Source organism: Mycobacterium sp. NPDC049093, assembly GCF_040704635.1.
Taxonomy (GTDB): Bacteria; Actinomycetota; Actinomycetes; order Mycobacteriales; family Mycobacteriaceae; genus Mycobacterium.
This window is the reverse complement of the sequence record NZ_JBEZJS010000011.1, coordinates 1-52,101: the sequence shown is the minus strand read 5'-3', so window position 1 is coordinate 52,101 and position 52,101 is coordinate 1. Positions and strand designations below refer to the sequence as shown.

General features: G+C 64.9%; 73 protein-coding genes and 1 pseudogene (1 of these 74 only partly in view). 52 read left to right on the top strand and 22 right to left on the bottom strand.

The window, feature by feature from the left end:
• The 3 genes in view from AB0876_RS31910 to AB0876_RS31900 are tightly spaced (at most 2 nt apart) and all read right to left on the bottom strand, a layout consistent with a single transcriptional unit that may run on beyond the window.
• A protein-coding gene (locus AB0876_RS31910; RefSeq protein WP_526043950.1) for a hypothetical protein crosses the window boundary here: on the bottom strand, nt 1-201 show its 5' portion. It extends 117 nt beyond the left edge of the window; the window shows 201 of its 318 coding nt (coding positions 1-201); its start codon is at nt 199-201; its stop codon lies beyond the left edge, outside the window.
• 2 nt (nt 202-203) lie between these two features.
• Nucleotides 204-1,223 (bottom strand): hypothetical protein, encoded by a 1,020-nt coding sequence (locus AB0876_RS31905; RefSeq protein ID WP_526043949.1) that lies wholly within the window; start codon nt 1,221-1,223, stop codon nt 204-206.
• Nucleotides 1,217-1,417 carry a hypothetical protein gene (locus AB0876_RS31900; protein ID WP_526043948.1) on the bottom strand — a complete coding sequence of 67 codons (201 nt, stop codon included), beginning with the start codon at nt 1,415-1,417 and terminating at the stop codon, nt 1,217-1,219. The genes AB0876_RS31905 and AB0876_RS31900 overlap by 7 nt, the downstream gene beginning before the upstream one ends.
• Nucleotides 1,418-1,985: 568 nt before the next feature.
• On the opposite strand from AB0876_RS31900, the gene AB0876_RS31895 reads away from it, so the two are divergent.
• The 8 genes from AB0876_RS31895 (at nt 1,986) to AB0876_RS31860 (ending at nt 7,944) form a co-directional block, all read left to right on the top strand.
• The gene (locus AB0876_RS31895; protein ID WP_526043947.1) at nt 1,986-2,702 is read left to right on the top strand and encodes a hypothetical protein; all 717 of its coding nucleotides are present in this window, start codon (nt 1,986-1,988) and stop codon (nt 2,700-2,702) included.
• On the top strand, nt 2,699-4,060 hold the full coding sequence (locus tag AB0876_RS31890) for a cutinase family protein (RefSeq protein ID WP_526043946.1): 1,362 nt from the start codon (nt 2,699-2,701) through the stop codon (nt 4,058-4,060). The genes AB0876_RS31895 and AB0876_RS31890 overlap by 4 nt, the downstream gene beginning before the upstream one ends.
• A 274-nt stretch (nt 4,061-4,334) precedes the next feature.
• Complete coding sequence (locus AB0876_RS31885; protein WP_526043945.1) at nt 4,335-4,637, top strand: hypothetical protein; 303 nt, start codon at nt 4,335-4,337, stop codon at nt 4,635-4,637.
• Between the two features lie 674 nt (nt 4,638-5,311).
• The gene (locus tag AB0876_RS31880; protein ID WP_526043944.1) at nt 5,312-5,581 is read left to right on the top strand and encodes a type II toxin-antitoxin system Phd/YefM family antitoxin; all 270 of its coding nucleotides are present in this window, start codon (nt 5,312-5,314) and stop codon (nt 5,579-5,581) included.
• A complete protein-coding gene (locus tag AB0876_RS31875) occupies nt 5,578-5,979 on the top strand; it encodes a PIN domain-containing protein (RefSeq protein ID WP_526043943.1) in 402 nt (133 codons plus the stop codon). The genes AB0876_RS31880 and AB0876_RS31875 overlap by 4 nt, the downstream gene beginning before the upstream one ends.
• Nucleotides 5,976-6,389 carry a hypothetical protein gene (locus AB0876_RS31870; protein ID WP_526043942.1) on the top strand — a complete coding sequence of 138 codons (414 nt, stop codon included), beginning with the start codon at nt 5,976-5,978 and terminating at the stop codon, nt 6,387-6,389. Before AB0876_RS31875 ends, AB0876_RS31870 begins: the two co-directional genes overlap by 4 nt.
• A gap of 275 nt (nt 6,390-6,664) precedes the next feature.
• Nucleotides 6,665-7,318: a discoidin domain-containing protein gene (locus AB0876_RS31865; RefSeq protein WP_526043941.1), complete on the top strand. Its 654-nt coding sequence runs from the start codon at nt 6,665-6,667 to the stop codon at nt 7,316-7,318.
• A gap of 431 nt (nt 7,319-7,749) precedes the next feature.
• Nucleotides 7,750-7,944 carry a hypothetical protein gene (locus tag AB0876_RS31860; RefSeq protein ID WP_526043940.1) on the top strand — a complete coding sequence of 65 codons (195 nt, stop codon included), beginning with the start codon at nt 7,750-7,752 and terminating at the stop codon, nt 7,942-7,944.
• A 12-nt stretch (nt 7,945-7,956) separates the two neighbouring features.
• Here AB0876_RS31860 and AB0876_RS31855 read toward each other — a convergent pair whose 3' ends face one another.
• Nucleotides 7,957-8,412 carry a hypothetical protein gene (locus tag AB0876_RS31855; protein ID WP_526043939.1) on the bottom strand — a complete coding sequence of 152 codons (456 nt, stop codon included), beginning with the start codon at nt 8,410-8,412 and terminating at the stop codon, nt 7,957-7,959.
• Between the two features lie 267 nt (nt 8,413-8,679).
• Between AB0876_RS31855 and AB0876_RS31850 the strand changes: the two genes are divergently transcribed.
• The 7 genes from AB0876_RS31850 to AB0876_RS31820 all read left to right on the top strand — a co-directional run bounded on the left by AB0876_RS31850 (nt 8,680) and on the right by AB0876_RS31820 (nt 11,340).
• Nucleotides 8,680-8,985 carry a hypothetical protein gene (locus AB0876_RS31850; RefSeq protein WP_526043938.1) on the top strand — a complete coding sequence of 102 codons (306 nt, stop codon included), beginning with the start codon at nt 8,680-8,682 and terminating at the stop codon, nt 8,983-8,985.
• A gap of 19 nt (nt 8,986-9,004) precedes the next feature.
• The gene (locus AB0876_RS31845; protein ID WP_526043937.1) at nt 9,005-9,559 is read left to right on the top strand and encodes a hypothetical protein; all 555 of its coding nucleotides are present in this window, start codon (nt 9,005-9,007) and stop codon (nt 9,557-9,559) included.
• Nucleotides 9,556-9,891: a hypothetical protein gene (locus AB0876_RS31840; protein WP_526043936.1), complete on the top strand. Its 336-nt coding sequence runs from the start codon at nt 9,556-9,558 to the stop codon at nt 9,889-9,891. The genes AB0876_RS31845 and AB0876_RS31840 overlap by 4 nt, the downstream gene beginning before the upstream one ends.
• On the top strand, nt 9,891-10,118 hold the full coding sequence (locus AB0876_RS31835) for a hypothetical protein (protein WP_526043935.1): 228 nt from the start codon (nt 9,891-9,893) through the stop codon (nt 10,116-10,118). Before AB0876_RS31840 ends, AB0876_RS31835 begins: the two co-directional genes overlap by 1 nt.
• A gap of 66 nt (nt 10,119-10,184) precedes the next feature.
• The gene (locus tag AB0876_RS31830) at nt 10,185-10,655 is read left to right on the top strand and encodes a hypothetical protein (RefSeq protein ID WP_526043934.1); all 471 of its coding nucleotides are present in this window, start codon (nt 10,185-10,187) and stop codon (nt 10,653-10,655) included.
• A 62-nt stretch (nt 10,656-10,717) separates the two neighbouring features.
• On the top strand, nt 10,718-10,933 hold the full coding sequence (locus tag AB0876_RS31825) for a hypothetical protein (RefSeq protein WP_526043933.1): 216 nt from the start codon (nt 10,718-10,720) through the stop codon (nt 10,931-10,933).
• Nucleotides 10,930-11,340: a hypothetical protein gene (locus tag AB0876_RS31820; RefSeq protein ID WP_526043932.1), complete on the top strand. Its 411-nt coding sequence runs from the start codon at nt 10,930-10,932 to the stop codon at nt 11,338-11,340. Before AB0876_RS31825 ends, AB0876_RS31820 begins: the two co-directional genes overlap by 4 nt.
• Nucleotides 11,341-11,477: 137 nt before the next feature.
• Here the strand turns inward: AB0876_RS31820 and AB0876_RS31815 are convergent, their stop codons facing one another.
• Nucleotides 11,478-11,690 carry a hypothetical protein gene (locus tag AB0876_RS31815; RefSeq protein WP_526043931.1) on the bottom strand — a complete coding sequence of 71 codons (213 nt, stop codon included), beginning with the start codon at nt 11,688-11,690 and terminating at the stop codon, nt 11,478-11,480.
• Between the two features lie 274 nt (nt 11,691-11,964).
• On the opposite strand from AB0876_RS31815, the gene AB0876_RS31810 reads away from it, so the two are divergent.
• Nucleotides 11,965-12,186, top strand: coding sequence for a hypothetical protein (locus tag AB0876_RS31810; RefSeq protein WP_526043930.1), 222 nt, complete (start codon nt 11,965-11,967; stop codon nt 12,184-12,186).
• A 31-nt stretch (nt 12,187-12,217) separates the two neighbouring features.
• Here AB0876_RS31810 and AB0876_RS31805 read toward each other — a convergent pair whose 3' ends face one another.
• The 3 genes from AB0876_RS31805 to AB0876_RS31795 all read right to left on the bottom strand — a co-directional run bounded on the left by AB0876_RS31805 (nt 12,218) and on the right by AB0876_RS31795 (nt 13,117).
• On the bottom strand, nt 12,218-12,349 hold the full coding sequence (locus AB0876_RS31805; protein WP_526043929.1) for a hypothetical protein: 132 nt from the start codon (nt 12,347-12,349) through the stop codon (nt 12,218-12,220).
• 115 nt (nt 12,350-12,464) lie between these two features.
• On the bottom strand, nt 12,465-12,797 hold the full coding sequence (locus AB0876_RS31800; RefSeq protein WP_526043928.1) for a hypothetical protein: 333 nt from the start codon (nt 12,795-12,797) through the stop codon (nt 12,465-12,467).
• Nucleotides 12,794-13,117 carry a hypothetical protein gene (locus AB0876_RS31795; protein ID WP_526043927.1) on the bottom strand — a complete coding sequence of 108 codons (324 nt, stop codon included), beginning with the start codon at nt 13,115-13,117 and terminating at the stop codon, nt 12,794-12,796. The genes AB0876_RS31800 and AB0876_RS31795 overlap by 4 nt, the downstream gene beginning before the upstream one ends.
• 113 nt (nt 13,118-13,230) lie before the next feature.
• On the opposite strand from AB0876_RS31795, the gene AB0876_RS31790 reads away from it, so the two are divergent.
• Nucleotides 13,231-13,383: a hypothetical protein gene (locus AB0876_RS31790; RefSeq protein WP_526043926.1), complete on the top strand. Its 153-nt coding sequence runs from the start codon at nt 13,231-13,233 to the stop codon at nt 13,381-13,383.
• A 59-nt stretch (nt 13,384-13,442) separates the two neighbouring features.
• On the opposite strand, the gene AB0876_RS31785 is transcribed toward AB0876_RS31790, so the two are convergent.
• A complete protein-coding gene (locus AB0876_RS31785; RefSeq protein WP_526043925.1) occupies nt 13,443-13,712 on the bottom strand; it encodes a hypothetical protein in 270 nt (89 codons plus the stop codon).
• Nucleotides 13,713-13,845: 133 nt separating this feature from the next.
• On the opposite strand from AB0876_RS31785, the gene AB0876_RS31780 reads away from it, so the two are divergent.
• Both AB0876_RS31780 and AB0876_RS31775 read left to right on the top strand, forming a co-directional pair.
• Nucleotides 13,846-14,340, top strand: coding sequence for a hypothetical protein (locus AB0876_RS31780; protein WP_526043924.1), 495 nt, complete (start codon nt 13,846-13,848; stop codon nt 14,338-14,340).
• Between the two features lie 43 nt (nt 14,341-14,383).
• Complete coding sequence (locus tag AB0876_RS31775; RefSeq protein WP_526043923.1) at nt 14,384-14,662, top strand: hypothetical protein; 279 nt, start codon at nt 14,384-14,386, stop codon at nt 14,660-14,662.
• Between the two features lie 66 nt (nt 14,663-14,728).
• On the opposite strand, the gene AB0876_RS31770 is transcribed toward AB0876_RS31775, so the two are convergent.
• Genes AB0876_RS31770 through AB0876_RS31750 form a run of 5 tightly spaced genes read right to left on the bottom strand, consistent with a single transcriptional unit; the run spans nt 14,729 to nt 17,667 of the window.
• Entirely contained in the window at nt 14,729-15,184 is a 456-nt protein-coding gene (locus AB0876_RS31770; protein WP_526043922.1) for a hypothetical protein, read from the bottom strand.
• A gap of 34 nt (nt 15,185-15,218) precedes the next feature.
• Complete coding sequence (locus tag AB0876_RS31765; RefSeq protein WP_526043921.1) at nt 15,219-16,058, bottom strand: hypothetical protein; 840 nt, start codon at nt 16,056-16,058, stop codon at nt 15,219-15,221.
• Nucleotides 16,058-16,753, bottom strand: a complete 696-nt coding sequence (locus AB0876_RS31760; RefSeq protein ID WP_526043920.1) for a GmrSD restriction endonuclease domain-containing protein — start codon at nt 16,751-16,753, stop codon at nt 16,058-16,060. The genes AB0876_RS31765 and AB0876_RS31760 overlap by 1 nt, the downstream gene beginning before the upstream one ends.
• Before the next feature lie 45 nt (nt 16,754-16,798).
• The gene (locus tag AB0876_RS31755; protein WP_526043919.1) at nt 16,799-17,353 is read right to left on the bottom strand and encodes a hypothetical protein; all 555 of its coding nucleotides are present in this window, start codon (nt 17,351-17,353) and stop codon (nt 16,799-16,801) included.
• Complete coding sequence (locus tag AB0876_RS31750) at nt 17,350-17,667, bottom strand: hypothetical protein (RefSeq protein WP_526043918.1); 318 nt, start codon at nt 17,665-17,667, stop codon at nt 17,350-17,352. Before AB0876_RS31750 ends, AB0876_RS31755 begins: the two co-directional genes overlap by 4 nt.
• Nucleotides 17,668-17,851: 184 nt before the next feature.
• Here AB0876_RS31750 and AB0876_RS31745 point away from each other — a divergent pair, with 184 nt between their 5' ends.
• Entirely contained in the window at nt 17,852-18,529 is a 678-nt protein-coding gene (locus AB0876_RS31745; RefSeq protein ID WP_526043917.1) for a class I SAM-dependent methyltransferase, read from the top strand.
• 101 nt (nt 18,530-18,630) lie between these two features.
• On the opposite strand, the gene AB0876_RS31740 is transcribed toward AB0876_RS31745, so the two are convergent.
• The 3 genes from AB0876_RS31740 to AB0876_RS31730 all read right to left on the bottom strand — a co-directional run bounded on the left by AB0876_RS31740 (nt 18,631) and on the right by AB0876_RS31730 (nt 22,016).
• Complete coding sequence (locus tag AB0876_RS31740; RefSeq protein ID WP_526043916.1) at nt 18,631-19,065, bottom strand: hypothetical protein; 435 nt, start codon at nt 19,063-19,065, stop codon at nt 18,631-18,633.
• Nucleotides 19,066-19,098: 33 nt separating this feature from the next.
• Nucleotides 19,099-19,407 carry a hypothetical protein gene (locus AB0876_RS31735; protein WP_526043915.1) on the bottom strand — a complete coding sequence of 103 codons (309 nt, stop codon included), beginning with the start codon at nt 19,405-19,407 and terminating at the stop codon, nt 19,099-19,101.
• A 455-nt stretch (nt 19,408-19,862) separates the two neighbouring features.
• The gene (locus AB0876_RS31730) at nt 19,863-22,016 is read right to left on the bottom strand and encodes an Rv1355c family protein (RefSeq protein ID WP_526043914.1); all 2,154 of its coding nucleotides are present in this window, start codon (nt 22,014-22,016) and stop codon (nt 19,863-19,865) included.
• A 79-nt stretch (nt 22,017-22,095) separates the two neighbouring features.
• Between AB0876_RS31730 and AB0876_RS31725 the strand changes: the two genes are divergently transcribed.
• Entirely contained in the window at nt 22,096-23,463 is a 1,368-nt protein-coding gene (locus AB0876_RS31725; protein ID WP_526043913.1) for a cytochrome P450, read from the top strand.
• On the opposite strand, the gene AB0876_RS31720 is transcribed toward AB0876_RS31725, so the two are convergent.
• Nucleotides 23,460-24,110, bottom strand: coding sequence for a TetR/AcrR family transcriptional regulator (locus AB0876_RS31720; RefSeq protein ID WP_526043912.1), 651 nt, complete (start codon nt 24,108-24,110; stop codon nt 23,460-23,462). The two genes, AB0876_RS31725 and AB0876_RS31720, sit on opposite strands and share 4 nt — an antisense overlap.
• A 178-nt stretch (nt 24,111-24,288) precedes the next feature.
• Between AB0876_RS31720 and AB0876_RS31715 the strand changes: the two genes are divergently transcribed.
• Both AB0876_RS31715 and AB0876_RS31710 read left to right on the top strand, forming a co-directional pair.
• The gene (locus AB0876_RS31715) at nt 24,289-25,053 is read left to right on the top strand and encodes a dienelactone hydrolase family protein (protein WP_526043911.1); all 765 of its coding nucleotides are present in this window, start codon (nt 24,289-24,291) and stop codon (nt 25,051-25,053) included.
• Between the two features lie 136 nt (nt 25,054-25,189).
• Nucleotides 25,190-25,990 (top strand): class I SAM-dependent methyltransferase, encoded by an 801-nt coding sequence (locus AB0876_RS31710; protein WP_526043910.1) that lies wholly within the window; start codon nt 25,190-25,192, stop codon nt 25,988-25,990.
• Nucleotides 25,991-26,554: 564 nt separating this feature from the next.
• Here the strand turns inward: AB0876_RS31710 and AB0876_RS31705 are convergent.
• Nucleotides 26,555-27,001, bottom strand: a complete 447-nt coding sequence (locus AB0876_RS31705; protein ID WP_526043909.1) for a helix-turn-helix transcriptional regulator — start codon at nt 26,999-27,001, stop codon at nt 26,555-26,557.
• Between the two features lie 135 nt (nt 27,002-27,136).
• Between AB0876_RS31705 and AB0876_RS31700 the strand changes: the two genes are divergently transcribed.
• The 16 genes and pseudogenes from AB0876_RS31700 to dnaB form a co-directional block, all read left to right on the top strand.
• On the top strand, nt 27,137-27,871 hold the full coding sequence (locus AB0876_RS31700) for a hypothetical protein (protein WP_526043908.1): 735 nt from the start codon (nt 27,137-27,139) through the stop codon (nt 27,869-27,871).
• 553 nt (nt 27,872-28,424) lie between these two features.
• Nucleotides 28,425-28,961: a hypothetical protein gene (locus AB0876_RS31695; RefSeq protein ID WP_526043907.1), complete on the top strand. Its 537-nt coding sequence runs from the start codon at nt 28,425-28,427 to the stop codon at nt 28,959-28,961.
• A complete protein-coding gene (locus AB0876_RS31690) occupies nt 28,958-29,281 on the top strand; it encodes a WhiB family transcriptional regulator (RefSeq protein WP_526043906.1) in 324 nt (107 codons plus the stop codon). The genes AB0876_RS31695 and AB0876_RS31690 overlap by 4 nt, the downstream gene beginning before the upstream one ends.
• Complete coding sequence (locus AB0876_RS31685) at nt 29,278-29,913, top strand: hypothetical protein (RefSeq protein ID WP_526043905.1); 636 nt, start codon at nt 29,278-29,280, stop codon at nt 29,911-29,913. The genes AB0876_RS31690 and AB0876_RS31685 overlap by 4 nt, the downstream gene beginning before the upstream one ends.
• The gene (locus AB0876_RS31680; RefSeq protein WP_526043904.1) at nt 29,910-30,362 is read left to right on the top strand and encodes a WhiB family transcriptional regulator; all 453 of its coding nucleotides are present in this window, start codon (nt 29,910-29,912) and stop codon (nt 30,360-30,362) included. Before AB0876_RS31685 ends, AB0876_RS31680 begins: the two co-directional genes overlap by 4 nt.
• Nucleotides 30,359-30,598 carry a hypothetical protein gene (locus AB0876_RS31675; RefSeq protein WP_526043903.1) on the top strand — a complete coding sequence of 80 codons (240 nt, stop codon included), beginning with the start codon at nt 30,359-30,361 and terminating at the stop codon, nt 30,596-30,598. Before AB0876_RS31680 ends, AB0876_RS31675 begins: the two co-directional genes overlap by 4 nt.
• Nucleotides 30,595-31,476, top strand: coding sequence for a DUF6551 family protein (locus AB0876_RS31670; protein WP_526043902.1), 882 nt, complete (start codon nt 30,595-30,597; stop codon nt 31,474-31,476). Before AB0876_RS31675 ends, AB0876_RS31670 begins: the two co-directional genes overlap by 4 nt.
• A 34-nt stretch (nt 31,477-31,510) precedes the next feature.
• Nucleotides 31,511-32,476, top strand: a complete 966-nt coding sequence (locus AB0876_RS31665; RefSeq protein WP_526043901.1) for an alpha/beta fold hydrolase — start codon at nt 31,511-31,513, stop codon at nt 32,474-32,476.
• Complete coding sequence (locus AB0876_RS31660; RefSeq protein ID WP_526043900.1) at nt 32,473-33,588, top strand: DUF5131 family protein; 1,116 nt, start codon at nt 32,473-32,475, stop codon at nt 33,586-33,588. Before AB0876_RS31665 ends, AB0876_RS31660 begins: the two co-directional genes overlap by 4 nt.
• Complete coding sequence (locus AB0876_RS31655) at nt 33,585-34,199, top strand: DUF1643 domain-containing protein (protein WP_526043899.1); 615 nt, start codon at nt 33,585-33,587, stop codon at nt 34,197-34,199. Before AB0876_RS31660 ends, AB0876_RS31655 begins: the two co-directional genes overlap by 4 nt.
• A complete protein-coding gene (locus tag AB0876_RS31650; protein WP_526043898.1) occupies nt 34,196-34,606 on the top strand; it encodes a GxxExxY protein in 411 nt (136 codons plus the stop codon). Before AB0876_RS31655 ends, AB0876_RS31650 begins: the two co-directional genes overlap by 4 nt.
• The gene (locus AB0876_RS31645) at nt 34,603-36,342 is read left to right on the top strand and encodes an SNF2-related protein (RefSeq protein ID WP_526043897.1); all 1,740 of its coding nucleotides are present in this window, start codon (nt 34,603-34,605) and stop codon (nt 36,340-36,342) included. Before AB0876_RS31650 ends, AB0876_RS31645 begins: the two co-directional genes overlap by 4 nt.
• A 71-nt stretch (nt 36,343-36,413) precedes the next feature.
• On the top strand, nt 36,414-37,115 hold the full coding sequence (locus AB0876_RS31640) for a hypothetical protein (protein ID WP_526043896.1): 702 nt from the start codon (nt 36,414-36,416) through the stop codon (nt 37,113-37,115).
• Nucleotides 37,097-37,426, top strand: a complete 330-nt coding sequence (locus tag AB0876_RS31635) for a helix-turn-helix domain-containing protein (protein ID WP_526043895.1) — start codon at nt 37,097-37,099, stop codon at nt 37,424-37,426. Before AB0876_RS31640 ends, AB0876_RS31635 begins: the two co-directional genes overlap by 19 nt.
• Before the next feature lie 1,472 nt (nt 37,427-38,898).
• Nucleotides 38,899-39,684, top strand: a complete 786-nt coding sequence (locus AB0876_RS31630) for a hypothetical protein (RefSeq protein ID WP_526043894.1) — start codon at nt 38,899-38,901, stop codon at nt 39,682-39,684.
• A 71-nt stretch (nt 39,685-39,755) separates the two neighbouring features.
• A pseudogene (gene dnaB, locus AB0876_RS31625) lies at nt 39,756-41,075 on the top strand (replicative DNA helicase); the annotation flags it as partial.
• A gap of 460 nt (nt 41,076-41,535) precedes the next feature.
• Here dnaB and AB0876_RS31620 read toward each other — a convergent pair.
• Genes AB0876_RS31620 through AB0876_RS31610 form a run of 3 tightly spaced genes read right to left on the bottom strand, consistent with a single transcriptional unit; the run spans nt 41,536 to nt 43,115 of the window.
• Entirely contained in the window at nt 41,536-42,084 is a 549-nt protein-coding gene (locus tag AB0876_RS31620; protein ID WP_526043893.1) for an Imm61 family immunity protein, read from the bottom strand.
• Nucleotides 42,085-42,555 carry an ASCH domain-containing protein gene (locus AB0876_RS31615; protein ID WP_526043892.1) on the bottom strand — a complete coding sequence of 157 codons (471 nt, stop codon included), beginning with the start codon at nt 42,553-42,555 and terminating at the stop codon, nt 42,085-42,087.
• 53 nt (nt 42,556-42,608) lie between these two features.
• Nucleotides 42,609-43,115: a hypothetical protein gene (locus AB0876_RS31610; protein ID WP_526043891.1), complete on the bottom strand. Its 507-nt coding sequence runs from the start codon at nt 43,113-43,115 to the stop codon at nt 42,609-42,611.
• 223 nt (nt 43,116-43,338) lie between these two features.
• On the opposite strand from AB0876_RS31610, the gene AB0876_RS31605 reads away from it, so the two are divergent.
• From AB0876_RS31605 to AB0876_RS31545, 13 genes are all read left to right on the top strand, one after another.
• Nucleotides 43,339-44,124 (top strand): hypothetical protein, encoded by a 786-nt coding sequence (locus tag AB0876_RS31605; protein WP_526043890.1) that lies wholly within the window; start codon nt 43,339-43,341, stop codon nt 44,122-44,124.
• Entirely contained in the window at nt 44,121-44,480 is a 360-nt protein-coding gene (locus AB0876_RS31600; protein ID WP_526043889.1) for a hypothetical protein, read from the top strand. Before AB0876_RS31605 ends, AB0876_RS31600 begins: the two co-directional genes overlap by 4 nt.
• A gap of 140 nt (nt 44,481-44,620) precedes the next feature.
• On the top strand, nt 44,621-45,571 hold the full coding sequence (locus AB0876_RS31595) for a DUF2637 domain-containing protein (RefSeq protein WP_526043888.1): 951 nt from the start codon (nt 44,621-44,623) through the stop codon (nt 45,569-45,571).
• Between the two features lie 95 nt (nt 45,572-45,666).
• Nucleotides 45,667-45,879, top strand: coding sequence for a hypothetical protein (locus AB0876_RS31590; RefSeq protein WP_526043887.1), 213 nt, complete (start codon nt 45,667-45,669; stop codon nt 45,877-45,879).
• A gap of 159 nt (nt 45,880-46,038) precedes the next feature.
• Complete coding sequence (locus AB0876_RS31585) at nt 46,039-46,941, top strand: deazapurine DNA modification protein DpdA family protein (RefSeq protein ID WP_526043886.1); 903 nt, start codon at nt 46,039-46,041, stop codon at nt 46,939-46,941.
• 19 nt (nt 46,942-46,960) lie between these two features.
• Nucleotides 46,961-47,338 (top strand): hypothetical protein, encoded by a 378-nt coding sequence (locus AB0876_RS31580; RefSeq protein WP_526043885.1) that lies wholly within the window; start codon nt 46,961-46,963, stop codon nt 47,336-47,338.
• A gap of 220 nt (nt 47,339-47,558) precedes the next feature.
• Entirely contained in the window at nt 47,559-48,320 is a 762-nt protein-coding gene (locus AB0876_RS31575; protein ID WP_526043884.1) for a hypothetical protein, read from the top strand.
• A 1-nt stretch (nt 48,321) separates the two neighbouring features.
• Entirely contained in the window at nt 48,322-48,765 is a 444-nt protein-coding gene (locus AB0876_RS31570) for a hypothetical protein (protein ID WP_526043883.1), read from the top strand.
• A gap of 203 nt (nt 48,766-48,968) precedes the next feature.
• Nucleotides 48,969-49,406, top strand: a complete 438-nt coding sequence (locus tag AB0876_RS31565) for an AAA family ATPase (protein WP_526043882.1) — start codon at nt 48,969-48,971, stop codon at nt 49,404-49,406.
• A 166-nt stretch (nt 49,407-49,572) separates the two neighbouring features.
• Complete coding sequence (locus AB0876_RS31560; RefSeq protein WP_526043881.1) at nt 49,573-49,836, top strand: hypothetical protein; 264 nt, start codon at nt 49,573-49,575, stop codon at nt 49,834-49,836.
• Between the two features lie 383 nt (nt 49,837-50,219).
• The gene (locus AB0876_RS31555; protein WP_526043880.1) at nt 50,220-50,780 is read left to right on the top strand and encodes a hypothetical protein; all 561 of its coding nucleotides are present in this window, start codon (nt 50,220-50,222) and stop codon (nt 50,778-50,780) included.
• Entirely contained in the window at nt 50,777-50,971 is a 195-nt protein-coding gene (locus AB0876_RS31550; protein ID WP_526043879.1) for a hypothetical protein, read from the top strand. The genes AB0876_RS31555 and AB0876_RS31550 overlap by 4 nt, the downstream gene beginning before the upstream one ends.
• A gap of 495 nt (nt 50,972-51,466) precedes the next feature.
• Nucleotides 51,467-51,634, top strand: a complete 168-nt coding sequence (locus AB0876_RS31545; protein WP_526043878.1) for a hypothetical protein — start codon at nt 51,467-51,469, stop codon at nt 51,632-51,634.
• The last annotated feature ends 467 nt before the right edge of the window (nt 51,635-52,101 follow it).

Below are 52,101 nucleotides of genomic sequence, written 5' to 3'. Positions count from 1 at the left end.
CGCGGTCTTGTTCTTGGCGATGAAGTACAGGGCCGCTGACACAAGGGCTGTGCCACCCATCAGCAGGTAAACCGCGAAGCTGATGCCCTGGTTTTTGATGTTGGCTCCGATGTCCCAGATCGGCGCGGCCATGTAGGTGACGTGAGTGCCAGCGCCGGTGGCGGCTGTGTCCATCAAGAGAGGAGCAAGCGTGGTGATCATTTCTAGTTCCCTTCAGGTGTGCTCGATGTGGTGAATCGGGGGGCCGTTGTCGCGGTCGATGAGGTGGTTGGTGTCGTCGCCGGTGACTCGGAATCGGAGTCATTCGGCGCGAGGATCGAGGGAGCATCGTTGATCCGATCGACCTGCCAATGGCCCGCCGCGACGGACATCACAAGGGGGAAGTCCTGCGGCATCAAGACGCCACTAGGGGTCTGGGCAATGACGCGGACATTGACCTCGATTCCGTTGGCTTTCGGCGGGACGTTTTGCGCGGTAGCGAGCTCTGAATTGGTTTGCACTCGCTCGATCGAAAGCGTGGTGAATCGCGGAGGCTTTGCCGCCGTCAAAGACGATCCGTATGCGACGTACGGAGTGATGTCACCGACGCCGGTCAACATCGCCGAAAGGAACCCTGAAACTGTCGAATAAACGGGTCGGTCTTCGGACACCAATAGCGACGTCGCCAGCTCCACGGACTGGCCCGCTGGGCGGTCGGTTCTGCTGAAGGGAAGCGCAACCGCGCGCAACCGGTTGTTGGTGTCGGCGGAGATGAGGGTCTGCAGCTTGATCGACACCATGGAGGCCGCATTGGCGGCCTTAGGAATTTCGGCGGTGACGATCACCGAATAGGTCCGGAATCCTTCGACGACAACCCCAGGAAGAGCGGAAGCGGCCCACAATGCGCGTCCACCTGGAGGCAGAGCTGAAGCGGGGACGTCGCCGTCGTAGAACTCTTTGATCGCTGCCGTGTTCGACGGGTCTTTGAGGTAGGTGTTGACGTACCGCATCGAGTAGTCCTCGACCATCGTGATTTGATCGCGGGCCTGGTCCTGATCGACCGGCTGAGGTCGGTGAATGACGAGGAGAAGAACCGCCCCGGCCAGTGGCAGGTAGCTGACCATCATGAATGCCAGGAATGAGGCCGTGACTCGCGCGCGCAGCTCGTCGGCCCGGATGGCGTCCCCGCCGCTGAGACGCAGGAACAGCCGGTCGAGCAGATTGCGAAGGGGATGGGTCAGCACGAGACCCCCAGCGCCTGGGCTTCGAGGGCGTCGAACAGTTCAGCTGCTGTGCTGCGGTTGTTGACTACGTGCTCGACCAGCGCGACCGACATGTCTTCGTCGAGCGGATCAACCTTGAGCCGGTCCATGAGGTCGAAGAGGTGGTCTGAGTACGCGCGGACCGCTGTGGTGCTGCGGCGAATCGGCTGTGCCATCGGCGAGGCCTTCCGGGGTCGAAGGAGTGTCGAGCAGCCCCTTATGACCCCCACAGCCCCTGATTCCCGACAAGCGCATAGGTAACGAATTGATAACGCATATGCGCGTATGCGCCGCATATGTTCGCTCGATGCTTGACAAGGGGATTACGCTCGGCCCTGAGCCGCCAGGCGATAGGGAGCCGAGCGACACCCCCTTATGCCTTAGCTCGTCAACTATTCGCCGACCGCATCACCGCGTATGCGGTGCGTGCCGACCAGGCCGAATCGCCCCAACGCTCCCCGCATATCCCCGGTGCGCATCGCCATGCCCGCACAACCCGCGCCGGCGCCGCACATCAGCCGCATACGTGCTTGGGCTCAGCAAATTCCGCCGCGACATGTCGCCCATTTGCCGTCAACCGAGCTGACAACCACAAACCACCAGCTCGCGCCGTCTTAATGTGACCTAGATCACAGCTTTTCGGGCCGTTCGTCAACCGCTCCGCGAACCTCTCCGTAAACACCCGCAACAACGTCCACGGCTTCCATTGGCCTCGCTACCTCCCCCGCGACGCCAAGGAATCCGATGACCATCTGGGATCAACTCGCCGAGCAGGCCCACCACCTGCTCACCCGGCCCAGCCGCGGCGACCTCACCCCCGCGGTAACCCTCGTCCACTCCCTGCACTCGCAGCCGCCTCAGTCGCCGGCCGCCATCTGCGCCCATATGGACACAGCCAGTGCGGTGCTTCCCCAGCTCGCCCGTTACGCCCGCGGTGGCGATCGCCACGCCCTGCTGATGGCCGCCGTTCTGATGCGCCACCCGCTGCGCCGCATCGCCGAGATGGCCGACCCTGACGGCTACCGCAGCAGTGACCGCGATGCCCGCGACAACGACACCCTGCGGATCTTCTTCGAACTCCTCCGCACCGCCGCCGAACCACAGATCCTCACCTCGCGCTACCTCTACGGCCAGACCCTCAAGCGCGTTCTCAAGGCCCGCCCCACCGCCGCCTCAACCGCGGCCGCCATCCGCGTCGAACCCCACTCGACCGTCCTCGATCGCGCCGACCTCGGCCACGACTACGACCACACCGCCACCCTGCTCCGCCAAGCCAACGACCGCGGCATCATCACACCCCTGGAGTACAAGACGCTGACCGCCATGTACCTCAACTCCGACGTCTTCAGCCCCTCCACCGCCGCCCGGGCCCTGGACACCACGGTCGGCGCCATCGAACGCCGAGCCCAGCGCGCGATCCGCAAGCTCGCCCGACACTTCGACGAGGACGTGGCCGCATGACTCTGCGCACCCGCCTAACCATCCTGGCCGCCGCCCTGGTGCCCATGGCCCCGCCCTTGCTCTACGCCGCGCCGCTGGCGCATGCCGAGAACATCTGTCCAGCCATCTATTCGGTGGCAGTGCCAGGCACGACGCAGACCAACCCGGAGGCTGACCCCACCAAGCCGGTGGGCGTACTCGGTCAGATCCTCGAACCGATCCGCCAGCACTCCAAGGTCACCCTTGCGACCTACTACACGCCTTACCCAGCGACCATCGTCGGAGGCACCGATGGGGGCGGCTACATGGCCTCCAAGAACGCTGGGATTGACTCCGCCAACGCCCGACTCAAGGTTGTCGCCAACCGCTGCAGCAAGACCGTTTTCATCCTGTCCGGATACAGCCAGGGCGCCGACGTAGCCGGTGATATCGCCGCCGCCATCGGCAACAACCGGGGCGTCATCCCTGCCAACCGGCTCCTCGGCGTCGCCCTCGTCGCCGACCCGTCACAAGCCCCAGTCGGCCAGCCCACCATCGGTCTGGCCAAGCCGGGAATGGGCTTCGCCGGAGTGCGATCCGGAGGCTTCGGATCTCTCACCCAGCGCAACGGCATCCTGGCGATCTGCGCGCCCCGCGACTACTACTGCAACTTGCCTCAGGGCGACGTCGTCATGCGGTTCATCGGCCACCTGGGCTCACACCTGGACGCCTCCGACCCGGCCGGATCCGCCCAGAAACTCGCCACCATCTTTATGGCCGGCCTCATCGCGCCGGCCACGGCGGCCATCAACCAGATCCTCGCGCTCGTCAACGATCCCAACCTGATCCCGAATCTGGTATCGCGCGGTGTCGCCTTCGCCAAGAGCCTCGCTCAGCAGCTGTTCTGGCTGGCAGGCCCGCAAGTCGCCGGCCCCGCCACCGACCTTGTCAATGCCGTCACCAACGTCATCAACATGGTCACCCAGCGGGCCTGGGCAGCCATCCCCGCCGCCATCTCCGTCATCGCCAACCGCGCCACCGCGGTCGGCACGGCGTTGTCACAGATGAAGGACAAGACCTCCACCATCAACGTCGCCGGCTTCGGCGCTGTCGGCGCCGGCCTGCACCAAGGCGGGGCGAACATCGGAGATCTTGCTACCGCCGTACTCAACGCGATCAGCGTCGCCACCGGCGGTGTGGGTACCCAGTCCACCGGGATGTTCGGCCCCACCTTCAGCCAGTTCTCGGCCGTCAACGTCGCCCAGGCCCTCAAACACTTCGCCGAATTCATCCAAGGGGGCTTCCACGAGAACTACTCCAGCACCCCACTCGATCAGGCCGGCCACACCGGCACCCAGATCGTCCAGCGCTACCTCGTCAACCAGATCACCAAACTCTGAAAGGCGCGCCCACCATGCCCGACACCCACGCTCCGCTGTCCATGAGGATCGGTCTCACCATCGCTGCAGTCCCGTCACTGGGCGCTCTGATCTGCCCGCACAAACGGCGACCGGTCACCACAGACCGCGACTGCCGCGCTCCATGGAAGCTGACAATCGAACCGCACGGCCAGCTCTCTGTGTGGCCGGGGTACCGGGCACTGCCATCCACTATCGATCCCGCGATGAACCTCCGCACAAGCGGGCACCGCTGATGCAGAAAGGACTTCTCTCCATGGACTACGGGCTGTGGCTCCTCACAGATCCCTCCGGCCGGATCACCCTCAACGGGTGGTCGGAAGCCAGAGCTGATCACACCAGCCCGGACACGGCCGCCAGGACCGAACACTGGCCTACTTTCGTCCTCTGTGACAACCGCGGACAACTCTCCGACCGCCTGCATGCACTCGGCCTCGAACTGGCCCCGGGGGCGGACCTGAGCGACCTCGACAAGTGCTGGGATGTCTACCTCCGCCACCCCGATATCACAGCCCTGCGCACCCAGCTCGATCATGAACGCGCTGCCACCGCCACATAGCACGCGCCAGGGCGCAACACAGCCCTCTAGTTACCTTTCAGTACCCGCACTTCGCTCCAACCTGGCGAGCGCCAGCCACCTCCGCCGACACCACTGTCGGCGAACCCAGACGCGTGCCGTGTGCCATGCACCACCGTGCACCAGGTCGCGCCAACCCGCTGCGTCGATCCGTTTCGGATTCTCTCGCGCGGCCCCGGTCGAGCAGGGTTTCGCTCAGTGACCGGCCCGCTGCGGAGAGTGTGCGCCGCGGTCACACCCAGCCGCCGTCCGATCTCTCCGTTTCGTGGCTCTGTCGGGGGAGTGAGAGGACGGTGATGAGGTGCCTCGACAGCGCCCGAACCGGGCCGCTGAATGGGTGCGCGCCAACCGCGCCAATACGCGCTGCGGTGCTCGGATCCGACTCTTCTGCCCAGGGCTCAGCGGTCCCGCCGGCCACCCGTTGCAGACCGTCTGGAGGATGCCGGCGATGTGGGTCGCACCATCTCGCGCCGAACCGCTCGGGGAAGCTCGAAGATGGCCGTTTGACGCCGCCTGGCGAGGGTGCCCCGGCACTCCCGCGACCCTCGGGGACAGGTATTTGCGCGGCAACGCCAGCGGTGGGCTGTCAGCGTCAGATGTTCAAAGCGAACCTCATTGTGTACACAATGTGCTACATCGGGGGTACTCTGTGCTACATGAAGACTTTTGGCGTCCGGGAGCTACGCCAGAACGCCACCGACGTGCTCCGCGAAGTCGCCCGCGGAGAGACGGTGATCATCACCAGCAACGGCCACCCCGTCGCTCAGATGATCGCGCCCGTCAACGACCCGTGGTCCGCACTCATCGCCAGCGGCGAAGTCACCCCCGCCCGCACCGGACCGGCCTCTATCCTCGGCCGCCCAGCACAGCCCTTCGACATCTCGGCCAGCCTCCAACTGCCAGACATGCGCCGGGGCGAGCGGTGATCTACCTCGATACCACGGCCATGCTGAAACTCATCGCTCAAGCCCCCGAGACCGAGTCGTTGACCGACTACCTGACGGCCCGGACAGACACCGTCTGGTTCACCTGCGCACTGTCCCGCGCCGAGCTGCTCCGCGCTACCGCACCACTACCAGCCGAGGCGACCGAGCACGCCCACCACGTCCTCGCCGGCCTCGACACTGTGGCCTTGACCGACCGTCTCCTCGCCGCGGCGGTCGCTCTCAACCCCGCTCCACGACGAACCCTCGATGCCCTGCACATCGCGGCCGCCCTGACCGCTGGAGCGCAGCTGCACACCCTGGTCACCTACGACCCGGAACTCACCGATGCGGCCAACCGCCACCACATCACCACCACCCATCCCGGAGGATCACTGTGATACGCGCCCTGATCACAGCGGCGCTGGCTGCCGGCGCTGCCAATCAGTTCTTGCACGTCCCTATAGACGCCGCCCTCGGCTACGCCCTGGTCATCAGCGTCGCCGGCTGGTACGTCTGGCCGTTGCTGCGCCGCCCCGTGCGCTTCCTGCTGCGTCGCCTGCGGCCTCGTCGTGCTCGCGCCAGCAGTGCCCCCGCACGTCGGCCTGCTCCCGCGCCGCAGCGCTCCGGCCCGGCGCAGATCACCCAGATCAACCACCATCACTACTACAACGGCATGCCACCCCAACCTGGAGCACAGATGCGGCCCGACTACACCCTGTCCGCCCTGCCCCGCCGCACCGAGGGACGCATCGCCAGTGATGAGATCCTCGACGGCATCATCGACATCGACGACGACGGCACACGATGACCATGACCCAAGAACCTGACCAGCTGCAGCCCGATCACGGCTGGGAGAACCGCCGCCTGATCCTGGCGTCTCTCGCACCGCGCACCACCACACGCCCCGCCCGACGTACCGCCTCGGCCGCCCCCGACTCCACCGTCGCGGCAGACGAGGACGCCGCACCGAAGCGGCCGGGCCTACTGGCCCGCGGTTTGGGTGCCACCGGTCGCGCCGCGGCCTCCGGGGTCCATCAGTTCAACAAACGTGTGCCGCCCAACCGGCGCTTGCATACTGCGATCTTGACCGCCGCGGCCTTGGTGGTGCTGGTCGTCGCCGTCGCCGGCGTCAACTACCTGAGCGCCGACGTCAACCCACAAACCCAGACACCCGCCCGTGCACCCGTGCAGCAGCCGACCGCGCCCAGCCTGCCCCCGCTCCAACGGGAAACCATTCTCTCCGGTGTCCACGCTGTCGATATCTGCCCTCGCGACGCTAACTACGCCGATGCCAACCTGGCATTCGACGGCGATTTGAACACCGCCTGGAGGTGCACCCGGGTCAACAACAAGGACGGCCAGAACATCCAGGTCGACTTCGGCAGGCAGGTCGATCTCAGCCAGATCCAGTTCACCAGTGGATTCGATGCTGATGCACCCGACCACACTGACCAATGGGGCAAGCACCGCATCGTCACTAAGTACATGGTGTATTTCCCCAAGGAGCTCAATCGGAAGCCGGCGGAGCTCACCACCAACGGCGACCGCGACTGGCGGCCTCTGAAGATCGACCCGCCGGCTACTGTCAGCAAACTACTAATCAAGATTGTGGAGACATCAGATCCGCCCCAGATGTCCGCCCCTACAAAGGAATCTGACGGATCAACGCCAGATGATGTGACGACTGTAGCAATCAGCGAGATTCAGTTCATCGGGGTCGATAAGCGCCCCGCATGACTGACCACCGGCCACGGTCTGCGTCCACAGTCGGCCGCCGGCGGCGATGATGCGAACTGCCGGGGTTTCTGGTGATGCAGGCTGCATCACCAGTCGGTCACAACCACGCCGCCACCACATAACAGCCACCACGAGGCAAGCTGATCGGCCAGCCACGGCCGATCAAGCCAAGGACGACGCCGTCACGTGACGAAACAACGCTCGGCGGGCCACAACGTTGACAATGTCGCGCCAACAAACCCTCACCGCGCGAATCCGAATATTCATCGCTGCTCTCCACTCAATCCCGCCCGCTGCGCGGCAAAAGCGACCGATCATCGCGCGAACACCCGATTGTGATGCAGCCTGCATCACGAATCAATCACGCGCCCAGCGCCTCCCCGTGCCAGAACCAGCACGTCGTGTCCTGCGCGCCACCTACTGTCAGAGCTATGAGCAGCCGCCGAGCGGAGGTGCAGTTGCCGCTGGAGTGTGGGGGATGCGGCCGAAGTTGGCCCGAACGGTGCCGCTGCACTCATCCCCAGAAATGCCGGGCGTGCGGCCAACCGCTCAAGAAGCCCTACGCCGCGACCGCGGGCTACTGCACCCTCGACTGCTTCCATCACAGCCACGCCCGCGACGATTAGAGCTCTGCGTTCTCAGTAGTACTCCGTGTAGGTGATCTGGAAGCAGCGCTTCGCATCCCACGACTCGCCCTGGGGCACGGTGTCTGCAACCGAAGCCAGCGCAGCCGGGGGAGGACCAGGCGATCCCAGCGGGTAGTCCGCAGGTTCGGGATGATCGCGTTCCCACTTGATTCGGTCGATGGCCGCGAGTGCTCTCTGCCTTGCCGCGGCGCGTTCCTCAGCGGAGTCGTAGCAGTGCACGCCCTTGCTCAGCAGATCCTCAACGCTCACATCACGATTCGTCGGGTCGGGCTCGGGCGGCTCCCAGGACGCGACGAACCAGCTCACGAGCACAGTGGCCACCGCAACTACGCCGAGTCCCCAATAGAACTGCGACACCTCGCGTTTGACCTCTGTGAGCTTCTCTTCGATCTCGCTGAGCCGGCCCTCCGAAATCGGCTCCATCTTCTCGACTTCTGTATCTGACATCAATGCCCCCGTCCAAGCCCTAATCAACGACCTTTTCCGGACTGTACCGCTGAGGGCCGACACTTCGTTTCGACCTGAAACCCAGGCCTGCCGCACGCCAAAGGCGCTGTGTGAGGGATCGATCGTCGTGTCCGACTTGGGACCTACAGTCACGACAAGAGCCAGAATCCGAAGGGAGCCACAACATGGAACTCTCCACGATCGTGATCGCCGACTTCCGGCAGCAGCACCGCACCGGCACCGTCGGTCTCAACGCCTAGCCGTGCCATGGCCGATTCGATTCTGTTGAGCCCCACCAGCATCTACTCGCTGGTCCGCTGGCATGACGAGCAGCAGATCCCTGAATCGGTCCGCGTCCTCAATGTCGCTGCCGGCAGTGGCGAGGCCATCCGCGCGTACCTGCGCTGGACCGGTGCTGACCCGCACGACGGCCAGACCCTCGATGAGGTGTTCACTCGCCTCGCCAATACCGCGCTGGCTGCGCTCATCGCCATCGGCTCCCTTGGCGGTGACCCCAACACCGAAATTACCAAGCACATCACCGACATCACTCAGAACCTGAACCTGCCCTGACCGGAAAGGATTACCACCCATGGCGACCCACACCCGCCACCATCGCAACACCGTCACTGAGGCCGCCGTCGTCGACGCCCTGTCCCGTCATGTCGCCGAAATCGCCTTCGGCATCGTCGAAGTCGTTCGCGTAGTCGTCGAAGAACCCCGATGCAAGGTCTCTGTCACCACCACGCAGCCCGGTGTTCCGGCCGCCGCCGTGTGCATCGGCAAGGCCGGCGCCGTCGCCCGCGCCGTCGCCCGCGACATCGGACTGGAAATGGTCGGAATCGTCACCTACTCGCCCGACATCACCACCTACCTGTCAAACGCCATTTCCGCGCACAACGTCTCCCCAATCAGCGTGGAAGTCACCGACATCCTTAGCCGCAAGGCACGCATGGTTTTCGACAACGAGCCCAGCGCGGCCGGCCCGTCACAACTTGCTCGGGCCATCGGGGCGCAGGGATCCAACGTCCGACTTGCCTCAGGACTCACGGGCTGGCATCTCCAACTGTGCTCACCCGACTGTGTCCCCGGCAGCTACTGCAACCACCAGCCGCGGAACAGCTCGACATTGCCGATCGCCTCATGACAACACCATCCGAAAGTGTCGAGGTGTGGCAGGACGCCGACTCCGGTTGGCTGCGGTGCGCGCATGGCACCATCTCGTTGTCGAATGTCTGGCCGGACGACCCCGGCATGATCCACGACATGGGGCAGCTGATCCTTGTTACCGTCCCCTTCGAGCGCGACACCAAGCAGCTCGCCGAGTTCGACATCGACTTCACTGTCACCGATGGTGTAGCTCGCACCGTCGCCAAGAACGGCACGTGGGCACACCGCTTACAGCCCGCCCATTGGCGTGACGGCCAGGTGCCGCGCGGATGGTCCCCGAGAATCATGCTTGGAACGGCGGGCTGCTGATGGCCGGCACTGACGGCTCCGACGGCACCTCGCAGGAAGCGAAAGACCCTACGTGGTGGGACATCACATGGCGGCTACTGCTGATCGTCATCGGCATCCCCGCCGTGTGGATCTTGCGCTCCACCGGCATCGTGAACCTGAGCACCTGGCACGCCGTCGGCCTTTCCGTCATCCTGCTGCTCATCGCAGTCGGACAGGAGTTCCTCGCCCTGGTCCTCAGCACGTAGGCGCGGTCAACAAACCAGTTCGCCGCGATCGGCGAAATGTCCACCTGCCGAGAGGAATTCCTTGTAATGCCTAGCCGAACAGCGATCATTCTTGCGGCCATAGCCGCGATCGTCACCTCGTGTTCCACTGACGACCTGACCCCGGCCAATACCCCTCTTCCCGAGCCAGTGACGACCGCGGCCAAGCGCCCGACCAGCTCTGGGCCGCCGCCGATGTCGCAGGCGCATGCCTGCGGCGCCTTCGCCGCCATCTCCCAACTGGCTCACGAAGCGATCGCACCAGCACCGGACCCCGGTAATCCGGCACCTCACCCTGACGGCACCCACGTCATCACCTACGCGAGTGCACTACAAACTCTGGACCGGCAAGAGCTTTCGGCACCCATGAACGCGGCGATCACTGCCTATGCGTACGCCCTGACCAACCTCGGATCGCTCATCAACCACGGTGCCAGCCGCGAAGACATCGACTCGATGGCCACCGTGGCCGACACCACCGGTCGCACCGTACAAGCCCTCTGCGACCAAGCACCCTGACCGGCAACGCCTCCACTGTTCGCGGTCGCGAAATGTCATACCTGTATTGGAGACTCACACATATGCGGCACAAAGCCCCCACCGACTACCCCGCGCGCGCACGCTTCTACCGGGCCGCTGCTGCCCACGCCCGAGCGCAGGGGGAGGAGACCAGAGCGCGCGAATGCGACGAGTTCGCCCGCCGCTGCGACGAGTTCGCCCGCCGCTGCGACGAGCGTGCCCGCCAGTACCCACCCCAGAGCTCCACCACGTCTGCGGCGATCGCGGCACACCGATGATCTGGGTGCCCGTGGCCGGCTCCGACGGCTTCCGCTACCGCGATGCACTCCGTCCGCTTGCCGCGCAGGAACTGACCGACACCCATCACGACGCGATGGACCGGGTGATCACTTATATCGACGATCCTTCAGCAGACCTCGTTGAGTGGCAGGACCACGCGCCGGCGCTCACCGTTCTGGTGCAGTGGACCGTCTACGCCCTGATGGCACACGGACTGATTACCGACGAGGACGCGCAGATTCAGTTCAAGCAGCTCGCCGGCATTCAACGTGTCATCCACCACGGCCGCTCCAGTGGATGGTCACCGCCGCCATGGTGGGGCAGCGACGTACACCGCGAACACCAAGCAGCCTTGATGGCCAACCATTCCCAGCGGTACACCGAGGAGAGTTTCAGCCGCGACTAGTTGCACCCGACGGAGTCTTGCACATGTGCATGCTGAAACGAGGATTCGGCACTGTCGTGGATCTGGAGGCCATGCGCGTTGTTCTGGCCGGCTGTCGGTGACTCACCTATCTGCTGCGAGGCATCAGCGGGTGAGAGTCATGATGTGGGCTTCCAGATGACAGCGGCGGGGTATGCCTCCGGCGGGAAGTAGGTCGACGGCACGGACTCGGAACTGCCGGGGGCGAACCATTCCTCGTCGAGCTGCCAAACGAGCCGGTTGTTGATGCCGAGGCCCAGGCCGCGGAACTGCACCACCGACAGATTGGGCAGAGCGTCGAGTTCGGCTGTGTCGGCGGCGTATTCGGTCACCGGTGTCGCTCCCAGGGGCAGGGCTGCTGCTGAAACAAGCCGACTGAGGGTTCGTGGAGTGCTGGCGAGCGGGGGCAGTGGGCGGGGTGCGTGGACCGGCCTCCGGATTCCACGATCGGGTCCAGGACACCCTCGTAGTAGGAGGCGATGCTGCCGGGCGGGTAGGTATATCCGCAGTCAGGGCAGGTGAGCAGATTGTTTGGCACGGTTTCTCCTACGTCTTGGGTGTGACGGTCACGGTGAGTTTGTGGTCGCGCGGTAGCACAGTCACAGGATGGGAGGGGTGCAGGCCGAGGGGAAGCCAGCCGACAGTGCCGCCGCAACGAACAGTCAGGATCAGGTGGGCTTTACCCCTGAGGGCGGATTCTTGAATCGAGTCCAGCGGGCCTGCTACTACTGCTGTCCCGGTGCTGACGGCGACGGTGCGGCCGATATGGGTGTCGTTGAGGGCACCGACGTGGGTTTCGTAGTGGTCGAGTTCTGGCACTGCCCGTAGTCGTGGCGCGCTTGGAATCCGCATCCGAGGGTCACCGATCCTCGATCGTCGCGTGCTGTTCGATGGCAGCAACCACGTCCAGCACCAGGTAGGTCGACCAGAGTCCGACCAGGGCGATTATCCCAGTCCGGGCCGACCAGAGTAGGAACCGAACGGCAAGCATGTGGCCAATCATCCCCCGTACGTGCGACACCGTGGGGAAATGCCATCGGCGCTGGTCAGCCGTCTCTCAAAGCGCATCGGTGACCGCAGACCGCGACCGATCCTCGAGGAGGCCTTCATGGTGCCGCATGGGTATGGTCGCTGACCGGATGCACTGGTGGATCGAATTCCGCTGTGCCGCAATGTTTGCAGCTACGCATCAGACCAGGCAGGCCCAGGTGAGCCAGAGAACGCCAGGGCTTCCAATGGTGGCCGATCAACGTGCACGCGATGTGGTGTTGGCATGACGGGCACAGCACGCGGTTGCCGGTGACTGCCCAGCCCTGTGTTTCGAGGTCGCGTTCCAGGGTTGCGGCATCGCAGTAGTGGATGGCGGCGATGTCTTCCCCACCGAAGCTGGCGTCGCATTCGTCGCAGCGAGCCTCGAAACACCGCGTGCTGGTGATCATCGAGCTGCCTCGGTGCGCATGAGCCAACGGTCCAGGACTGGTGACATGACTTCGCATCGTGAGCAGCGGGGGCGGTCAGTACCCGGGGCGAAGGTGGAGAACATGGTGGCCGACTCTGTTCGCGGCGTCTCGGCCGCGGGGTCACAGGCACACAGCGGAATCCACTGCGAGTAGTCGTAATTGACGAACTCGTTGCGGTCTACGAGGTCAGGGATGACCGCTGCGACGCGGTGGGCGATGCCGCGGCCCCGGTCGTCCATGGTCCACCAGTCTCCGACGGTTACCTGCATGGCCGAGATGATGCCGCCCAGGTTGGACACGGCCTAGCGATCACCGTTTCGGTGCTGGTCACCGCACCGCGCCTGGGAATCGGCCACCATGTCCGGCCGCGGGTTGATACTGCAAAAACCGGGCGACGGTGAGAGAGGCACGCATGGATCCGATATCAGCTGAACCGACCTATGCGGCGATCTATGCCGCTGCGCGCGATCTTGGCTATTCCGAGTTGGAAGCGATGGTCTATGCGACGCAGCCGGATTTGTTCGTGGCAGACCATCCAGGTGAGGTTGCCCCCAGGCACGCTTGAGGGGATGCAGGACAGTGCCGGGAGGCAACCTTCTATCGACGCTACGCCGGATGGTGCGGTTAGTTGTAAAAGTCACCTTGGTTGTCGTGCACGACGCTCCCGCGGCCACCCCACGCTGCCATCTGGACGTCTTGGTCGTTGGTGATCGGTTTCACCGACCCGTCGCGGTCGAGGTAAAGCGCTGTGACTTCGGGGATGGTCGGACCGGTGGTGGTGATGTGAAGGGCGACGATGGGTTTCGCCCCGCCGCTGTTGTAGATGATGGACAGTCCCGGCGGTGCCGGGATGACCGTCGAGGTGCGCACTGCTGGCGTGGATTGATTAGTCATGCAGTTGAACGTAACCGCCGGTTTGGCCAAAATCGGCTTCCGCGTCATACCCAAATTTTCTGGCGAGACCGAGGTCGCGGACGGCCGGTGAGAGTCGTAGGTCGTGTCGCACATTGCAGGCATCATGATCCCCATGGCGAATACCGGGCGGGCCCACGGCGTGGCGATCGCGGACACCGCCAAGGAGTGGGACGCCATGTCCGACGCGGGGGAACAGCTCGGGTTTGAGTTGTGGCCGCGTGAGCATGATCTGCCACCGCGCTGGGACGGGCTGCCGGTGCAGTGGGGCGAATGGGATGACACCGGGCGGATGTTCATTTGCCCTCCGCCGAAGAAGCCGTCACGGTGCGATAAGTGCGGCAGTACGCGGTCACGTCTGTTCTGTACGGGACGGATCTGGACGGACCCGTCGACAGCGCCGCGGGCGATCGGGCGAGCACGATTGCAGCGTGGCCGCCAACTCGTTGGGCTCATCTCAGCGTTCCGGTGCCCGGAGTGCCGGCATGACACGGTGCGCGACCTGAACGGGCAAGAATGGGATTTGGACGAAACCGACTACGGCGACGAGGGCTCGTTCGACATTTCGGTGCCCAGCGGTGGTGCACCTCAGGACCACCGGACGGAATAACTGGTGCGAGCGGTGGGGTGGCATAGCGGTAGGTTGCATTTTCGTGGCCACTACTGACGATCCTCACGTTCTGCTGCCCGTTGATGCCGTTCGGATCGATCCCTGGGAATCCAGCGATGGAACCATGTTTCGGTACTTCGCGGCGGTGCCGCGCGGCGAGCACGCGGCGGTGCAGCTCGCGGGATTTCAGCGGGCCGACGGCACGGTGTATGACCTGACGATCAACGTCGATGCCGATGAACCTTTGACCGTGGCTGCTACTGAGGAGCTTGTCGCCAACCTCACCGCTGCCCTAGCTGATGTGCGTCGTCTCGCTCCGTAGGGTGAGCGATGCGTGCTGACAACCAGACGCCTCGGTGCGCTGCCTCCCATACGCTCCGGTGCAGAGTCACTGCCCTGCCCAGGGCTGTTGGGCGCCGCGTAGCGCCGCCGCCTGCTCTGCGATGGACTGGCGCCGCTGTATGCGTAGATCGCAGGTGAAGCGGCGGGTCAGGATCCGCTTTTCGCGATTGCTGAGCATGCTGTGGGTGAGCCGCTGGAGTTGGTGGTTGTTGAGCGCGGCAGGGTTGCCTGTGCCGTCACGCCCCGTGATGACGATGTTGCCACGCAGGATGGGGACATCACGTGCGGTGAATCGTGTTGTGACCAGCAACAATTCGGTTGCCATGGCGTTATGCAGCATGAATGCTCGGTTGGTGCTGCGAGTGAACCAGAAGACGATCCGGTCTTCGGCGGTGCATGTCTCCAGACTGGTATCGCGGACAAGTTCGACGATGCCGTGCGGGGGCTCGATGTCGACCAGGTAGAGGTCACCAGTGTGGCTGGCGTGTGCTGCTCGAAGCATCTGCGTGTTCCCCCTCTTGGATAGGTCGCTGTGGTCAGCTGGTGAGCGCTTTGCGGTGGATGGTCTCGATGCTCTTGGCGACGCTGGCGGTCAGGCGTTCGGGGACAACCGCGCCGGCCTCGTCGAGCAGGTCCAGGGCCTTGGTGAGAGCGTTACGTGCGTGGGCCTCGGTGAGGGCGGGATCGTTGGCCTGTCGCATCAGCTTTTGAGCCTGGTCGATCTTGCGGCGCTCTTCGCGAGAGAGTTTGTGGCCGTTGTGGCTGATGCCGCGACGCGCCTTGTTGCGGGCGTTGTCGTCTGCGACGTCGAACGCTCGGCGCGCGGCGTTGGCCGCGTCGACGAACGCGGTGATCAGGTCAGGGTCGGTGGGAACGGTGTCGGTGCGCAGGGTTTGTGCGTTGCCAAGGGCCGTGTAGAAGGCCGCGGTGGCTGCTTCGTTGACGTCGGCCAGGAGGCGGCGCGTGAAGTAAACCGATTCGGGGTCGGTCTCGAATTCCATGAGAGCTTCCTGGGTTTCGGCCATCGCGTCGAGGCCCCGCTGCCACATTTCGATCTGGTCGTTGCGGCGGGCCTGCTGCTCACGCTTATCAGCGCTGCGCTTGGTCAGATGCCGCCACGCGAAGAACATCAGAACGGCGACGGTGAGGACCGCGACGGCGATGATCGCCACCAGGACGACAGCCGACCAGTCAGTGGCCGGGTCGGCCGTCGCGGCCGGGGCAGCCGGCGGCGGGGTTTTGATCGGTGTCGAGCTGCTGGGGTCGTCGGTGAAGGATTTGCCGATGGTGCTGGCCGATTGCATGAACATGGGCAGCATGCCCGTGAGCAGCATCAGCAAGAGGCCACACATCAGGAGGGATTTGTAGTCGCGCATCAGTTCGCGCCCTTCGTTGATGGATCGGCCGAGCAGGCCATGACTGCGGCGGCGTGGTCTTTCACGGTGATCGGCAAGTGGTATTTGACGGTGACGGTCAAGTAGCGGACCACATATGGGCATTTCCCGGCTTCGGGAAGCCATTCGGACAACGTGGAGTCACCCTTGCTGCTGTTGGCCGAGCTGGATACGGCGATGAGTTCAGTCATGTCGTTGGCGAAGATGCGACGCTGTTGTGGATCCCAGTGGGAGGCACCGGCATTCCACGCGGCCTTGAGGGGCACCAGATGATCGATGGCCACATGTTTGAGGTCGACGACCTGGCCGGTGTACGGATCGGGATCCAAACGTCCCGCGACGACCTTGCACTCCTTCGTTCCCGGCTTGAATTCGATATCTTGTAATACGTTGCGTAACAATCGGTTACGGGTGTCGCAGCCTGAACGGTCGAGGGGGTCGTTCCACGCGGGGCCGAACACGCAGCCCTTGCCTTTACCGCAGCTACGTTGGTAACCGTCGACTTCGGGAATGTCGTCGACGACCGTGACCTGGGCCAGCAGATCGGCGACGTTGCCTGCAGCGGCCGGGGCCGGCGGTTCTGCGTTACCGATGTGGTCATCGGGGCCGCCCAGTGTGATCGCGGCGGCGATCGCCGCGGCAGCGGTCACCATCAGGCTCAGGTGGCTGCGTTTCATACGCGGGGTTCCCTCCAGGTTCGGTGTGATGACGTCGCCGGTCGCTCAGATGCTGCTGCGAGTCAAGACGTCAGCGAGGCCTCCGAGATCGAAGAGAATGCTCTCGATCGGCACACGCAGCTCCGGGCGGTCGAGCTGGACATAGAAGGTGTAGGCGCGGGCAGCAATCGCGTTGATCTGGATCAGGAATTGCCGTCGGCGGTCGGTGGCGGTGCTGTTGAGGTAGACGGCGAACGCACGGGTGAGTTCGCGGTCGAATCCTCGTGCTGTATCGAGCTCGTTGCCGACAAGTTCGGCCGCGTCAATGCCGCCTTCGATGTGGCCGGCGAAACGTGCGCGCCAAACGTCGGGGTTGGCGGGTTGATGCTCCGTAGGGATGGCGGACATGCGGAATCTAGCCAATGCTGCACGGAGGTCGATGGCGAGCACCGGGTGTGTGGCCTGGCATGCGTCGGCGTAGGCGGCCAGCGCGAAACGGGCGTGGGGGTCTTTGCCGTAGTTCAAGATGAACAGCGGCCCGGGGACCGGGGTTCCGTCGGCCTTGGTGACGGTGTATTTGCTGTACAAGCCGCGGCTTTCTTCGGTACCAGTGGTGGTCATGGGCAGATCCCTCTCGGGGTGGTGGCGGGCGTGTGGGAGTGGTCGTTGGTCTTCAGCAGGGTGCGGGTGTAGTACGCGCCGACGAGCCCTGCGGCGGTTGCCCAGGTGGTGATGGCCACGACGGGCACCAGGGACTCGAAGCCGGTCGGTGCGTGGCAGCCGCGGGTGACGCAGATCGCGGCCCACGTCAGCACATGGGTGGCCGCGGCGACGGGAAGTGCGGCGCACAGGCCGAGGATCATTGCGGACGCGGCGTGGGTGATGATCAGCCACACCGGGTGGTGTGGCTGTGCCGGCACTGAAATGTCCTGCATTGCCCGACCGTAACGCCGCATTGCGACACGACGATCGATGCCTTTGTCTGGGCCGGTTCTTCGCGGACGGTTCACCGCTAGTCGTCGCGGATCCGGTCGCCGACCATGATCTCGCCGAGATCGGAATCAGAGCCGACACCAACAACCACAGCGGCGCCGGTGCCCGGCCCGCTACGCTCTGTCCATGTCAGATGTCATGGACTGGGACGCCGCCTACCAGGGTCACATCTTCTCCGGACCGCCCCCGTGGAATATCGGCGCGCCCCAACCGGTAATCGCCAGCCTCATCACCGCTGGGCAGATCCAAGCGCCGGTCCTCGATGCCGGTTGCGGCATCGGCGATCTGACACTGGCTCTGGCCGAAGCAGGCTATGCCGCTATTGGTGTTGACATTTCCACCGCGGCCATCGACCACGCCACGGAGCGGGCCGCCGAAGGCGACCTCGACGTCCGGTTCATTCAAGGCGATGCCCGCAACCTCGCTGCGCTCGGCTTGGATGGACCGCAGTTCAACACCATCATCGACTGCACTTTGTTCCACTCGCTGCCGCTCGACGCGCGTGACGATTACCTGCGCGGCATCTACGCGGCCACCAACCCGGGCGGCCGCCTCTACCTCTTGGTGTTCACCACCGATGCGCTACCAGCCGATTCGCCGTGCCCTGTGCCAAATCTGGTGACAGACAACGAGATACGCGATGCCGTCGCCAAGTACTGGGACATCGACGTCGTCGAACCGTCCCACGTCGCGGTGCGGCTTCCCGATATTCCCGGTCTTCCCGAACACAACTTCCGCACCGACGAGGACGGCCTCACCTATCTACCCGCGTTGCTCGTCACTGCGCACAAAGCTGCGGCCTAAAGCCGCCAGATCGGCACTCCGCGCCTGCACGAGCAAAGTGCCTCATCGCTGCAGCGCAGCGGGGCGATCGGCTTCCGAGTGAGGTACTCACGCAGCATCAATCAGCTCAGCGGCATGGCCCTTGGGCGGGCGAGATACCACGGGAAAATAGGACGTTCGAGCATGAGCACGTCGAACGACCCGTCGCTGGCGGACTCGGCAATGGCTGTCTGCACGGCGGTCAGCTCGATTTCGATGGCCGACCGATCGGTGGAAATTGACTGCCCCCAGGGGGTGTAGTGCTCGCCGTCGCTGTAGCCCACGGTGTACTCGTACAGGGCTGTGTGTGGCTCGCCGCTTGCGGGATCCCACGGCAGAATCCTCTGCTCGATGAGGACCGCGTGTTGGTCATCTAGCTCGGCGAGATCGGCCTCCGCGGCACTGCGATGCAGCCTGACCATGCTTGCCGGCAACGGGTGGAGTTCGGCGGCGGCGCGGTTGCCGACCGCGTACACCAGCAGTGGAACCGGAACCGAAGTCGGTGTTCCTGGATGCATTGCTTCCTTTCCCGTTGTCATATCGCTGCGCGGTCAGAGGCGCTGGCGGTATCGGCCGTGGGCGACTGCGGGCGTCGAGCCGACGGCCTCGCCGATCTGTTTCCACGTTGCGCCGGCGTTGATGGCGGCTGCTACCGCGTCGACGTCGGGTGTGCGGATGCGTTGGCGGCGCCGTTCGACGAGGGCGTTGGAGATGAGGGAGAGCACATTTAGCGACCAGTCGAGTCGGTATGCCGACAGTGCGCCCCACTGGGGGTCGGCGGGATCTGCCGCGAGCATCACTGCGGTGATGTCTTCGGCGTCGCCTGGCAGTGTCATGCCGGCCGCGGCGAGACGATTCATGATGCGGTTGCTGGCGATTCGCCGCGCTGCATGGAGCGCGGCGTTGCGGACCTGATCTTCATCACTGCAAGACGTTCCGTCTTCCATGGCTGTAGAGACTATGTGTCATCAGCGGTGATGACATCTGCTAATACAGTATGGCACGCATCGTTCTACAGGATGCGGTGGAGGTTCCCGGGTGCATCCAACTGGCAGGCCAGCCTAGGAACGGCTTCAATGGCCGGATCAGGTCTGATGACATGCCCGCACCTGTCCATCCAGCCCCGCAGCTTGTTGCTCGCGGGCGAGACCCTGCGCAGGTCGTCTCTCACCCAAATGGATTAGAGGGGTCATGGAGACGCCTTTGCCACGTACTCGCGTTTACGCAGGGCCTCGCCACCCCATTATTCGGCGACCTTGTCGTGATGCGGTGCAATCGCGCGAATACCTGGTTGCGCTGCTCAGCGGTGCGTTTGTCACCAAGGCCCCTTCGAGAGCGGGTGGTGTGTCGTCGTTGCACTACGTACCCGGCTGATGTTGCGTCGGCTTGGTAGCGACGCTGGTGGCGCGACGGCCAGTCGCAGGATCAATGCGATGGAGTCGCCGGGTCGCAGGTCCGTCAGAGCGTTGAATTCGCTTTGCAATTCGGCCAATTCGGTTGCGAAGGGTGCTGAAAGCTCCTCGAGTTCGGTGGCGGTCTGTGCGTAAAGGAAGACAGGGGACACCGGCTGGACTCCGAAGCCTTGCTGCTGGGCCGCAATCCACACAGCTTCGACTGCCGATCCGCCCGTGGCGTAGGCGCGCAGGTCGTTGCCAGTTACGGTGACGACGACCAGAGCTGAGCTGGCCAGGACGCGGTCTCGCATGTCGTCGCCGAGTGCGGATCCGGCGTCCCATTCGGCGAGCTGCTCCATGACGTCGGGGCGGCGCAGGACGTCGAGGACCGCCATCTCGCCGGGATCGAATTCGAGGCTGCGCACGTCGATTCCCGTGTCGGGGTCCGGGTCGCCTGGCCAGCGCAGTTCGGAAATCATCTCTTGATGTAGGCGCGGGGTGAGAAACCGTACGCGGTCGGCCGCGGCGAGGATGGTGGCCGCTTGGGCGATGTCATCTCGTTGGGTGAGCAGGTGCAGGCGTGCGCCGTGCTGTTCGGCCGCGTCGGTGAGCGCTGTGATGGTGGCGTCGTCGAGCGGCTTGGGGGTTCCGTGGTGGCGGTTGGATTCGCGGGCCAGCATGGACTGGTAGAGCTGTGCGAGTGCGGGGTCGTTGCCGTCGTCGGTGATGCGCATGGTGGCCTGCAGCGGCGCGCTGCCGGCGGCGGTAACGGTGACGGGGCCGAGCACGTGGTGTTCGGCGGCTGCGATCTTGATGTTGAGCAGTGCTGCGCCCAGGGCGACGGCGCTGCCGCGGAACTTGAGGTCCATGGTCGAGGTGTGGTTGGGGTCGATACCGACCGTGATGGAGTCTTCGGTGAGAGCGATCTGCCAGGGCTGAGTGTTACCTCCGGAGGGGGCGCGCATGGCGGCTGTGGCGAGATGTTCGAGTGGGCCGCCGTCGAGGGCCTGCGGGGTGTTCGGCTCGTCGGTGGTCGGTTCGTAGCGATGTGCCATGTCGGGTTCGTGGATCTGGCCCAGGGCCCAGTTGACGTCTATGCGGCTGCGGCCGGATCGGAGTTGTTCGCCGAGCCCGATTCTGCGGACAGCTTCGGCGATCGCGGCAGCGCCGATGATGACGTCTGAGGCCAGCTGCGGCCAGGTGGAAAGGGATCGGTCGATCTCGATGAGGGAGGCTGCGGTGCGAGGGGACAGGCGTTCGGCTTCCAGATGGCGCAGCACGTGGGGGATCTTCTCGCGGCTGGTCATGCCGGGCAGAAGTCCGATGTCGAGGTCGCCGAGCAGTCCGTGCAGGATGGGGCGCTCAGGTTCTTGATCGAAGCGTTCGACGTCGACGATGCCGCGGTCGCTGGTGGCCATGAGCACGGGGATCTGCAGGTCGCGGGCAGCTATGCGCAGCAGGGCCTTGATGTCGAGGGAATCGCATTCCTCGACCGCGATGTCGAGGCCGTTGACGAAGTCGTCGAGGGTTTCGGCGTTGAGGCCGGTGTCGACCACCTCGACAGGCAGGTAGGGGTCGAGTTCAGCGATTCGGCGGGCAGCGACGACGGCCTTGTTGATCCCGAGGTCGAAGACGGTGGCCGGCACCCGGTTGAGATTGGACAGTTCGAGATGGTCGAAGTCGGCCAGGCGCAGTTTGCCGCACAGTCCTTGGGCGGCCAGCGTGTGGGCGATGACATGGCCCACACTCAGCCCGGCCACACCTACTGTCAGGGTGCTGAGGGTGGTTTGCTCTGCGGCGGTGATGTTGTTGCGGTTGCGGTCCAGTCGCAGTGCCTGGAATCCGCGGGGGCCGAGCACGGCGACGACGGCGCGCCGCCACGGGTAGTAGGCCCATCGCTGCCCTTCGCGCAGCAGCTCCTCAGCGGGTGCCGGGCGAAGTGCGCGCAGGCTTTCCAGCTGGGCGTCGTGATCGTCGAGGAAGTCGATGTCGGGGTCAGCGCGGAGCTCGTCGAGCAGGGCGTTGTCGGCAGGGTTGGTCGGGTCGAGAACTCGTGCGGTGTAAGCGGTCTGCATGCTGTTCCTTCGCTGATTCGGCACCGGGGCGCCGAGGGCCTCAGTCCGTAGACTATGTCCGACGCTGGGAGGTGTGCGCGTGACTGAGACTGCGCATAAGCAAACTGTCGCGGATCTTCCGCTGGCTCCGATTAACCCGTTGCCGTACAAGCAAAAACGTGACGCTTTGCGGAACTTTCACACCGGCACCGACATCCTGCGGGATGCCGGCGGACCGGTCACCCGGTTCAGCCTTGGCCCGCGGTGGCTGATGCCGCCGATCGTTTTAGCCACCTCACCTCAAGGTATCCGCGACATCGTGGGTGCACGTGACGGCTCGATCGACAAGACGAGCGCAGTGGGGCGAGAGCTTCGGCGTTTGCTTGGCGGAAATTTATTTGTGTTGCCGCACCAGGAATGGCTACCGCGTCGGCGCACACTGCAGCCGGTGTTCACGAAGAAGCGGGTGGAATCTTTCGGCGCCCATATGGCCGAGGCCACAGAGATGGTGGTGTCGGGCTGGGCCGACGGCGCGCAGATCAGCCTGGACGCCGAAGCGCGTCAGCTGACGATGCGTGCGTTGGGTCGCTCGGTGCTGGGTCTGGATCTGGACGAGCAGGCCGATGTGGTGGCCGAGCCGCTGCGGGTCGCGACCAGTTACGCGGTACGGCGGGCCCTGAAACCTCTGCGTACGCCAGCGTGGTTGCCAACGCCGGCGCGGCGGCGATCCCAGGAGGCTGCAGCGACGATTCGGGGGCTGGCCGCTGAGATCGTGCGGGCGTGCCGTGCGGATCCGGACCTGGACGCCCCGCTGGTGCAGGCGCTGATCGCGGCGCGTGACCCCGAGACCGGGCAGCCGTTGACTGATGACGAGATCCGCGACGAGCTCGTGATCTTCCTGTTCGCCGGCCATGACACCACGGCTACGACGCTGACCTATGCGTTGTGGCAGTTGGGACGCAATCCGCAAGTGCAGGAGCGGGTGGCCGCCGAGGTCGCCCAGATCGGTGAGCGGTTACTGACGCCGGGCGACGTCGAGCAGCTCGGGTACACCGTGCAGGTGCTTCGGGAGGCCTTGAGGCTGTGCCCGCCCGGGCCGACCGGGACGCGGATGGCGATCGAGGATGTGGAGATCGCCGGGTATCGGGTTGAGGCGGGGACCATGCTGGTGTTCGGCCGGATGTCGGTCCAGCGTGACCCGACCCTGTGGGAGGATCCGCTGCGGTTCGATCCTGAACGCTTTACCCCGGAGCACATGAAGGCGCGGGACCGGTGGCAGTACGTGCCTTTCGGTGGTGGGCCCCGGTCCTGCATCGGCGATCACTTCGCCATGCTGGAGGCGACGCTGGCACTGGCCTCGATTGTCCGGCGCGTGAAGCTGTCCTCGTTGGAGGACGATTTCCCGCTGGCGGTCCCGTTCACAATGGTGCCCGCGGGGCCGATACCAGCCCGCGTCGCACACCGCTAACTGTTGAGCTCGGCGGGGTCAGACGTGAACTGGCCGTGACGGATCAGCGCGGTGACACTGGCGTCCCACCGCTGCAGCTCGACGGTTGTCGTGAACGCGCCGTCGACGTGACGGGCGATGTGGGAACGCAGCATGATCGCGCCCAGGCGCAGGATCAACGGATTCAGCGCGGCCCACTCCGGATCGATGTCATCCCTGGTGAGCCCCGCTGCGGCGAAGGTATCGCGTTGCCTGATGCTGATCTTGAGCAGCCCGTCGAAGATCACGGCGCCAATGTTGTTCCCCTCGCCGAGTGCGCGGCCCACGTAGTCGACAATGTCGGGGTGATCATGGATGAGCTTGGAGAAGCGGCCGCCTAGGGATCTGAAGTCGTCGGTCGGCTCTGTTGGCACTGGTAGTGGGTTGGATTCGAGGGCTTCACTGAAGACGCGCAGCACGTGGTCGTCGATGGCCGCGATAAGCCCGGCTTTGTTGCCGAAGTGGTGTTGCGGCAGGCCGTGTGCCACTCCGGCGGCTTGAGTGATGGCGCGCATGGTGGTTGCGCTGATGCCTTGTGTGGCAAAGCAATGGATCGCGGCATCGCGAATTCGGTCTGCCGTAGACAACTCGACCGGGGCCGGTTGCTGGAGGAAAACCGAGCCTTCCATAGCGGGCGATAATACAACACGCGAGTAGACTTCTCCTAGTGGAGTAGTATGTTCTACAGTCGGAGAACATCGCGGCTTTGGTGTCCGAGGATTGGGCAGATCGAGCGAAACCGCGGGATACGACTCGGCCCGCTCGCCCCGAGGGCTGAGTTACACACCGAGCAGACGGGACGACGCAATGCCGAACATCACCTACATGACCCCGGCGGGCGCTCTGCCTGGGTATCTGGCAATACCCACAGGTGATGGACCCTGGCCTGGCGTGGTGGTCATCCAGGATGTACAGGGGATGACGGCGGATCTGCGGCGCATCAGCGATCGCCTCGCCAGCGAGGGCTATCTCACCCTGACGCCTCACCTCTATGGACGAGGTTTCAAACCCAGGTGCATGATCGCCACCATTCGGGCCCACTTCGCAGAAACTGGCGACGCCTACGACGACATCACGGCCGCGCGCGAGTACCTGGTCGGCGACCCACGGTGCACCGGCCGAATCGGGCTGCTCGGATTCTGCATGGGCGCCGGCTTCGTGCTTCAGCTGTCACCACGAGGACTTTTCGACGTGGCGGCGGCCCAGTACGGCCTAGCACCCAAGAGCATTGACGCACTTGCACGTTCGTGCCCGGTCGTGGCCAGCTACGGCGCCAAAGACCGCATCGTCAAACAGGGCTCGGCGAGCGCATTAGACTCCGCCCTCGCCAAAGGCTCCGTCGATCGCGACATCAAGGAATACCCGCACGCCGGACACAGCTTCATGAACAAGTCGGGCATCCCGGCGCCATTCACCATCATCGAGACGCTGGCCGGCTTTTCCTATTCGCAGCCCGAAGCCGAGGATGCCTGGCAGCGGACGTTCACCTTCTTCCATAAACACCTCGTCCAAACATCAGATGGTCCAGCCACTTCCGAGCGGGAGGGCGCCAACGATGCACCCGCCGACTGAGCGATCTGGGCCAGCCGCGCTTATCCTCGCGCGCACCGCGCCGGGCGCGACCGACGAAGCACTCCATCTAGCCCGCGAACACTCCTCGTGTGCTGAAAAAGAGGGCCACCATTCCCTCTCTGACGAAAGGCACACGATGACGAAGACGAGCGAACCGCAGTACCGGCGATGGCTGGACGTGGCAGCACCCAGTGACTACCTGCGAAACATAGCCGACTCGCCAACCGGGAAGGGCTATAAGTCATTTGCGAAGTCCTTGCTCAAGATCGAGCCCGGAACGGTCGTCGTCGATCTCGGGTGCGGCGCCGGAGTCGATCTACCCGGATATGCCCACGCAGTCGGCCCTACCGGGAAAGTCATCGGCATTGACCACGACCAGAACCTGCTAGGCCACGCCGAACAGCGCGCAAGCCATCTTCCGATGGTGTCGGTCACGACGGCCGACATTCACCGACTACCGCTGGCAGCCGACAGTGTGGACCGAATCCACATCGACCGGGTGCTGCAGCACGTGGAGTCGCCGGCCACCGTCCTTTCTGAAGCTGCTCGCACGTTGCATTCCGAAGGGCTGATCGTCTGCGTTGAGCCCGACTGGGCCACCCTCGTCATCGATCACCCCGACGTTGCGTTCAGCGACTCCTACACCCGCCATGTCGTCGACCGAGTCATCCGCAACGCCACGGTCGGCCGGGCCCTGCCGAGAATGCTTGGCACGGCGGGATTCAGCGTCGACACGATCGTTCCTGTTACGGCGCAGTGGACCGACGCAGTGGAGGCTGACCAGGTTCTCGGCTTCCGAGATGTCTGCAAGCATGCGGTTGCCTGCGGCGCCTTGCCGGCGGCCGGCGCTCGCAAGTGGATCGACGACCTCATGGTCGGCCCATTTTTCAGCTCGCTCTCCCTGTTCGTCGTAGCCGCCCACGTATCGAAGGTGTGATATGTGGTCGCCGCTACCGAACACCGTCGCGTTGCCGATCAGGACGTCGTTGGCGCCATCATTCCGTCTGCTACGCAAGGGAAGTCGCCGACATGCGCCGCTTACGCTGGGCAGTGATCGTCAAGGCGGACATGAGCTACGGGTAGGCACACTCCGGGCCGCCGCGCTCTGCTTGACCGGGCTACCCACGGCTAAGGTCGTTCGCCGTTCAGACCTTCAGCATGACCGCTGTGGCCGACACGGTGACCGTTCGGCTTGCCGCCAGCACGCGGCAGCAGGGTCACGAAGCAAACGTTATCAAATCGTTATCGGCGGGTTGTCGTTTTTTCCTCTGCCTACTTTCGTGACTTTCCCTTGCTCGACTGTTGGAATTTTGGTGTACAGACCCTCGCCCGTGAGGGCATAGCGTTCGTCATCAAGAAAGGTGCCACGGAGGTGAATACAGACGTCAACTGGCCTTTTAAGGTCACGACACTAGCAATTGCGACGGTCTGTGCGCGCCGTGGCTTTCGCCCCGTCCTGCCGCCTCATGGGCCAACTAGTTTGCTGAAGTTCCAGCAGTCGTCACGCGGAGGTTCCGGGCGGGCGCTGCCGGCAGCGCTGGTAGGCGGCTCGGTATTCGTCGACGGTGATGTCGAGCAGACCGGCGAGCTTCTCGGCATTGGCATCAGTGAGCGAGACGTCGGCCCGCTCGATGCCGCGCAGAGTGGTGGTCGCGATGCCGGCGGCGGCGGCCAGCTCGGGCTGCATCATTCCCCTGACCACACGCCAGTCTCCGGGGTACCGCTCATCAGCAGCGATATCTACCACCTGCTCGATGGGGGTTTCGAGGATTCCCATCACGCGGGCCAGCAGGTCGACCTGCGGGGTGAATGTGCCTTTTTCCCAGGCGTGAATGGTGGATTGGCCGACGTCAGACATCCGGGAGAGGTCGGCGACGCTGATATCACGCCGGCGTCGAGCGTCGGCGAAGGCTTGCGCGTTGAATCCGCGCAGGACACGGCGGGTCATGCGCGGCCTGCGAGTCGATCCATAGTCAGACAGGTTCACCGAAGTCTCCAAAAATCTGTCAATGCAGCTGTCATATCCAGTTGTCTTAGTCTAGAGTATGGTCATCGGCAGGACCGCATGATGAGGAGGGATTCGGTGAAGTTGCCTCACGTATTGCCACATCGCCCGATGCCCCGGATGCCTGAGCTGGCCGGATATGCACCGCGCTTCGATGCCATCGCCGCCGTTCCCGCTCACGCGCAGCCGGTCAAGGGGATCCGGCCGTTGTACTGGTGGGCACGTGAACTACGCAGCCGCGGAGACATTCTCGTCAACCTTGATTTCGACGCCGACACTAAGACCGCCACGGTGGGAGTGCGGCTGGCCTCTTACCAGGTGGTCACGGTGCAGCGCCGCCACGACAACAAGTGCGACATGCCGCACGACCTTCCGACGTTGATCGCTGAGGCGATCTGGCGCCTGGGGTCGCTTGGTTGGACCGCCGAACTTCGCTCGGTCATCGACCTGATCGACCGCCTCGGGCTGGTCCTGGCGCCGGCCGCGGTACTTCGCCGCACTGACCTCCTGCCCGACCTGGGGATCCAGCCCGACCGCGCAGTGCGTATGGCGTACTGGTGGGCGTTGGTTCTCAAGCGTCACGGCTGGAAGCTCGATGCCTGCGGCGACGCGGTTGCGCGCGGCGGGTTCATCGCCGAGATCCCCAACGCTGACGGCGGGATGGACATGGTGATCTACCCGGGCGACATGGCCGACGACGGGACTGAGGCCTCTGCGTTGGCGAATCATCTTGCGCGGCTGGGGAAAACCCAGCGTCGCGTCGCCGGGCGGGTCATCGGTAACACCACGGCCGGACAGGGCCGGGTGAGCTGATCATGGCTTGCGTTCACAGGTTTCGCGAGGTGGTGATAGGCCTGCCGCTTTGAACAGCGGCCGCCACCGGGCGGTCCGGATCAAGACATTTTCATAGCGGTGACCCTGCCCTAGAAAGCAGAGAAGCCCCCGCGAAGGGGGCGCTCTCAAAGGGTTTGGACGAGAAGCGGGAACTTCGCGTCCGGGGTCTCCCCAATCAAGAGGAGATGACTTTGCTCGGTCAATCTCAGGGTAGAGGCTACGCCTCAACGGAATCAAGTGTTCCGGCCCTTAACGTTCATTCGACGGTGCTGACCTGCGCCAATCCGGTTCGAAGCGGGGCAGGGCAGTCCAGCATCAGCGATTCGGCTGCTGTTAGCTCCAAGCGTTCACTTCTGGCTGATTGCCCGATGTGCGGCAAGCAGCCGGTGGAGCCCGTGCGCGTCGAAGGTCAGATGGCCTGCCAGGCATGCACCGGCGCCTGCATCATCTGCGGGTCGGCGTGCATCCCCGGTGACGAGGCCTGCAGCGAATGCTGCCGCATCTTCGGGATCCACCCTTGGGTGGTGCCGGCATGAGGACTCCGCATCTGATCGCCGCGGCCTGCACCGCCGGTGACCCCGAGGCCTCGTATCGGCACGCCGAGCTCGCGATCCACGACGAGTTGCAGCGCAGCCTGACCGAGTACCCGCACATCTGGCGTTCGCCGGAAGAGGGCGTCATGGTCCTGGGTGAGGAGATCGACGAGCTGTGGGACGAGGTTCGAGGAAATCGCATCGGGCTCGCGCGCGCTGAGGCTGCCCAGGTCGGCGCGATGGCCGTGCGGTTCATCGCTGATCTCTACGAGCACACCGGCGCAGCGCGTGATCGCGGGCGCACCGCGGCCGCCGAGGTGCACGCGCTGCGTTCAGTGGTCGGGCCGCAGGGTCGGCTGTTGTCGTCGAGCCACGAGGGTTTCGGTTTCCTCAGGCGCGAGTACGACGCGTTGTGGTCGGCGATTCGTTTCGACGACCCGGCCCGCGAGTTGGCTGCTCGTGTTGGGGCGGTATCGGTGCGGTTCATCGCCGAGATCACCAGTGCCTCTGCACCGATGGTGGTGTCGGTCCGATGAGCGCGGCGGCCGGGTTGGACTGGAAGTCGCGGGGAGTGTGTGTCGTGGAAACTCCTGACGCGCCGGAGATCTGGACCCCGGACCGTAAGCCAGCCCGCACTGTGCTGAGGCATCTGGAGCAGATGTGCCAGCGCTGCCCGGTGCGCCGCGACTGCGCGGCCGAAGCGGTCGCCGATCAATACCAGGCCGGAATGTACGCCGGGGTCTGGGTGCCGCAGCGGACGGAAAAGAAGGCTTGGGCCGATGCGATGCAGCGGCTTGGGCACCTCGCCGGTGTCACCGCGGTGGTCGACGAGACCGTCTTAGGGGTGTCGGCATGATCGCCGCCAAGACCACGGCAGATCGGCGCCGGCAGCCCCGTGCGGTGGGGTTCACTTCGGTTACCAGCTCGGCGCGGTTGCACTTGTGCGCCGTCGCTGAGGACTCTGAGGTGCGGGCCCGGCACATCGCGGCCCTGCTGGCGTTCACCCCCACCGTGGTGCGCCGCGGTAACCAGATGCGGATCGTGTTCCAGCATGGTCCGACCGCGCTCTGGCTAACCGAGGTCTTGTCCCACAAGGACGTTGATTTGGTTGAAGTCGGCGGTGACGGTGGCGTTGTTGATATCACCAATCCGCAGATCGTATTGGGCCGATACGGCTTCCGTGAGGGCCGCTGGGTATTCGGTCAAGGACTGAACGCCGCCCTGGGGATCAGCCGCGGCGCGGTACACGCCGCCGGCACCTTCACCAGGCACGGAATGAGAGTGGCGTGCCCGAGCGCGCCGATGATGCTGACGCTGACCGCGGTGATGACGCGGTTGGGAATCACCGCCAAGCCCACAGATGGGGAGCCGCGCGCCGCGATCACTGCCGGTGACGTACCCGACGCTCTGGACCGGCTCGGCATTGCAGGAATCGCTGACGACTATCAGCGGCTGCGGGACACGACCGTTGTGAGGAAACAAGCATGAACGCCGTTGTCGAACAATCCGTTTCGAAGTGGGACCGTAATACACGGTGGATCAACCACCGGATCACCGCCCACAAAATGGCCGAACGGGGCCAACCACTCGATGTGATCGCCGATCATCTGCGGGTCAGCTACCGCACGGTCGGCCGCTACCTGTCCCTGCCCTGCCCTGACCCGCTGCCGGACGCGGTCGAGCTCGAGGACTTCTTCAGCGAGGGAGCCTGCGGGCACTTTCCCGAACTGAACTGGCAGACCCGCAGTCTCAAGGAACGCGAGGACTGCAAGGCGGTGTGCACCTACTGCCCGGTGCTGGCCAAGTGCCGCTCCTACGGGTTGACCAAGGGCCTGCAGGACGTGGGCGTCTGGGGTGCCCTCAGCAAGGAAGAGCGGATGCGCGAGGCCACGCGGATGCGCAACAACTCCGAGGCCCGGGCCGACGGCGCGGCATGAGCACCGAACTTGTGGTGATCACCGGGCGCCCGCGACTCGCCCCGGCGACACCAGGTGTCGGCATCCCCGCCGATGCGCACGAGGCCTACCGGCGGGGGATCTGCCGGGACTGCAAGACCGCCTGGCACGCACCGGCGCGGCCACGTTGCGACTCCTGCGACGAGCTCTATGCGCGTAGGGGCCGCGTAACCGAATCCACCCCAGGACAGCCGCAGAAGGGACGTGAAGCGGCATGAGTACCACCACAGTTGACGTCACCAGCTCGGCCGCGACGGCCCGCGGCGCCTACATCGACGCGCTCAACGTCGACGACCTGTTCGTCGACCACACCTACCAGCGGCCCGCCGACCTCAGTCGGGCCCGACGCCTGGCCACGGACTGGGATCGACGGCTGGCCGGGATCATCGAGGTCAGCGACCGGGGGCCCGACGAGCATCCCCGGTACGCGGTGATCGACGGTCAGCACCGATGGGAAGCTGCGCGGCTCTGCGATGAGGTACCGGTGCTGGTGGCCAGCATCCATGAAGGGCTCACCGTGGCCGATGAGGCTCGGCTGTTTGATCGGCTCAACAGTCAACGCCGCCAGCCGTCGACGTGGGATCACTGGCGCGCCCGCAAGAGCAGTGGCGATCCCGATGTGCTGGCGATCGAGGCTGTAGTGGAGGAGCTGGGTCTGCGGGTTGATCCGGGGCCTCGGGCCGGCAATGTGCGGTGCACCGCCACGCTGGAGAAGCTGGCCGCCCGCGGTGGTACCGGGCTGGTGCGCGAGACGCTCAAGCTGATCACCAATGTGTGGGACCGCCGGGTGGAGTCTTTCGATGCGCCGATTGTCCACGCCATTGGGCTGATTCAGCACCACCTGCGTGGCCGCATCGATCAGCACCGGCTCATCGACACGTTGATGGGGGTGACGCCGCTGTCGTTGAAGACACAGACCGCGGCGTTGGGTGACACCTTGACCGGCACCGCGGGTGTGCGGCACGCCACGACCATCATGGTGCTCTACAACAAGAACCGCCGCGTCCCGGGCAAGCCGGTACTGGTCAGCGCCCGCAGTTTCGGTGGCGGCTCTCGCAACGCCCGATCACGGCCTCTTCCCGCGAAAACCGCTTGACCGACTGGTGATTGGCAAAGGGAGGGCGAGCGAGATGACCGGTTCGGAGTTGGGGACTCAGCAGTCCGGCGAGGCACAGGTGCGCCGGTACACGGTCAGCACTGCCGACGGGGTCGGCTTGGCTGTCGAGGAGCGTGGCCCCGTGGATGCCGAGTACACCGTGTTCCTGGATCACGGGCTGTGCTTGAGCCAGGTGAGTTGGGATCCGCAGAAGAAGCTGTTGGAGCGCCAGTTCGGCGACCAGGTGCGCACCGTGAGCTTCGACCATCGCGGCCATGGCCGTTCCGATTCGGCGCCGATGTCGACCTACACCATCGAGCAGCTCGGGCGTGATCACGCGGCCGTGGTGGAGGCCGCCGGCGTGCGGGGTCTGAGCACGATGGTGGGTCATTCGATGGGGGCGATGGCCTTGATGGAGTACCTCCGGTTGCCGGCGCGACAGCGCCCGGTCAACCCGGACGGGCTGGTCCTGGTCGCCACCGCCGCGGGCCAGCTGGCCGAACGCGGACTCGGCCGGTTGCTTGGCCTTCCGCTGATCGGCGTCGTGGCCGATGTTCTCGCCCACACCCCACATCGTGGCGGGGACAGAGCTGTCCGCAGTCTGGTGCGGCCGGTGTGCCGCACGGTGACCCGGGTCTGCGGCTTGTGTGAAGCCGAGCGCGACACGTTGACCGCATGCATGGCTGATGCGGTGTATTCGACGCCGCTGACGACTGCGGTCGGATTCCTGCCGAGCTTGAAGCGTTTCGACGCACGCAGTGTTCTGCCGACTATCCAGGCCCGCACGGTCGTGCTCAGCGGCGGCGCGGACGTACTCACACCGGTCGCCCACGCGCGCGAGTTGGCCGGGGCCATCCCCGGGGCGACTCACCGCCATATCGCCGCGGCCGGCCACATGTTGCTGCACGAAGCGCCGCACGCAGTGACCGACGCGATCGGCCAGGCCATCGCCGCCGAATCCGCTCGGCACGGCGAGCTCATCGCAGGGGTGGCATCGTGAGCGACCGCACCAAGATCGAATGGACCCGCGGAGACGACGGGATGCCCGGTGCCACATGGAACCCCGTCACCGGGTGCACCGAGGTGTCGCCCGGATGCGACCGCTGCTACGCCAAGACGCTGGCTGAGCGGTTCCGTGGTACCCCAGGGCACTACTACGAGCGCGGGTTCGATGTGCAGTTGCGGGCCGAGAAGCTGGGCCAGCCGTTGCGCTGGACCCGGCCGCGCCGCATTTTTGTGAATTCCATGTCGGATCTGTTCCACGTGGGGGTGCCTGACACGTACATCGCCGACGTGTTCACCATCATGCTGCTGGCTGAAAGGCACACGTTCCAGCTGTTCACGAAGCGCCACGGCCGCATGCACGCACTTCTACGCTCGGAGGCCTTCCAGGAAGAGGTCGCGTTCCGCCACGACATTCTGCGCGATGACTACCCGGGCGCGGACTTTCAGTGGCCGCTGCCGAACCTGCATTTGATCGTGAGCGCAGAGGACCAGCAGCGCGCCCTACTTCGCATACCGGTCCTACTCGACACCCCCGCGGCCATCAGAGGGGTCAGCCTTGAACCCTTGCTTGGCTCAATCGATCTCACGCACATGGACGTGGAGGGCCGGGCGCCCGGCATGTACCAGATCAATGCGCTCACCGGGCGCAACACCGATATGGGGCGGCCGTGCCCGGATGTGCCCGCGCTGGACTGGGTGGTGGTCGGTGGAGAGTCCGGACGCGGCGCGCGACCGATGCACCCGGAGTGGGCCCGGTCGCTGCAGCGCCAGTGCGAAAAGGCTGAGACGCCGTTTGTGTTCAAGCAATGGGGCGAATGGACGCCCCTAGCGCCCCTGGTCGACGGCAAGTACGACTTCCGCCGCGGCGTGTGCATGACTGACGACGGGAACATCTACCAGCCCGGCGATCTGGAGTACCCCGACGGTCCTCGCCGCGGCGAGGCGCAACGTGCTGACTTCCCTCACCACCACCCGACATCGATGTACCGCGTGGGCAAGCACCGCGCCGGCCGCGAGTTGTACCACGACGGACGCCTCTGGGATGAGCACCCAGTTACTCGAACTTCCCTGAGCACCAACGTGGGTGAGGAACGAGGTGTGTCATGACGCTGACCCTGGACCTTCATCTGGCGCACAACGTGTCCAGTGCGGTGTTCTCCGAGGACCGTCGTTACCGCTACGAACTGTCGCGGCGATGGGGGCCGGGCCCGGCGTTGATGTTCGTTTCGCTCAATCCGTCGGATGCCGACGAGCATCGCGATGATCCGACAACACGGCGTGATGTCCGTTTCGCGCGCGGTTTTGGCTATGACGCCGTCACGTTGCTCAACCTGAACGCAGGCCGGACTCCCAACCCGGCCGAGCTCGCCGGCATGGACGATCCGATCGGCCCGGACAACGATGCGCACCTCGACCGTGCCGCCGCCGAGCATGACGTCATCGTGTTCGCCTGGGGCGCCAACGCAGATCCCGATCGGGCCGCCGCCGTGGCCACCCGATTGTGGAACATCGCTCGCGGCCGCGGCGGCAGCGTCGCAGTGCTGGGTTGGACAGCCGACGGCCAGCCCCGCCACCCGCTGTACCTGCGTGGTGATACCCCGCTGCAATGCCTGACCGCCGACGCGCACGCCGACATGCTGGATGTGGATCCCCGGTGGACGCAGCTGCTCGCCGACACCGACGTGCTCGACGACCCAGATGGGGCAGGGTCGCTGTGAGCGCGCCCAGTAGTCCGCAGCGCACGGAGCCGGACGCCGTGGCGATCGCTGAGCGCATCGTGGCTGCCCTCGGTGCCCGGGTTTACCGCGCGGCACGTGAGATCGCGTTGCAGGACGGTATCGAGCAGGTGTTGCGCGAGAACCGGTTTCGCGTCGAGCGAGAGTTTCGGCTCAACAAGCGTGACCGGCCCGATTTCCTGATCAATGGATGCGTTGCGGTCGAGGTGAAGATGCGGGCTAGCGGGTCCGCGGTGTTGTCGCAGCTGGCGCGCTATGCCACCGATCGCAGTGTGAAGGCTCTCGTGGTGGCTACGCCGCGGTTGTCGTCGCTGTCGGGCATTCCGGCCGAGATTCTGGGTGTGCCGGTGCGGGTGGTGGCCCTGCCTGGATCGGGGTTGTCCTTGTGACGGCGCGCGTGGTGGGTCAGTACCGGTGGTTGCCGGCGGGTGTGTGGGAGGTGGAGGCCACTCCAGACGTGATGATCCGGATCAAGAGGATTTTTCCGCGGGTGGCCGCCACGACCCGGGGCACCGTCACGTTGACGGGGACGTTGGAGGTGGCGCGGGATCTGGAGTGGTTACTCGACCGGTGGCCGATGAAGGCCTCGGTGGAGGATCGGCGTCGGTTGCGGTCGATGGCCGGTGAGCATCGCAACGCCGAACGTGCTGTGCAACATGTTCTTTCCGGTGGTGCCCTCACCGTCGACGCAGGGCCCGGTTGGGTGTCGCCGACGGTGCCGCTGCGCGAGTATCAGCGCACAGCGCGTGACCTGGTGTGGGCAACCGGAGGGGTCTGCGTCGCCGACGAACTCGGTGCCGGTAAGACGTTCACCGGCCTGGCGTTGTTGGAGCAGCCGCAGGCACGTCCCGCGCTGGCGGTGACATTGACCGGGGCCATGCCCAAGCAATGGCGGCGTCAGCTGGCCAAGTTCTATCCGGATCTGACCTCTATCGAGGTGAAGACGGGGCCGATCCATTCCCTGCAGCGGCGCGGCCGGACCGCCGATCTGATCGTGATGAACTACGCGAAGCTGGCCAAGTGGCAGCACCACCTCAAAGGTGTTGTGCGCACTGTCATTTTCGACGAAGTTCAAGAGTTGCGACGTGAAGATTCTGACCGGTACAAGGCGGCAGCCACGATCGCCGGCGCGGCCACCTACAAGGTCGGGCTGTCGGCCACACCCATCTACAACTACGGCGCCGAGATCTACAACATTGTCGACGTGCTGCGCCCGGGCGCGCTGGGCAGCCGCCAGGAGTTCGCGCGGGAGTGGTGCCACACCTCCGGGTTGGACACCAAGACCCAGGTCTATGACCCACCAGCCTTGCGGTCGCATCTGAAATCACAGGGATTGTTACTGCGGCGCACGCTCGAAGAGGTCGGGATCGAGATTCCCCCGATCATCCCGATCGAGCAGTCGGTGCCCTCGGACCCCAAAGTGCTACACGAGATCGAGGGCAACGCGGTGGCGTTGGCACGTCTCATTTTGGACCAGTCGGCCAACCCGCGGGAGCGGTGGTCTGCTGCCGGGCAGTTCGACTGGATGATGCGCCAGCACACCGGAATTGCCAAGGCGCCGTTTGTCGCCGACTTCGTCGATTTGATCCTGCAGAGCGAGCAGCGGGTGCTGCTTTTCGGCTGGCATCACGCGGTTCACGACATCTGGGCCGAACGGCTGCGTGTGCACCGGCCGGCGATGTACACGGGCCGCGAAACCAACCGGCAGAAAGAACTGTCTCTGACCCATTTCATGGACGGCCGCTCCCGGGTGCTGATCATGTCACTGCGTTCCGGTGCGGGCATCGACGGCCTGCAGGAAGTGGTCAACACGTTGGTGTTCGGCGAACTGGACTGGTCGCCGGCGGTGCACAAGCAGGCCATGGGACGCCCTGGTCGGCCGGGCCAGACCAAGCCGGTGCGCGCGTACTTCTGCACCACCGACTTCGGCTCGGATCCGATCCTGCTCGAAACGCTCGACGTCAAGAGCATGCAGGCCGACGGGCTGATCACCGGCACCGGCGACGGTGTGGCCAAGTCCATGCCCCAGGGGATGACCCCCGAGCGCTACGAGCAGATCAAGCGGCTGGCCGCCCAGGTGGTGCAGCGAGCCGATCAACCGATGGCAGTGAGGAGGACCGCGTGAGCGTGGTGGGACACCGACCGCCGCTGGGCGGGGCAGGCCGATGGGCCACAAGCGACGGGGAGGACCGCGTGATGAGTCGAGATTCGGACAGTGGCGCGCGTCGCCTGCAGTACCGATTTGGGACCGGCGCCGGGGGGACCGAGCGGCGTCTGTGGCACGCGGTGGATTTGCAGCTGTATGGGGAGCAGATCGCGGCTACCCGTGATCGGGGTGCGCGTCGCGGCCTGGCCGATGTCTTCTCGGTGTGCGGTACCCGTAGCCACTATGTGCCGCTGGCTGGTCAGTTCACTTACGACAGTCCCTTTTTGAGGCATCAGCGCTGCGAGCGGTGTGGGTGGGTGGTGGCGCTAGATCGCGGCACCGTCGATCAGGAAATCGACCTGTACGTCAGCGCTGCCGGCGGCGCCGACCGCGGGCTTCTGCGACAGATCTTCACTGCCATCCTGGCTGACCTTCCCCCGGGCCGTGAAGCTCAAGCCGGTCACCGCTCCGAACTACTTGCACATGCGGCGCGACATCGGCCGACCGTGGCGGCATGTGAGCAATGCTCGGCTGGCGCGGCCGTTGCCGAGGTCCACGGTCGCGGTGTCGCGGTGTGCCCGGATTCGCTACTGGTGTGCGGGTCATGCACGTTCACGGCCGGACAGTGGGCCGGTAAGGCGCAGGGAATGACCACCGGGGAATGCGTGGTGAGCGCCCCCTGCTCGGTACTGGTGTCGCTGGCCCAGCACTACGAGCTGTCCTTGGACGGTTCGTGGAGGTCGTCACGATGATGGCCAACAATCCGCGCTGGTCCGAGGTAGCTGCCGACGCCAACCAAGCCAGAGCTAGTGCGTCGGGCCGCCAGCAAGCTGACCTGGCACGCCGCGCACTGGAGGTGCTGCAGCAACAGGCGCCGACCGCAGCTCATGTGCAGCGGTGGATCCAAGCGCTGCAGCACCGCATTGACCATCCCGACGCGGCGCTGGCCGAGTTGGGCCAGTCGATGGCACCGCCGTTGTCCAAGAACGCCTATGCCGCGTTGCTGCGGCGGGCGTTTCGGGCCTCGGGGGTCACCGACGCAGAGCAGTCGAAAGGGGATTGATCTGTGCTCAAGCGACTGATCCACAGAACTGCACTCTGGATGGGACGGCGGCGTGGCGTGCCGTCGTCGCGCTGTAAGGGGAGTGACCCCCAGCTCGAACGCTACATCGCAGCGTCGTTGACCGACGAGACGTTGGCGTGGGCCGTGGGCACCTGGCGCCAGCGATACCTGTGACCACAGTGACAGGTGTCAGCTCCTGCGACATCGGCCCTGGTGGCGTTGGCAACGCCACCGCCCGGTCGTGTCGGTCCAAGTTCCCCGACCAGTGGCGTGGTCGGATGGAGGGTAACGACTCGGTAAAGGAGGAAACGAAGGCACTCTAACTACCCCCTACGGGGGGTTTGACAACTGGATAGCGGGATCGAAGAGGAGATGGCCTTGAGAGGCCGTCGAGTTCTAAGAACGGATTTCTTCTAACGGATTTCGGAGCGCCAACTCCGGCATCCAGACAGATTCCCCCGAAGGGGGTGTCTGGGAAGAGTTCTAAGAACCGAACCTCGGAGCGCCAACTCCGAGCCTTACCTCTGTGAGATCGAAGCGCCAACTTCTTTCTCGATCCCCGTGTAACCGAGGGAACACTCATGCAGAAGAGTCGTTCTCAGGGTAACGCTTACCCTGGACACAGTTCAAGACATCCGAGCTGCGTTTCGCAAAAACACCAATTGAACTGCGGAGACGCAGATTATTCATTGGCGTGTCGCGACGGTGAAAACGCCGCTCCAGACGTTTGCCAAAATCACATACCCACGCAGTTTTCCGACGCCAAGAGCAGGGCGTCGGCACGCGCGGTGTCACGTCGTCACACCCGCGGTGGCGGCGTGCAGCGCGCGGTGTTCGTCGTGGGCGAGATCTCGCCCGCATACGCCTGCGCGAGATCCGCGCGCGGGGAGGCCCGTAAGGCTCTCCGTGAATGGATCGAGCGTGCCGGCGAGGCGCCGCCCGAGCTGCCGATGTGGACCAGCCGCGACGGATGGCTCGACGAAGTGTCCGGGTGGCTGGCCACCGACGAGGGCCTTGCTGAGTGCGCGCGGCGGCACATCAAGCCCGAGCGCGTGCTGCGAGCGGCAATCACGATCGCCGCTCATGCCGACCATGCGACCGGCCGCAACTGTGCGGCCACCAACTCCACCATTGCGGCCGGCTCGGGTTGCGCCAATCGCACCGTGACCACCGCTCGGTCGGTGCTTAGCGCGTCGGGGCTCGCTGTTGAGGCTCACCGCGGCACCGGGTCGGCCGCGGCATCGGGGTACGGTCGGCGGCCGTCGATTTGGCACCTGGTCAGCAGGCGGCAGCCTGTGCAGAAGCCTGTCGTTGGCGGCGCTGTTTGCGACCTACCGCCATCCCGTAGGGATAGGCGGGTAAGTCCAGTTAGATCTCAATCACCAAGCGCGCGTCGCGCGCGGCGGTCAAATTCCCATCCCCCCAAAAGCTCACCGAAGCGGGGCCGGCGCTGCGCGCCACGGCCCCTGCATGTGCAGCTCCTGGCCGCCGGTGTCGTTGACGGCAGCCGCGGCCTGGACCGGGGCCACATCGGCCGGATCTGCGACGTCCTGATCGATTCTGACCTGGACCTGGCCGCCTGGACTGCGAAGGCCTTGATCGCGGCCCTGAACGCCGACATGAAAACCCGAGGCTGGGACTGGCCGAACCACATCGAAAATCCGGCGTCGTTCCTGCGATCGCGGTTGGCACTGCTGCCGGTTCGGCCGGCAGGGGTTCCTGCAAGCGGCGCTGTTGCGGGCCGAACCGCTCGCAGCAGCACGGCCCGAGCTGACCACGACAGCGCCGCTGAGGGGCGCGAAGCCACCAAGACCCTCACTGATCGTTGGTATGCCGACGTCGCCGCGGTGACCACAGCCCAGCAACGGGAGCGGTTGCTACGCGCTGATCAGGTGAAGTTCGGTCGTGCGGTAGTCGATCCGGTTGCTGCCCTCGCCAACGCCGGCCGCCGGGCGAGGCGGATGTATCCCGAGATGGAACTTGCTGCAGGCATGACTGTGTGGGCCAACGATGTGCTCGGCGAAGTCGCCACTGATGCTGTCGCCGAGCCGATTCCGGCGGTGACCTCATTGAGTACCGACCTGCTCATGGATCTGGCTATCGGTGGATGTGCATGCGCGGTATGTGGATCCGGTAACGCTGTTGAGCGGCCGCAACTGCCCCTCAAAGAGGCGTCGATGGTGTGTGACCAGTGCTGGCCGGTCATCGCCGCTGAGCTTGCTGAGGCCAGCGACATCGATGAGGGGATGCTGGCGTGACCGACCTCGACGAACCCCCGACCCGGGCCCGACAACGCGCAACGACCACCGAGGAGCTGGTGGCTGACGATCGGCAGCCACCACAAGACCTCAGCGCCGAACAGTCCGTACTCGGCGGCATGTTGCTCAGCAAGGATGCGATCGCCGATGTGCTGGCCAGGCTGCGGCCCGAGGACTTCTACCGGCCCAACCACACCGCGGTGTACGACGCGATCCTGCACCTGTACGGGCAGGGGGAGCCCGCCGACGCGGTTACCGTTGCCGCCGAGCTCGACCGGCGCGGGCTATTGACCCGTATCGGCGGAGCGCCCTACCTGCACACTCTGATCGCCACCGTGCCCACTGCCGCCAACGCCGGCTATTACGCGAGCATCGTCGCGGAGAAAGCTCTGATGCGGCGTCTGGTTGCAGCCGGCACCCGGATCGTGCAGTACGGCTACGCAGGGGCCGGCGGCGCCGACGTCGCGGAGGTTGTCGACCGCGCCCAGGCCGAGGTCTACGACGTCACCGAGCGGCGCGCCTCAGAGGACTTCGTGGTGCTCGACGACCTGCTGCAGACCACCATGGACGAGATCGACGCAATCCAGTCCGGCGCCGGTTTATCCCAAGGTGTCCCGACCGGGTTCGTCGAACTCGATGAGATCACCAATGGGCTGCAGGGCGGGCAGATGATCATCATCGCGGCCAGACCTGGGGTCGGGAAATCGACTCTGGCACTGGATTTTTTACGCTCATGCTCGATAAAGCACCGATTGGCCAGCGTCATGTTCTCACTAGAAATGAGCAAGTCCGAGATCGTGATGAGGCTGTTGTCCGCCGAGGCTCGGATCAAGCTCGCGGACATGCGGTCAGGTCGGATGAGCGACGACGACTGGACCCGGATGGCAAGACGGATGGGCGAGATCAGCGAGTCACCCCTGTATATCGACGACTCGCCGAACCTGACCATGATGGAGATCCGCGCCAAAGCTCGCCGGCTCAAACAGAAAACGGACCTGAAACTCATTGTCGTGGACTATCTCCAGCTGATGAGCTCCGGCAAGAAATACGAGTCGCGCCAGCAAGAAGTCTCAGACTTCTCCCGCAGCATCAAACTGATGGCCAAGGAACTCGATGTACCTGTGGTGGCGATAAGTCAGCTCAACCGCGGCCCTGAACAACGCACCGATAAGCGCCCGCAAGTCTCTGACCTGCGCGAAAGCGGCAGCTTGGAACAGGATAGCGACGTCGTGATGCTGTTACATCGCCCCGATGCGTTCGATCGTGACGACCCCCGTGGCGGTGAAGCGGACATCATCCTCGGCAAGCACCGTAACGGGCCGACGGCCACGATAACGGTTGCCCACCAACTTCATTACTGCCGCCACACCAACATGGCGCGTCCGCGATAGGTGTTGTTGGGGCGCAACACTATTAGACGGTTCACTCGTTCGTTGGGATAGTAGCAGCACGCGCCGAGTTGGCGCACACATGGCGCGCGTGCGGTAGAGCTGACCTCAGCGCTGGTGCACTACGAGAACGGATTGGCGCGCGATGGTGCGCAGGTAGGCGGGGTTCAAGGCGTTGCGGCGCACAGTGTTTCACCGGCCACCGCCACACTAGTGGTGCCGGTGGCCGGTGATGCAGCCTGCATCACCGGGAAGCATCCACAAGAGTCTGCGGCGCAAAGTTGCGAATCACTGGCTGCCCTTTAAAGGCATGGAGCACACCCTCATTGAGGTTCCGAAGGTCGATGCCGCATGCCGACTGGGCGCCCCGACGAATACCAACAAGAATGGCTTACACCACACGCGGTGAGGATGATTGGGAACGCAAAACAAGCGTGCGCCGTGCGCGCCAGCCAGAGCGCCGTCACCGGCGCGGCGGCGGAGCGTAGCTGCCGGCGTGCAACAGCGGTGCCCCGGTCTCACTGAGAAATGACGCCTTGAGGTCAGCGATGGGCCACAACAGCAGGTGTGACAGCGGGACCAGTGCGACCAGGCTCAAGGTGGGGTCAGGGGCTGCGGCGAGCGGACCGTGGCCAGTGCGGGTGAGTGTGCGATAGCCGCGCACCATGTCGCCGAGCTCGAAGCCCTCGGCGAGCGCGTCGGCGTCCCACTGCAGGGACAGGAATGGCAACCCGAGATCGTCGCGGATGTCGTCAGCTAGCAGTCCCAGCAGATGGCGTTCTATGACCTCGATGCGGGCGACGAACAGCAGCGGCCGCTCACCGCTGGCGGTTTCGTCATCGGCCTGAGTGAGTTCAAGCCGGTCGGCGCCGCGGCGGCGGATGAAGTACCGCGTGGATGGATCAGTTTCGCTGCGCAGCAGCACATCACCGTTGTCGGCAGTGGTCAGGGTGTAGTTGGCGGTGAATGCCCATCCGAGGCAGGTAGCGCTCAGTGTCGGTGGCGGTGCCACCTAGACCGGGCTGACCGTGCAGGCGGTGCAGATACCAGTGTTGTCGTCGTAGGTGTGTAGCCATCCGCACGGGCCGAAGATCGGATGGTCGCAGGCGGAGTACTCGGTGCAGCCGCACTGTCGGCAGACACGTGGGTAGGCCCACTCGATGCGGGTGATCTGTGAGTTGGCGCTAACGCCACGGTGAGTGGAGCAGAAGAAGTCGATGAACTGGGCCGGCGTCATGTCAGGGAAGCCCTCGGCGGTGACGTCGGCCGGGCTGATCGTGTTCAGAGGCTCGCGTCGTACCGAGACGACGTCGACGGTGACGATGCGATCGAGTTGCTCGCCGGGGCGGCGGCCGCGGACTTTCGGGCACAAGGTCAACTGGTCACCGGGGCGCAGCATCTGCCATCCGACCCGCCGGGTTACGGATTTCTGCCGGCGGCGCACGGCGTCGGTGGTCAGTGCCACGCTCATCAGTCTTGCCATCGTGGCGTCCCCTTCGGAGTTCGGAGATCTCGGTGGTTCAAGATCTCGGTGGTTCAGTAGTGGGCGTTGGTCGGTGCCGTTCGGCGGCGGGGCCCGCCGCGTGGATTGCGGGTAGCGGTCCAGCGCTTCTTGAATTCCCTGACCGAGGTGCGCGTGTAGAGCCGTCCGGAGCGGGGACTCAGTACCGGAGCAGGGAAATCGGGATCTTCGACGAGCTGGCCGGCGCGCTGCCTGGATACGTCAAGTTCGTCGGCGATCTCGGTGATGCCGATGAGATCAAGATCTAGCGGGGCTGGGTGGGCGGCGTCGTCGACGGCGTCGGCTGTCGACGAAACAGACAGGCGCCTCGGCTGGAGGAGTCCGGTGGCTGCCGCGGCGGTTTGTAGGGCCATGCCGGCCGCCTGCTGCAGGGTGTCGGAGTCAACCGTGAGTGTGACTTGCAGCCGTCCAGAAGTCTGGTCGTAAAGGAGGTCGACCGCGCCCAGGGCGTCGCGGAGGGCTGTCGTGTCGGCCGCGGCCAGGCCTGGTGCGGTGTAGGTCAGATGGCATGTCCAGGTCATTGGTCGTTCCTGCTCGGGTCGCCTCGTACGTCGTAACTATTGACAGGCGCAATGGTAATGGTCAAAGCGCTTTCGATGCGGTAAGCGGGGTGTCGTCAACGCTGTTGGTGACGTCGACGCGCAGTTTGGTTTGGAAGGGCACGGATTCCACGGTACGCAGAACTGTAGCGACAGGCAATAGTAATGCTTGACAGGCGCTAGGGTTATTGGTGAGGATTGAGGCATGGGTAACGACACCACCGCGGGCGGCAGCACCACCGTCTACACCAAGGCTCAGGCCAAGGACCACGACGCGAAACTCGCTGAAGCAACCAAGACCCTGCACGACACCGCGGAGCGAGTCGACAAAGCAGCCAACGACATTCACTACGCGGCCGGGGACAAGACCCGCTACGTCGGGCGCAGCCGGCGCTGGACCATGACGTTCGACGACGCGGTCGCCGCGGCCCAGACCGTCGCCGGCGGCGACGTCGAGATCCTCGGCCCGACGCCGGGAAGCAAGGAGCGTGCGCAGCGACGTGCCGCCGACGCGTTACAGGCGCATGAGTCGGCGATGCAGGACGTCATCGCCGCTCGCCAAGTCATCGAGGAGCTCGAGGAGGTGTGGCGCACCCACGGCAAATGGAACCGGTTCTTCATGGTCCCCGGCGGACACATTCACAGTTCCACGGCTTGCCACAGCCTGCGCATCACCACCCGAATCAGTTGGTTGCCGCAGCTTTCCGGGGAATCAGAAGCCGAAGCAGTCGCCTTACATGGCACCGTTCTTTGCTCCAAATGCTTCAGCTCAGCACAGACGGAATGGACCACCCAGGCCCCCGAACCCGTCGACCCGAAACTGTGCCCGGGATCGAAAGAGTACGTGCGCGATGCTGACATGCGGCTCTACAGTCCCCGGGGCACCTGCCCGGAATGCGGCCAGTGGATCAGCGTCACCAAAAGTGGGCTCGCCCGCAAACACGACCGCCCGAAAGACGCCACCCCTGACCCCCAAAGCAGCGCATCATGAAGGTCGCCCCCAACCTCACCGCCGAGCAGATCACCGAACTGCTGCGCCGGGCCGGCCTGAACCCCGACCAATGGGATCTGCCCGAGATCGTTCGCAAAACGAACACGTGGATCGCCGACTACCACGCCGAGCTCACCGACCCAGAGGTCAAGACTTGGAGCCTCCAGTGGCAATACGAGCACTACGATGAGTTCGGCTCACTGGCCGCCGTCGACTTCATCGAGCAGTGCGTCATCGAGGCCGGCCCCACCACCGCGCCCTGGACGGACCTGGCAGCTCGGGCCGACGCCGGCGAATTCGAGGCCTGGCCGCCCGTCTGGCAAGCCCAACGTCCATCTCACCTGGGCCGTGAGTGATCTATCGACCGTGTCCAACCAAACTGTTACGCTCCGGGCCATCACGCCCGAAATGCACGCCACTTGCTTTGCGCGGCAAACCTATTCGGGCCATTCGGCGCCGACGTCGCTCCGCTCATTCTGAAGGGAAGCAGCTCGACATGACCGTCACCACCGACGCACCCATCCGCAATGGCCACCCTGTGGCCCGACCCGCAGCCCAGAGTGCGACACCGCCAGTTGCGTCGCACCAGCCGACAGCGAACACAACGAACGCTCCCACACAGGAGCATCCGCATTGGTTCGCGAGGCTGCTCCTAGGCAAGAAGAATCGGCCCGCACTGACCCCGGAGGAAGCCAAGCGCGCATCTGCCCGCAGGTTCTGCTGGGGATGGCTGCTGTTCGCCATGGCTGCCTCGGTGGGCGGCAACTTCCTCCACTCCTGGATGACTGCTCCAGCCGAAGTCAGGGTCGGGGCTGCTATCGCGGCCATCGTGCCACCCGCCGTCTTGCTCGGTGCCACGCATTTGACAACGCTGTTGATCTCCACCCGCCGCCGCAACTACCGAGTCATCGACCTCTTCGTGCTCGTGCTGGTGATCCTGGGGTCCATCGCTGTGGCGTACTTCGCGTTCACCATCTCCTTCTACTCACTGCGCGACCTGATGATCCTCTTCGGGCAGCGCCCCGATGTCGCGTGGCGCTGGCCTGTCGCTGTCGATGCCTCCCTGATCGTGTCGTCGACTGCGCTGATGGCGTTCGCCGAGTCCCGCAGGGATAGCAGCGATCACCAGCAATCGGCCGACGGGATGACGGCGGCCGCCGTGGCGGCGGTCAACAGCGGACCGCGCACGCCGGCCGAGCGTCGGCTGTGGTGGGTATCGATCGCGACTGTGGTCCGCGAAGAGCTGATCGAGACTCGCAAGATCGCTGCACTGACTCCTGAGCAGCTCGGCGGCGTCCTGGCGCGCTTGTACGACGAGGGCGAGTCCGGCAGATCCGTCGGCGACTCCATCGGGCTGCACAACCGGGAAACCAAGGCCATCAGGGAATCCGCAAACGGCGTTCTCGAGCGCACCGCGGTGATCCCGGCGCCGGCCGAGGCGGCATAGGCCACCGGCATGCTTAAGAAGCTAGAGGCGCTGGCCGCCCAACTACCCGCCGGCTCGTGGCAGATCGTCGGGGGTCACCCGGAAGGCGCAACCTGATGACCGTGATGACAGACATCATCGGCTTCCTCTCTGACCACAGCACCGCAGTCGCGGTGGGGGCGGCTGCGGGCGTTGTGGCCGCCAAAGTGCTGCACATGATCCAGCGGGTGCGCCGGCTCGTGCTGCCCGCGATCGTCCTGGCCGTGGCCGGCGGATCCGGTGCGGGGGGAGCGTCGAGCGTTCTGGATTCCCTGACGACGCTGCGCTAACCCAAACCGACCACCACCCCACCCAGCACGGGCGTGGGGTGGTGGTCGGTTTGGTATTGGGGCAGAGCACGTTTCGGGTGTGCGGTTGTCGGTTCGGGCCGGTAGTCTCGGTGTTGAGGAGCAAGCCAGTAGGGCGGGCTCGGTGATCCCACGAAGGGGATGGTCTCGATGCGGTCCGAGGTCTCGAATGTCGTTTTCTATTTGGGTACTCACCTTGACGGGTGGCTGAATCACGTGGGTGTGCCGCTGTTCGTGTCGCACCGCCGGCTGTCGCGTCGCAAGACGTTGCCGACGGCCCGGATGGGATGGGCGCTCGACAGCGGTGGGTTCAGTGAGCTGTCGTTGTACGGGGGCTGGAAGACGACGCCCGAGGAGTACGTGGCCGCGGTGAAGCGCTACGACCGCGAGATCGGCCAGCTCGCATGGGCAGCCCCCCAGGATTTGATGGCCGAACCTGAGATGCTCGCCCGCACGGGTCTTACGGTGCTTGAACATCAGCGCCGCACCGTCGCGAACTTTGTTCGGCTGGAGCAGCTTTGGCGTGACAGTGACGACCAGTGGCACCCCGAGAGTCCGTTCATGCCGGTTCTGCAGGGCGGGCAAGACGGCCCACAGAGTTACCTTCGGTGTTGGGATATGTACGGCGAGGCTGGTGTGGACCTGGGCAATTACCCGCTGGTCGGTGTCGGGTCGGTATGCCGGCGCCAGCACACCGGCGAGATCCGCGACATCCTGGAGGCCGTGCGCGACCGAGATCCCGACGTACCGTTACATGGGTTCGGCGTGAAAACGCTAGGCCTGCGGATCTATGGCGACCTCTTGACTAGCGCCGATAGTTTGGGGTGGTCCTACAACGCGAGGCGAAACCGGCCCTTACCCGGGTGTGATCATGCGAGCTGCTCGAACTGTCTCAAGTGGGCACTGCGGTGGCGGCGCAACATCCTGGCCGGTGGATGCGCCGAGCATGGAGAGCCCTGTGACGGCACGATCGGCAGCTGCCATCTGCGCGACCTGTGGGCGATGCGTGACCGAGCCGCCCGTACCGCAGCGATGGCCAGCTGAAGACGAGAGGGGATGACTGGTGACGGGCAAAGAAACCCAGCCGACCTGCGTCCTGCCCGGCTGCACGAACGCGGTTGCCGAGCAAGGCCGGCCATGCGAGGACTGCGTGGCCGACTTCGGCGACTTCCTGCGGATGGGAGAGGGCCCGGGCCTGACCGCCCAACAACAGGCGGCCCGCGACAGCGAAACCATGCACATGTACGCGCTCCAGCACGCACATGAGCACATCGGTGACAAGAGCGCGCAACCCGACGTCGACGAGCTGCCTCCGGCTACGCGCCGGAAGGAAGAACCCGAACGCAAGGCCAACCAGCGCTGCTGGATGTGCGAGGAGCGACACACATGCACCAAAGCGCAGCACGGGTGGGAATGCGACAGCTGCCGATCGATCGTCTGATTTTCCGCGGGGGAACGTTCGCCCGCGGAGCTCGGAGCTCCTGCGACGGGCAAGTTGCAACGGAAAACACCACCCCACCCGGCACGGGGTGGGGTGGTGGGTTTCTAAAAGTGGCTGTGTGCCTGTGGGTTTGGCCGGTGTGTGTCGGTGGTGGTCGGTAGAATCGGGGGTGTAGGGCAGGCCATCCGGCAGGCCCACGAATCCCGGAAGGGGAGTTGTCATGACCTCTGTTTTGGACACGCCGACGGTTGTCGAGGACGCGGTGGCGGTTGCGGCGCCGGAAGTGAACACCATGACGGCCAAGTCACTGCATACCGTGCTGTCGGATGCCCTGCTGTTCACATCGCCCCCGTCGGCGCGGCTGCCGTTTCTGGAGGTGATCCGCCTGGAGTTCGGGGACGGGCAGTTGGTGGCGTCGGCCACGGATCGATTCGTGCTCGGTGTCTCGCGTGCGGAGTACGCCGGCGCGACGTTCAGCATCATGCTGGCGAGTGCCGATGCCAAGACCCTGATACAGATGGCCAAGACCCTCAAGCGCGATGAGAGCGCGCGAGAGGTCACCATCGAGGCGGCCGACGTCGATCGGCTGTCGCAAGCTCAAGCACTGACCTTCCGGTTCAGCACCGGTGAGTCGATGACCGTGCGCGGCCAGGACGCTACGCCGATCAAGTGGCGTCAGCTGGTGCCGGCCGACGACACCCGCATGGGCGGGATTGTCGGCATGGGCTACACCCCGGCCCTGATGGCCAAATTCACCAAGGTTCGCCCCGACGAGGCCGGCTCCGGTACCCAGATGGTGGTGTTCCCGTCGGTGACCTCTCAAGGCCGGCCCGGACCGACGACGATCCGGATCGGTGAGAACTTCATCGGGCTGCTCATGCCGGTTCGACCGCCGTCGGGGGAGGACTGGACATACGAACGGCCCGGATGGATCGACCAGCCGGCCAGCGTGGCCGTCAGCGGCCCGGACGGGGGTCGCTGAGGTGACGACGGCGGTGTACCGGCATGACCCGGACAGCGAGGCGGAGCGCGCCGACGTGACCGTTGCCATCGACTGGGTCGAGCACTCGCACCACCGGGTGACCGTGCGGGTGCCGGCGGGCTTCGATGCCGATGAGTGCGACCTGGAGAACGGTCTGGCCGAGCTGAGCGACGACGGTTTCGAGTACGTGGAGCGAGCGGTGACCGAGGTGCGCGAGGTCGAGCACGATCCGACGGCGGAGTTCTTCAATCCGCCACGCTACGAAGTCCTGGTCCCGGCGGCCGGCGACGACGGAGTCATCCCGGGCGAGGTCTGGACACGGTTCCTGCAGCAGGAGATCGAACTGGACCGAGAACACCCCGGCGACGTGTCGTTGACTGCCGTCGCGGGCGAGCTCGGGCGGCTGATCGTTGAGCACCGGCGGGAGGCCGGCGGCACGACGTAGCGCAGCGACCCCCCTGGTGGTGCCGGCCCGTGTGGTGGGTCGGCACCACCAGGCCAGCACCACCCCACCCGGCACTGGGTGGGGTGGTGCGTTATAGCGCTGGTGCGGCTTCGGTTTGGTGGTTTGTCGGCGGGTGCCGGTATGATCACAGGTGTTGGCAAGCCACCGGGCGGGCCGCGAAATCCCAGCGAGAGGGGAGTGTCATGTCGGATCAGGTGCTGAACGTCTTGCAGGGGCTACCGGGGGCCGGTAAGTCGACGAAGGCGGCAGCATGGCGCGCTCTGGACCCGCAGCGCCGGGTGGTGGTGAACCGTGACGAGATCCGGTTCGAGCTGTTCGACCGGTACAGCGGACTGACCGAGGAGCAAGAGGCGGTGGTGACCGACATCGAGTTTCTGCGTGCTGATCGTGCATTGGGCGCGGGCTTGTCGGTGACGGTGGACGCGACCCATCTCAAGAGCGCGCATCGGGACAGGTGGGTGGGTCTGGCCATCCGGCATGGAGCGCGGTATGAGCTCGTCGTGGTCGATACCCCGTTGTCGGAGTGCCTGCGGCGCAACCAGGCGCGCGCGGCTGCTGGTGGCCGGTTTGTGCCCGAGGACGTCATCGTGGCGATGCACGCTAATGCCGAGCTGGTATGACGTTGTGGCCGTGCATGTTTAGACACGGAGTGTGTCGGTGGCGGTCGTTAGGATTGTGGACGTTGGCAAGCCATCGGGGCGGGCCTGGAGATCCCGGGAAGGGGAGGCGTCCCGCAGGTCTTCGGGCCTGCGGGACGCACCACCGACATCGAGTAGGGGAGTCGAGATGAGTGCTGTAGTCATTCGGGCGCTGCGGGAGCGGCAACCCATCACGTGGCGGCGATGGCCCATGGCCGACCGGTTTGAGTCGCGCCGGGGCGAGTTCATCTCGTATGAGGGCATCGTGGTCGGGCATAGCGTCGACCCGTTCACGGGGAATCCGCGTGTGGTGGTGCGCGAGCGTTGGACGGGAACTGTCCGCTATGTGAGCGCGTCGCAGGTTGTCGCGGTGTCACCCGTGGTGCCGCTAGGTATCGACCCGTGGGGTTGAAGGACGAAGAGGAGGTGCGGGATGGCTGAGGTAGCGAAAAAGGCCGGGGTTACGGCCTGGACTGGTGCGTGGCGCCTGCCTACCGGGCGTGTGGACCACAGGAAGGCGGTGCGCCGTCAGCGCCGCCGCGACCGGCGCGAGCTGGCCGACGCGCGCCGCGACGGTCAGCAGCGCTAACGACCACCTCTCCCCCCACCACCCAACCCGGCACGGGTGTGTGGTGGAGGTGGTTATTGGGATGCGTTGTAGCAGTGTTTTTTTGGTGGTGCTTGCGGCGGGGCGGGTGGAGCTTCGGTAGATGTCGGTGGGTGTCGATACCATCGCAGGCGAAAGGGCACGCCAACTTAGGGGCTGGCCCAGCGTTTCCCGGGAAGGGGATTCTTATGACTGCTGTGGTCGAGTCGCCGGTGGCGGATCGTATGCGGATCCCAGCCGGTGTGGTGACGCGGTCGCTGATTGTTGTTCGCCCAGTTGAGGGCCACGTTTCGGTGCATGAGGCGCGTTCGGATCTGGCGGAGGTGACGATGCAGTGGGGCGATGTGTTCATGCGGTTCACCTCGGCAGCGCAGGTGTCCGCAGTGTTGGCGGCGTTCGGGGCGGTTCGCGAGGCCTTGCGCGGCGCTGAGGGCGTGGTGCCGACGGCGCAGGGCGGTGGTGAGGAGTGGCCGTGGATGACTGTGCTGTCGGTGACTTGGACGCGGCCTCCGGATTGGACGGTGGTTCCGCAGTCGCGGTTCGATGAGCGGCAGCGGCGCACGTTGCACTGGGCTGATGTGCACATGGGTCCGGTGTTGTGGCGGGTCGTGGATTGGGTGGGGTACGAGGCTGCGCTGACGTTACTGCGCAATGTGCACAGGACTGCGGTGGCAGTGTTCCCCGATGGTGGCAAGTTCCGTGCCGATCCGTCGAAGGTGGATACGGCTGGGGCGGGGGTGCCCGCATGATCGGTCTGTTTGCGCGGGCGCTGCGGGGCCTGGTCATCGTGGCGGTTGTCGTGGGCGCGGTGAATCATTTTCTCGGCGTGCCGGTGGAGGTCGCTCTGGGCTACTGCCTGGTGGGCTGGTACCTGATGCTGTTGCGCCGGCCTATCAGGTGGATGGCTAGACGCCGGCCTGGCGGCGCGCGGCGGCGCTGAGAGAGGGGTGAACTGTGGACGGGATCGTGTCGCCGTTGGTGGAGTTGGTGGATCTTGCCGCGCGGTGCGGCTGGACGCTGGGTAGTGAATCGGGTGGTGGCCTGATGTGGACGCGCGGCGGAGACGAAGTGATGGCCCGGTTCGCGAGAACGTCGCAGCGAGTGACGTGGAGTGAGCAGAGGCGGCTGTACTACCCAGGTGCGTGCGAGCAGTGTTTGGCTGAGCACGTGGGGGAAGGCCAGCCCAAGGGCGAGCTGGTGAGTGACAGTACGGGCGGTGGGAGTGGCGATGAGGGCCTGCGGTGGCTGCGGTACTGGCTCGGCGAGTGCGTGGCGCGAGGGTTCGGCGAAGTGGACCCGGCGCTGTGGTGGTGTCCGGATCATAGGTAGCGCAGGAAGGAATCGGGTTTCGTGTCGCTTCACGCGGTTATGGTCGCGACACGTGGTTAGGCTGGCAGTTGGAGCGGAGCAGACCAAGGGAAGGAGGGGGTTCAGGATGAAGCGTGTGGAGGTGCCGCAGGAGCTGTTCGACGTTGTGGTTGATAACGGCCCGGCAGCGTGGTTCCCGCGGCGATTCAGTGCGGCTATGGCGAAGTGGTTCTTTCGTGTGGTCGATGATCGCGAGACGCGTCTGAAGTTTGGCTACGAGGAGACTGCCCAGTAGATCCCCCCGACCAGGTGCCCGCAGGTTGTCCCCCCGGCCTGCGGGCACAGTTATGCGTGGGGAGAGGAGAACGGCGCGGAGCGCCGGTAGATCAGTGGTGTTGGAATGATATTGGAGGGCAGTGTAATTCGACACTGTGGTGTAGTATTGCGGTATGACGTTGACAGGCAAGGCGATTCGGGATTGCTGCGTGAGCGGTAGCGCTAACCGCGAAAGCGGTTGCAGCGCAATGGATAACCTGGCAATCGACGGAATCGTCACCACCACGGCACCGCGTGAGCGGTGCGAATCTCGAAACACCAACAGCCGCAACATGATTGGAGACAACCGCGTAAGCGGTTGGCGCACAGGGTGATTCACCGACCGGGCTTGCCCGGTCGCGTATGGAGGCCGGCGCAGCCGGCCTACGAGACAGACGGCCGAACCTTTCAGTGGGGTGAGCTCGACGTCAGAGCCGGCCACGGTGA

What these genes read in the sequence shown, in the direction of transcription:
- AB0876_RS31900 (WP_526043948.1), bottom strand. Translation starts at nt 1,417, where the DNA reads ATGGCACAGCCGATTCGCCGCAGCACCACAGCGGTCCGCGCGTACTCA.
- AB0876_RS31895 (WP_526043947.1), top strand. Translation starts at nt 1,986, where the DNA reads ATGACCATCTGGGATCAACTCGCCGAGCAGGCCCACCACCTGCTCACC.
- AB0876_RS31890 (WP_526043946.1), top strand. Translation starts at nt 2,699, where the DNA reads ATGACTCTGCGCACCCGCCTAACCATCCTGGCCGCCGCCCTGGTGCCC.
- AB0876_RS31885 (WP_526043945.1), top strand. Translation starts at nt 4,335, where the DNA reads ATGGACTACGGGCTGTGGCTCCTCACAGATCCCTCCGGCCGGATCACC.
- AB0876_RS31880 (WP_526043944.1), top strand. Translation starts at nt 5,312, where the DNA reads ATGAAGACTTTTGGCGTCCGGGAGCTACGCCAGAACGCCACCGACGTG.
- AB0876_RS31860 (WP_526043940.1), top strand. Translation starts at nt 7,750, where the DNA reads ATGAGCAGCCGCCGAGCGGAGGTGCAGTTGCCGCTGGAGTGTGGGGGA.
- AB0876_RS31855 (WP_526043939.1), bottom strand. Translation starts at nt 8,412, where the DNA reads ATGTCAGATACAGAAGTCGAGAAGATGGAGCCGATTTCGGAGGGCCGG.
- AB0876_RS31850 (WP_526043938.1), top strand. Translation starts at nt 8,680, where the DNA reads ATGGCCGATTCGATTCTGTTGAGCCCCACCAGCATCTACTCGCTGGTC.
- AB0876_RS31845 (WP_526043937.1), top strand. Translation starts at nt 9,005, where the DNA reads ATGGCGACCCACACCCGCCACCATCGCAACACCGTCACTGAGGCCGCC.
- AB0876_RS31840 (WP_526043936.1), top strand. Translation starts at nt 9,556, where the DNA reads ATGACAACACCATCCGAAAGTGTCGAGGTGTGGCAGGACGCCGACTCC.
- AB0876_RS31835 (WP_526043935.1), top strand. Translation starts at nt 9,891, where the DNA reads ATGGCCGGCACTGACGGCTCCGACGGCACCTCGCAGGAAGCGAAAGAC.
- AB0876_RS31830 (WP_526043934.1), top strand. Translation starts at nt 10,185, where the DNA reads ATGCCTAGCCGAACAGCGATCATTCTTGCGGCCATAGCCGCGATCGTC.
- AB0876_RS31825 (WP_526043933.1), top strand. Translation starts at nt 10,718, where the DNA reads ATGCGGCACAAAGCCCCCACCGACTACCCCGCGCGCGCACGCTTCTAC.
- AB0876_RS31820 (WP_526043932.1), top strand. Translation starts at nt 10,930, where the DNA reads ATGATCTGGGTGCCCGTGGCCGGCTCCGACGGCTTCCGCTACCGCGAT.
- AB0876_RS31810 (WP_526043930.1), top strand. Translation starts at nt 11,965, where the DNA reads ATGGGAGGGGTGCAGGCCGAGGGGAAGCCAGCCGACAGTGCCGCCGCA.
- AB0876_RS31805 (WP_526043929.1), bottom strand. Translation starts at nt 12,349, where the DNA reads ATGCTTGCCGTTCGGTTCCTACTCTGGTCGGCCCGGACTGGGATAATC.
- AB0876_RS31800 (WP_526043928.1), bottom strand. Translation starts at nt 12,797, where the DNA reads ATGATCACCAGCACGCGGTGTTTCGAGGCTCGCTGCGACGAATGCGAC.
- AB0876_RS31790 (WP_526043926.1), top strand. Translation starts at nt 13,231, where the DNA reads ATGGATCCGATATCAGCTGAACCGACCTATGCGGCGATCTATGCCGCT.
- AB0876_RS31785 (WP_526043925.1), bottom strand. Translation starts at nt 13,712, where the DNA reads ATGACTAATCAATCCACGCCAGCAGTGCGCACCTCGACGGTCATCCCG.
- AB0876_RS31780 (WP_526043924.1), top strand. Translation starts at nt 13,846, where the DNA reads ATGGCGAATACCGGGCGGGCCCACGGCGTGGCGATCGCGGACACCGCC.
- AB0876_RS31770 (WP_526043922.1), bottom strand. Translation starts at nt 15,184, where the DNA reads ATGCTTCGAGCAGCACACGCCAGCCACACTGGTGACCTCTACCTGGTC.
- AB0876_RS31765 (WP_526043921.1), bottom strand. Translation starts at nt 16,058, where the DNA reads ATGCGCGACTACAAATCCCTCCTGATGTGTGGCCTCTTGCTGATGCTG.
- AB0876_RS31760 (WP_526043920.1), bottom strand. Translation starts at nt 16,753, where the DNA reads ATGAAACGCAGCCACCTGAGCCTGATGGTGACCGCTGCCGCGGCGATC.
- AB0876_RS31755 (WP_526043919.1), bottom strand. Translation starts at nt 17,353, where the DNA reads ATGACCACCACTGGTACCGAAGAAAGCCGCGGCTTGTACAGCAAATAC.
- AB0876_RS31750 (WP_526043918.1), bottom strand. Translation starts at nt 17,667, where the DNA reads ATGCAGGACATTTCAGTGCCGGCACAGCCACACCACCCGGTGTGGCTG.
- AB0876_RS31745 (WP_526043917.1), top strand. Translation starts at nt 17,852, where the DNA reads ATGTCAGATGTCATGGACTGGGACGCCGCCTACCAGGGTCACATCTTC.
- AB0876_RS31740 (WP_526043916.1), bottom strand. Translation starts at nt 19,065, where the DNA reads ATGCATCCAGGAACACCGACTTCGGTTCCGGTTCCACTGCTGGTGTAC.
- AB0876_RS31735 (WP_526043915.1), bottom strand. Translation starts at nt 19,407, where the DNA reads ATGAATCGTCTCGCCGCGGCCGGCATGACACTGCCAGGCGACGCCGAA.
- AB0876_RS31730 (WP_526043914.1), bottom strand. Translation starts at nt 22,016, where the DNA reads ATGCAGACCGCTTACACCGCACGAGTTCTCGACCCGACCAACCCTGCC.
- AB0876_RS31720 (WP_526043912.1), bottom strand. Translation starts at nt 24,110, where the DNA reads ATGGAAGGCTCGGTTTTCCTCCAGCAACCGGCCCCGGTCGAGTTGTCT.
- AB0876_RS31715 (WP_526043911.1), top strand. Translation starts at nt 24,289, where the DNA reads ATGCCGAACATCACCTACATGACCCCGGCGGGCGCTCTGCCTGGGTAT.
- AB0876_RS31710 (WP_526043910.1), top strand. Translation starts at nt 25,190, where the DNA reads ATGACGAAGACGAGCGAACCGCAGTACCGGCGATGGCTGGACGTGGCA.
- AB0876_RS31705 (WP_526043909.1), bottom strand. Translation starts at nt 27,001, where the DNA reads ATGACCCGCCGTGTCCTGCGCGGATTCAACGCGCAAGCCTTCGCCGAC.
- AB0876_RS31695 (WP_526043907.1), top strand. Translation starts at nt 28,425, where the DNA reads ATGAGGACTCCGCATCTGATCGCCGCGGCCTGCACCGCCGGTGACCCC.
- AB0876_RS31690 (WP_526043906.1), top strand. Translation starts at nt 28,958, where the DNA reads ATGAGCGCGGCGGCCGGGTTGGACTGGAAGTCGCGGGGAGTGTGTGTC.
- AB0876_RS31685 (WP_526043905.1), top strand. Translation starts at nt 29,278, where the DNA reads ATGATCGCCGCCAAGACCACGGCAGATCGGCGCCGGCAGCCCCGTGCG.
- AB0876_RS31680 (WP_526043904.1), top strand. Translation starts at nt 29,910, where the DNA reads ATGAACGCCGTTGTCGAACAATCCGTTTCGAAGTGGGACCGTAATACA.
- AB0876_RS31675 (WP_526043903.1), top strand. Translation starts at nt 30,359, where the DNA reads ATGAGCACCGAACTTGTGGTGATCACCGGGCGCCCGCGACTCGCCCCG.
- AB0876_RS31670 (WP_526043902.1), top strand. Translation starts at nt 30,595, where the DNA reads ATGAGTACCACCACAGTTGACGTCACCAGCTCGGCCGCGACGGCCCGC.
- AB0876_RS31665 (WP_526043901.1), top strand. Translation starts at nt 31,511, where the DNA reads ATGACCGGTTCGGAGTTGGGGACTCAGCAGTCCGGCGAGGCACAGGTG.
- AB0876_RS31655 (WP_526043899.1), top strand. Translation starts at nt 33,585, where the DNA reads ATGACGCTGACCCTGGACCTTCATCTGGCGCACAACGTGTCCAGTGCG.
- AB0876_RS31640 (WP_526043896.1), top strand. Translation starts at nt 36,414, where the DNA reads ATGAGTCGAGATTCGGACAGTGGCGCGCGTCGCCTGCAGTACCGATTT.
- AB0876_RS31615 (WP_526043892.1), bottom strand. Translation starts at nt 42,555, where the DNA reads ATGGCAAGACTGATGAGCGTGGCACTGACCACCGACGCCGTGCGCCGC.
- AB0876_RS31610 (WP_526043891.1), bottom strand. Translation starts at nt 43,115, where the DNA reads ATGACCTGGACATGCCATCTGACCTACACCGCACCAGGCCTGGCCGCG.
- AB0876_RS31605 (WP_526043890.1), top strand. Translation starts at nt 43,339, where the DNA reads ATGGGTAACGACACCACCGCGGGCGGCAGCACCACCGTCTACACCAAG.
- AB0876_RS31600 (WP_526043889.1), top strand. Translation starts at nt 44,121, where the DNA reads ATGAAGGTCGCCCCCAACCTCACCGCCGAGCAGATCACCGAACTGCTG.
- AB0876_RS31595 (WP_526043888.1), top strand. Translation starts at nt 44,621, where the DNA reads ATGACCGTCACCACCGACGCACCCATCCGCAATGGCCACCCTGTGGCC.
- AB0876_RS31590 (WP_526043887.1), top strand. Translation starts at nt 45,667, where the DNA reads ATGACCGTGATGACAGACATCATCGGCTTCCTCTCTGACCACAGCACC.
- AB0876_RS31585 (WP_526043886.1), top strand. Translation starts at nt 46,039, where the DNA reads ATGGTCTCGATGCGGTCCGAGGTCTCGAATGTCGTTTTCTATTTGGGT.
- AB0876_RS31575 (WP_526043884.1), top strand. Translation starts at nt 47,559, where the DNA reads ATGACCTCTGTTTTGGACACGCCGACGGTTGTCGAGGACGCGGTGGCG.
- AB0876_RS31565 (WP_526043882.1), top strand. Translation starts at nt 48,969, where the DNA reads ATGTCGGATCAGGTGCTGAACGTCTTGCAGGGGCTACCGGGGGCCGGT.
- AB0876_RS31560 (WP_526043881.1), top strand. Translation starts at nt 49,573, where the DNA reads ATGAGTGCTGTAGTCATTCGGGCGCTGCGGGAGCGGCAACCCATCACG.
- AB0876_RS31555 (WP_526043880.1), top strand. Translation starts at nt 50,220, where the DNA reads ATGACTGCTGTGGTCGAGTCGCCGGTGGCGGATCGTATGCGGATCCCA.
- AB0876_RS31550 (WP_526043879.1), top strand. Translation starts at nt 50,777, where the DNA reads ATGATCGGTCTGTTTGCGCGGGCGCTGCGGGGCCTGGTCATCGTGGCG.
- AB0876_RS31545 (WP_526043878.1), top strand. Translation starts at nt 51,467, where the DNA reads ATGAAGCGTGTGGAGGTGCCGCAGGAGCTGTTCGACGTTGTGGTTGAT.